This window comes from Desulfomicrobium apsheronum, from assembly GCF_900114115.1.
Taxonomy (GTDB): Bacteria; Desulfobacterota; Desulfovibrionia; order Desulfovibrionales; family Desulfomicrobiaceae; genus Desulfomicrobium; species Desulfomicrobium apsheronum.
The window spans coordinates 344503-401087 of sequence record NZ_FORX01000001.1; the positions used below are offsets into that span (position 1 = coordinate 344503).

The following is a 56585-nucleotide window of genomic DNA, read 5'->3' on the forward strand; positions in this document are numbered from 1 at the left end:
GGTTCCGAGAAGGGGTGGCTCCAAGAAGGGGGGCTGGGTAGGCTTGTGTTCGGCATCAGGCCAAGGTAAAGCCGCCGTTCATCCTCGTGGCATTCCCCGGATCTTAACGCTTAACTCCTTAAGGACATTGATGTGTCGTCCTTTGAAATAAAGGGAAAAGTCGCGCCTTGCACACTTTTCAGGCCGCTGACGGTCGATTTGGTCGATCTGGGCGCTGATGTTGAAGAACGTCTGGGGCGGACTCCCGAATTTTTCCGTAACATGGCAGTCATAGTGGACCTTTCCGCTTTGGGCGAGATGCGCAATGGGCTTGATCTGAACGGTCTGGTTCGCTTGCTGCGGGATCAGGGCATGATGCCCGTGGGCATCCAGGGCGGGAACGAGTATCATGAGCGGCTGGCACCCAATCTTCATCTGGGCGTTTTTCCGGAGAGCAGGCCCGCTCCGGGGCGAGCGTCCAATGGCGGGGCGAGTGCTCCTTTCGGAGATGCGGCAGCCATGGTCGTGGACAAGCCCGTGCGTTCCGGACAGCAGATCTATGCCAAGGGCCGCGATCTTGTGGTGCTGGCTCCCGTGGGACAGGGCTCCGAGGTCATCGCCGACGGCAATATCCATATCTACGCGCCGCTGCGCGGGCGGGCCCTGGCCGGGGTCATGGGTTTCGAAGGGGCGCGGATCTTTTGCAAGGAACTGCGGGCGGAACTGATCTCTGTCGCCGGGCTGTACCGGGTCAGCGAGGATTTGCCCGAAAACCTGCATGGCGCTTCGGCTCAGATCCGTCTGAGCGGGCGTCAGCTTTTGATTGAATCTCTTTGACAGGACCAGGAGGGACTGTGGGTAAAATTATTGTTGTTACTTCGGGCAAGGGCGGGGTCGGCAAGACCACTTCCAGCGCTTCCCTGGCCACGGGCCTGGCCCGTCGAGGCATGCAGGTCGCGGTGCTTGATTTCGACGTGGGTCTGCGCAACCTTGACTTGATCATGGGTTGCGAGCGCCGGGTGGTTTATGATTTCGTCAACGTCATCCAGGGTGATGCTACTTTGCATCAGGCCATGATCCGCGACAAGCGGGTCGAAAATCTTTTCATACTTCCCGCGTCCCAGACCAAGGACAAGGACGCCTTGCGCATGGACGGCGTGGAGAAAGTGCTGGACGAGCTTTCGGCCCGTTTCGACTTCGTCATCTGCGATTCGCCGGCGGGCATAGAACACGGGGCGCTCATGGCCATGCATTTCGCCGACGAGGCCGTGGTCGTGACCAATCCGGAGGTGTCCTCGGTGCGCGATTCCGATCGGGTGCTGGGCCTTTTGCAGAGCAAGACCAGAAAGGCCAAGAATGGCGGAAATATACGGGAGCATTTGCTTCTTACGCGCTATGATCCCGAGCGGGTCGAGCGGGGCGAGATGCTCGGCGTGGCCGACGTGGAGGAGATCCTTGCCATTCCGCTGCTGGGGGTGATCCCGGAGTCCAAGTCCGTGCTGGCCGCCTCCAACTCCGGCGAGCCGGTCATTCTAGACGACGGAAGCGACGCGGGCCAGGCCTACGAGGACGCGGTATCCCGCCTGATGGGCGAGGATCTGCCGCATCGTTTCCTGACTTCGCGCAAGAAGGGTTTTTTTGCCCGGATTTTTGGAGGCTGACATGGGTATCTTCAGTTATTTCCGCACCAAGAAAAACACGGCTGAGGTGGCCAAGAACCGGCTGCAGATCATCGTGGCCCATGAGCGGGCCCAAAACGGCGGGTACGAATTTTTGCCCCGCCTGCGTCAGGAACTCATGCAGGTGGTGCAGAAATATGTGCATGTGGAACTTGATGACATCCGGGTGGACGTGAACAGGGACGGAGATTGCGAAGTCCTGGAGTTTAACGTGACCCTCCCGGACAACAAACGCTGAGTAGTCAATTGTCCAGCGCCGGGGTCGCTTCGCGCCGCCCCGGCTTTTTTAGGGACCGTGAATCTCGGTCAGGCGTCTCGCATAGCCCCAAGAGCGGCATGAAGGGCGTTACAAGCACTTCTCGTCACCGCGCTTTTTCAGCCCCTGCCATTCCTTCCGGTCCAAAAGACCATCTCTAATACTTTTTTTGACACTTCATGCAGTGCGTCGAGGTCCGTCCGGCGACCTTCGTTGCCTGCAAGGGCATTCCGCAGGCCGGGCAGGGTTCGCCCTTCTTGCCGTAGACCTCGAAACTGTCCTGGAAGATGCCGCTTTTGCCGTAGGCGTTGCGGTAGTCGCTGATGGTGCTGCCTCCGGCCGCGATGGCCTCAAGCAGGATGCGGCGCAGTTCACTGCATAGGAGGACGCGCCGTTTCGGGGGGATGCTTGAGGCGAGGCTGGCCGGATGGATGCGGGCCGCAAAGAGGGACTCGTCGGCGTAGATGTTGCCGATTCCGGCCAGGACGGTCTGATTGAGAAGCAGGCTCTTGACGCAGGCTCGGCGTGCGCCGAGGCGTTCAGCCAGTTCCTCGGCGGAACTCTCCAGTGGTTCGGGGCCGAGGGAGCGGTAAAAGCTCCAGGCCTCAAGGTCTTGCGGCCAATATATTCCGAAAAATCCGAAACGCCGCGTATCCTCGAAGATCAGGCGGTCCCGGCCTTCAAGATCGCAGACCAGATGCGTGTGTTTGGGCAGCTCCTGACCCGGGCTCGCGATCCAGACCCGTCCGGTCATTTTGAGGTGGAAGGCCAGGCACTCGCCCTGGTCCAGATGGACGAGGAGAAGCTTGGCCCGGCGCGAGACATGGGTGATGGTCCTGCCCGGCAGGGAGCCCGGGTGTCCTGCCCGCAGTACGCTCGGCGTGAGCAGATGCGCTTCGAGGATGCGACGCCCCTTGGCCAGGGTGTGCAGGCCGCGGGCGATGGTTTCGACTTCTGGCAGTTCGGGCATCAGTCTTGAGGGGAGGCCAGGGGGATGGTCAGGCTTATGGTCTGCCCGCCACGCTTGACGGTAAGTTCCAGCGGTTTGTTCTGACGGGAGGCGGCCATGGCCGCGAAGTGAAGGTCCATTGCTTCGGTCAGGGGCCGACCGGCGGCCTCGACCAGCACATCTCCGGCCATCAGTCCGGCCGATTCGGCCTTTGAGTCGGGTTCCACGCTCTCCACGCGCATGGCCTTTTCCTCGAAAAGGATATTCATGCCGAGGCGGCTTTTGTGCTGGGCCGCGCAGTAGAAATAGACCTGCTCCGCAGGCATGGGCCGCTGCGACGTGTCGGTCTGGGACTTGAAATCCTCTGCATCGCGTACGGGCATGACGGAGAGGCAGACGGCTTTGGGATCCAGGGTGCGCAGCCGGTATTCAATGCCCCAGCCGTGCTCCACGTGTCCGCTCCCGGCCAGGATCAGCATGGGCCGGTTCAGTCTCCCCTCGTAGGCCAGGGCCTGTTCGGCCATCATGGAATCCCACAGGGCCTGCACGAGGTAGAATTTTTCAGCCATTGCGCTCATGGAGGGAGCCTTGCCGGACATGGCTTTGGACGCAGTGGCGCTCTTGGCCGGAGTGTCCTTGGTATCGGAACCGGGCGCGGTGGCCGTACGCATGCTCTGGTGCAGGCCGACCTGCATCTCAAGGGCCGTCTTCTGGGCAGGACTGGCCGGGATGATCCGGCGCGGCAGGGCGTTCCTGTCGGCCTTGCTCAGGGCCGTGTTGCCCTTGTCGCGGAAGGTGACCAGCGTTTGTCGCGGGATGTTCAGACCGATCACGGGAAGGCCGAATTCTTCCGCCAATTCAAAAATGGGTTTGTAGAGCGCGTAGGGGTAGCCCCAGATCTTTTCCCAGTTCACCTTTTCGCCCAGATCGGCGGCAGTGATGCGCCGCGCGTTGAATTCGTCCAGCACGGTTTGCGTCGTGACCGGCAGCATCTCAAGGCCGATGGAGAAGCGGTGTCCGCTTTGTGCCAGGGCTTCGATGAGGCGCGCCTGGACGGTGTGGTCGCAGGGATTGGTGTGGCTTTCGCCCATGAGGATGAAGTCGGCGTGTCTGGCCCGTTTCAGGACCTCGTCGTCGGTCAGGGGCTCGGCCTTGGCCGAGAGAAAGGATCCCGGCGGCGGGGAGACCCATGGGGGAGTCACCGCCGCCGGTTTTGCGCATCCGGCAAGCATTGCCAGAAGCACGGGCAGAATGAGGCTTCTCGCCAATCTAATTCTCGCCAATCCAATTCTCGTTAATCCCATTCTCATCAATCCCAATTGCGCTTGTCCTCGATGAACCGGATCTGTGGAGGCAGGGTGCCGGGGGTGAGGATCTTCAGCGCCGGCCGGATCTTGATCTTTTCGCGGAACATGTGCAGCAGCTCCTCTTCCCGCTTGAAGCCGGAGGTCTCGATCAAGAGCGTCATCTCGTCGATGCCGCCGGGGTTGGTGACTTCGATCTGCCAGCGTTTGATCTCTTCGAAGCTGGAGATGACCTGCTCGACCTGGTGCGGGTACACGAACATGCCCTTGATGCGGGCCGTGGTGTCCACGCGGCCGACAATGGTGCCCAGGCGAGGGGACGTGCGGCCGCAGGGGCAGGACGCGCGGTCGATGTAGGACAGGTCGCCGGTGGCCAGACGGATCAGCGGGTAGGTCTTGTTGAAGGCCGTGACCACGATCTCGCCCACTTCTCCGTCTTTGAGCGGAATGCCCGTGTCGGGGTGGCAGATCTCGACGTAGGCGCGGTTGGCGATGTGCAGGCCGTTCTTGTGGAAGCATTCGTAGCCGATGCAGCCCACGTCGGCGGTGCCGTAGCCCTGGCGCATGATCAGGTCGAACTTCTTTTCAAGGGTGGAACGCAGCTTCTCGGAGAATTTTTCGCCGGTGACGAAGGCCACTTCCAGGTACAGGTCCTTGCGCAGGTTGAGGCCCTTCTCCTCGCCCTTCTGGGCCAGGTGCATGAGGTAGCTCGGCGTGCCCACATAGCCGGTGACGCGTAGCTTCTTCATGATGTCGAGCTGGCTGCCGGTGTTGCCGGGGCCCGTGGGCACCACGGCGCAGCTCAGCTGGCGCAGGGGTTCCTCGAACATGAGACCGGCCGGGGTCATGTGGTAGTTGAAGGTGTTCTGGACCAGGTCGCCGGAACGGAAGCCCGCGGCGTAGAAGCTCTCGGTCCAGCCCCAATAGTCGTCCCCTCTGTCCTCGGGGTCGAAGATCGGGCCGGGGGACAGGAAGACGCGGCGCAGTTCGCCAAGATCCTTGGTCAGAAGGCCGCCCAGGCGCGGGCCCATGGACTGCAGGAAGATGAGTTCCTTTTTCTTCAGGATCGGGACGTGCTTGAGGTCGATGAGATCGCGGAATTTTTCCACGGAAAACTGTGCGCGGTCAAAGCGCTTTTTTACGTCTTCGGAATATCTATACGCATAAGAGAGCAGCTCTTTGAGCTGGATCTGGTAGTATTTCTGGCGTTCCGTGGCATCCAGAACTTCGCGTCGGCTGAAAATGCCTTCAGTGCGATCCTTGCGGGTCATCAGCACTCCTCCTTGCGGTGGCAGGGTCCGGCCGTGGGGTCGGGGTTAAAAGGTGAGAAAAAAGTCTTATACATGAACAAAAAAAGGATTTGCAAGTGGGTACCTGCAAATCCTTGAAATAGAAGATGAATTGATGAAGGATCAATCTTCGGTCAAAGGCTCCTGCGGCATGTCTTCCTGCGGGAGGCCTTGTGGCTCCTCGGTTTCAGGTGTGTCAAGCTGGGCAAAGGTGCGGGCGAAGACCAGAAAACCCGTATGGGCGACCATACGGTCTTCGGGGCGCAGGCGTTCTGGCACCGGCTTGTAGTGGCGCAGGAATATCTCCACCACCTCGATCTGCCGGAAGGGGCCTTCCTGCAGCGACTTCAGCAGATCCTGAACCTGATTGGTGGTCGGCAGCAGGAAACCGACAGGCGCGCCGGGCACGACTGCATTTGGAATATGATGGATATAGTCGCAAGGTTCGCGCACATCCAGAAAGAGGGCGTCGGCGGCGTGAGGCTGGAAACCTTCGGCGATGTCGTGATGGAACTGCTCCACGCGGTGGGAGAGGCCGATGCGCTCCAGATTCTGGCGGCAGAGCGTGTAGAATTCTTCACGGCGTTCGTAGGTGTAGACCTTGCCCGTGTCGCCGACCAGCCAGGCCAGAGCCGTGGTCAGACCGCCGGAGCCGCAGCCGGCCTCGACGATGCGGCAACCGGGACCGATGCCCAGCTTCATGACGATGTAGCCGATTTCCTTGGGATAAATGATCTGGGTGCGGCGTTTTACCGACTTGACCAGATCGTAGAGGGTGGGGCGCATGACGGTGAAGGGATAGCCCTTGTGCGTCATGACCTGTTGTCCCCAGCCTGCGGCGCGGACTTCGTCAAGGTGCAGAAGTCCTTCATTTGTATGCATTACCTGCCCTTCCTGGGCAGTAACAAAATATCGCTTGTCGTTTGCGTTGAGCAGCATTACCAGCTGTCCCGGTTCGAGCATGTGGCCTCCTGTAAAGTGCGTAGGCGGGAGTAGCCACGGCATAATGGTATGTCAAGCAATCCCCCTGGCTCCGAAGATGGTTTTTCTTGCTATAGCTCCATTGGCCGGTTAAAGAACATGCTTGATACTCGGCGTGCTGTGCGTCCGGCAGAGTCCGGTCAATGTCCTGTTTTCTGCGCCACACGCTTCGTTTTCACAAATTTTTTCCGGTTTCTTGATACGCAAATTTTTATTTTTCCCCGGCTTTGCCGGAAACTTTTTTCATTTGAGGATATGTATGGGCGAGAAGCAGAAACGCAAGATGTTCATCAGCGTGCTGCCTGGTGAACAGGTGGAAGTGGCCATCATGGAAGATGGCGTGGTGTGCGAATATTATGTTGAAATGCTCCATCAGAGCAAGACCAAGGGCAACATCTACAAGGGTAAGATTCACAACGTCGATCAGGCCCTGCAGGCCGCCTTCATCAACTACGGGGCGGACAAGAACGGATTTCTTCAGGTCGACGAGGTCCATCCCGAATACTACCAGGGCGACGTGCCCAGCCGGGGCAAGTATCCGCCCCTGCAGAAGGTCTTGAAGCCCGGCCAGGAAGTGCTGGTACAGGTGGTCAAGGAACCTACCGGCTCCAAGGGCGCCTTCCTGACGACCTACCTATCCATTCCCGGGCGCTATTTTGTGCTCACCCCCGGGCGCGAACAGCTCGGCATCTCCCGCAAGATCGAAGACGAGAAGGAACGCGATCGCCTCAAGGAAGTCGTCGAGGAGCTCAAGCTCGACGAAGGCCTGGGCGTCATCGTGCGCACGGTCAGCGAATCCCAGAGCAAGAGCAGCCTGTCCCGCGATCTGCAGTTTCTGAAGCGCCTGTGGAAGGACATCCGCAAGAAGGGCATCTCCTCCGAGTCTCCGGCCCTTATCTATGAGGAAAAGGATTTGGCCTTTCGGGCCATCCGCGACTACCTCACCCCCGATATCGCCGAATGCTGGGTCGACGACGACGAGACCGCGAAGCAGATCACGGATTTCGCCGCCCTCATTTTTCCCCGCCGCAAGACGTTCATAAAGGTTCACTCCGAGACCGAGCGGACCCTTTACGAGCGTTTTCGCATCGAGGCGCAGCTGCAGAAGATTTTCAGCCGCAGCGTAAATCTCCCCAGCGGCGGACAGCTGGTCATCGACCACACCGAGGCCCTGACCGCCATCGATATCAACTCCGGCAAGATCGGAGGAGAGAAGAATTTCAAGGAGATGGCCCTGCGGACCAATATCGAGGCCGCGCAGGAAATCCCCAACCAGCTCATGCTGCGCGACATCGGCGGCCAGATCGTGGTCGACTTTATCGAGATGAAGGACGGCAAGCACATCCGCGAGGTTGAGAAGGTGCTGCGTCAGGCCCTCAAGGTAGACCGTGCGCGCACGGACATTGGCCGCATCTCCAAATTCGGTCTGCTTGAGATCGTCCGCCAGCGTCTTGGCACCTCGGCCCTGTCCGGAAGCCTGGAGCCCTGCCCGCACTGCTCCGGGGCAGGCACCCGCCGCAATCTGGAATGGCGCTCCATGCAGGCTCTCAAGGACATCTACCGTGAACTGCGCAAGGACAAGAGCTCCGAGACGTTTACCTACAAGACCGACGCGGATCTCATGCAGTACCTTGTCAACCGCAAGCGGGAAAAGCTCATGGAATTCGAGCAGACATTCGGTCGCAAGATCTTCGTCATGCCCACGGAAACGCCCAACTGCGCATTTTGCTAGGTTCTTCCATGAAGATTTTGGTTCACATCTGCTGTGGGCCGTGCGCCATCACTCCCGTCCGGGCCTTGCTTGAGGCCGGGATGGGTGTGACGGGTTTATATTACAATCCCAACATTCATCCCCTGCAGGAATACCTGCGTCGCCGGGAAGGCGTGGTCCAGATGGCCGAGCGCCTGGATATCCCGGTCATCTTCAAGGATGACGAGTACGACCCCAAGGCCTATTTTCGGGCGGTGACTTACCGTGAGCCGAACCGATGTCTGCCGTGTTATTCCCTGCGGCTGGAGCGGACCCTGTCCATTGCCAGGCGCGGTGGCTTCGACGCCTTCACCTCCACGCTCCTTTACAGTAAATTCCAGAAGCACGAACAGATTCGAACTTTGGGCCATGATCTGGCCGAGGGTTCGGGGGTGGCGTTTCATTATCAGGATTTTCGTTCAGGCTGGTCGGAGGGCATTGCCCAGTCGAAGGATTGGGGGATGTACCGGCAGCAGTACTGCGGCTGCCTTTACAGCGAATTCGAGCGCTATTCCTCGGAGCTTGGCAGGCGCGTCTAGATCATGCTGCTTTACGTTCACGTGCCTTTTTGCGTGCGCAAATGCGGTTACTGCGCTTTCCATTCCGGCCCGTTCTCCCAGGAGGCTGCAAAGCTTTACGTACGGCAGATTTTGCTAGAGATGGCGGGCTGGGGGCGGGTTCTGGGCCGGGTTCGGCTTGAGTCCCTCTATTTCGGGGGTGGGACGCCATCGCTTCTGGAGCCCGGGCAGATCGAAGCCCTGCTGCGTGCGGCAGACATTTGGTTTGACCTGAGTCCAAGGGCCGAAATCACGCTGGAGGCCAATCCGGATTCAGTGCTTCTGCCCGGATTTCTGGACAGCGTGCGGAGCCTTGGAGTGAACAGGCTCAGTCTCGGGGTGCAGAGCCTGCAGGACGATCTGCTGGCGATGCTCGGGCGCCCACACGACAGCGCGCAGGCGCGTCGTGCCGTGCACGCCGCCAGGGCCGCCGGTTTTACGAACCTGAGCCTTGACCTGATCTGGGGCCTGCCCGGCCAGACTCTGGATCGCTGGATGAACGATCTGGCTGGGGTCGTGGAGTTGGCACCCGAGCATCTCTCCTGTTATGGGCTGAGTCTGGAGGAAGGCACGGCATTGACGCGCAAGGTCGAGGCTGGGGCGCTGGTCCTGCCGGACGAAGAGATTGGAGCCCGGATGTATCTTGAAGGTTCGGAATTTCTGGAATCGTGCGGATACGCTCATTACGAAATTTCAAGCCATGCCCGTCCGGGCCGCGAAAGCCGCCACAATCAGGGCTATTGGGCGGGGCTTGACTACCTGGGGCTTGGCCCGGCGGCGGTTTCCACCATCGAGGGCCGCAGATGGTCGAACCCTTCGGCGTTTGAAGAATATGCAGAGGTTGTGGCCAAGGGCGAGGCGCGAGACGAGGTGGAGGTTTTGTCGGCGCTGACCCGCCGACAGGAAATGGTCATGCTGACCCTGCGCACGGGCGCCGGGCTTGACCTGGAAAAATTTAAGGCAACGACCGGAACGGAATTTCCGTGGCGCCACCCGGCTGTCGAGCAATTGCGCTCCAGCGGGTTGGTTCGCCTCCGGGCCGGTCATCTTCAACTGACACGTAAGGGCATGCTGGTCAGTAATTCCGTCATCGAAATGGTGCTAGGAGTTTTGGATCGCATGCACGCAGACACTGTGTAGGACACGTATGACAGACAACAATGATTTTGGTGACGCCCAAAACGAGGGCTCCCAAACCGAGAATTTCGAAGGCAAGGCATTTTCCATGGCCGACCTGCCGCAGACGCTGCAGGCTGCCGCGACCCGCTTGAACTGGGCCGAGCTCATGCCGGTGCAGGTGCAAACCATTCCGCATATGCTTGGCGGACAGGACGTCATGGTCCAGTCCCAGACCGGCAGCGGGAAGACAGGGGCGTTCTTGCTGCCCATTTTGGATCGCATCGACACCGGCATTGGCGCGCCGCAGGCCCTGGTCCTGGTTCCTACCCGCGAATTGGCCGTGCAGGTCACTCGCGATGCCGAGGAACTGGGCCGGGAAGCGGGCATCAAGCCGCTCTCCATTTACGGAGGCGTGGGCTACAAGGGCCAGATCCAGGGACTTGAAGACGGGGCGCAGCTCATCATAGGCACGCCCGGCCGTATCCTCGACCACCTGCTCAAAGGGAACCTCAATCTGGACCGGCTGAAAATCCTGGTCTTCGACGAGGCCGACCGCATGCTGTCCATGGGTTTTTATCCGGACATGAAGCAGCTTCAGCGTTACCTGCCGCGCGGGCTGCAGTCGACCATGTTCTCGGCGACCTATCCCGGGCACGTGAAGCGCCTGGCCCAGCAGTTCCTGAAGGATCCGATTTTTGTGTCCCTGAGCCAGTCCCAGGTTCACGTCAGCGACGTCCTGCATGTGGTTTACAAGGTTCCGGCCATGCAGAAGAGCCGCATCCTGGTCAAGATCATCGAGCAGGAGAATCCGGCCTCGGCCATCATCTTCTGTAACACCAAGGCGGACGTGCATTTCGTCTCCACGGTGCTGCGGCGATTCGGGTACGACGTGGGCGAGATCAGCGCCGACCTGACCCAGGCCGCGCGGGAAGAGGTGCTTGAGAAGCTGCGCCTGAACAAGCTCAAGTTCTTGGTGGCCACGGATGTTGCCGCACGAGGCATCGACATCCACGAACTGTCCCATGTTTTTCAGTATCAGCCGCCCCAGGATCACGAGGCCTATGTGCACCGCACCGGGCGTACGGGTCGGGCCGGAGCCGCCGGGGTCGCGATATCCTTTGTGTCGGGCATGGAAGAGATCGAGCTTGAGCAGATCGCCAAGAAATTCTCCATCCCGATGATCGAGCAGCCCCTGCCCGCCGACGACGAGCTTGAAGCGCTCATCTCGCAGCGGGCCGTGTTCTTGCTTGAAGCCCGCCTGCGCAAGGCTGACAATATCCAAAAGGAGCGGATGCAGCGGTTCATGCGCACCGTGGGCGAGCTTGCCGCCAACGAGGAATCTCGTGCGCTTTTGGCCATGCTGGTGGACGAATTCTATCAGGATACATTTCATGCCCCGCTGGAGCAGCCTTCGGAAAAACTGGTCGACATGGTACGTCCCGCCAGGCCCCAAGCCCGTCCTGCACAGCCTGCCGCGCCCAGATCGCCAAGGCAGCCCGTTCCCCAGCCGCAGGTCCGGGACGAGGCAGTCCAGGCCGAGCAGCCCGGAGAGGAACCCATTTTGCCGGCCGAAGGCGTTCGGCCTGAAGGCGAGAAGCGCCGACGCAAGCGATCGCGCAAAAAACCGGCCGGTACCGCTGATGCCGCCCTGCGCGATCAGGGCCGTCCTGAGAAGTCATCGGAAGCCCCGGGAGTTCGGCAGACTTCATCCGAGCCGGTGGAGGCCTCTGAACAAGTGACGCCATCCGAGCCGGTGATACCTTCCGCGCCTGTCGCGGCTCCTGCGCTAGCCCCCGAGCTGATCGCCGAGCCTGCGCCCTCTGCGCCGGAAGTACGTCCGGAAAAGAGCCAGGCCCCTCGGACTCCCCGGCCGCCGAAGCCTGCGGCGCAGCCTGCGCCCGCTCGGGTGGAACCCACGGACGAGACTCCGGCGGCGGATTCCTTAACGCCTGTCGCGGCCACTGAAAATGTGGCTGGAGACGAGCAGCCTACGGCCGCGCCCAAGAAGCGTCGTCGTCGCCGTCCGCGCAAGCCTGCCGGTGCAAAGCCCGAGGGTGGCAACGATGTCGCGGCCGATGCGGGCTCGTCTTCCGGGACTCCCGCCGCTGCGCCAAGCGCTGCGCCGGCTCCGGTAGCTCCCGCGCAGACTCCTCGCCCGCCGCGGGCGGAACCAAGGCCACGGCCAGCGGATGCTCCGGCCGAAGAAGGCGCCTCGCGGACCAGGGAGGTCCCACGCCCAAGTCGCAAGAAACCGGCCGAGGCCAAGACCGAGCCGCCCAGGCCCAAGAAAAAGATATTCCTGGAATAAACGTCAGCCCCGGCCAAGCTCCGGGGCTTTCTTTTGGCGGCCTGCGCGGCTGGTGCGACCGGTCGCGCGGTCATCCCTGTTTGGCAGTTGCGCGAGGCTCGGGGTTGGGTGTCGACGAGGAGTTTAAATTCGCGTAATCGGCTTATGGTGTTGTCCGCGATGATTCAGCGGAAATTGCCGCATTCGCGGCCGACAAATCCGGATTTTTAGAGATGGTTCACGCATGGGCGGGAGGGAGCATGTCAGAAGAGCGACGCAAACGAAGCCGGGTCAGCCTTGAATTTCCGCTGACAATAGCATTTGAGGGGAAAAGAGTCCGGGGGAAGGTCAACGATTTGAGCCTGAAGGGCCTCTCGTGCTCTACGGAAGAATGGATTCTGCCGGGCAAGGAATGCGATATCACCTTGGAACTTGAGTCCGGATTGCGCATGCACATCCACGGGCGAATCATCCGTGCCGGACAGGACGGGGCCATCGATTTCATCAGCATGGACGAAACGAGCTTTGCGCATCTGCGCAATCTGGTCAAGCTCTACGCCGAAGATGCGGATCTGGTCGACGAGGAGCTGCGTCACCCTGCGTTCAAGTCGGAAGAGGGGCCTTTTCCAGAGTGAGCAGGGTCTTCTTCAGTTCGATGCCGGGGCCGAATCCGCCAAGCCCCAGATTGGCCGCGAGCACCCGATGGCAGGGATAAAGCAGGGGCCAAGGATTTCTGGCCATGACCCCGCCAACCGCTCGTGCCGCCCGGGGCGAGCCGCAGAGGGCGGCCAGTCGCCCATAGGTCGTGACAATCCCTCTGGGCGCGTGCAGGCGAAGGTTGTCCAGCACCGTCATGGTGAATTCGCTTAAGTTTCGCCTGTCCAGGGGCAGGTCCGGCCACTCGTCGGCATGAAGGTCCCCGTACTGGGTCACTATCCGCTCCAATACGGCTCCGTAGGGTGATTTTGGCGGGGTGGCGGCCTTGAGTTCGGCACTCAGGTCTGTCTGGACCAGAAGCCCGTCTCTCCAGACGAAGGTGACTGAGAACCAGCGGTTTGCAAAGGTTTCTGAAAAATCGTTCATGGTTGTTTCCGTTTTTTCGGGGGGTTCATCCATTCCGGGCGATCTTGCCCCAGAGCCTTGCCTTGCCATGTGTCCGTGTCATGCAGGAGCTGATTGACCGCGTTCAGATACGCGGTTTTTTTGTTGGCCCATGACGGTGCGAGCAGTTCGTCGTGCTCGGGGTCGCTGTTGATGCGATGGACGACCATATCCTGTCGCAGAAGGGCCAGACCGCGCACGAGCCAGGCCTGGGATTCTTCCTGTGAGAGGAGTTCGATCTTCCCGGCACGCCAGGCTGATTCCAGTGGCGTGTCCCGGCAGACGTACAGATTATGTATTTTTATTCCGGACACGGGCAGACTGTTGACAAAGAGAATGGTTTGTTCGAAGTCCGCCAAATTCTCGCCCGGCAAGCCCGTGATGACATGGGCGCAGACCTTGATTTCCCGCTCCGCGGCTTTTCGTGCCCAGGTTGCAAAGCTCGCTGCGTCATGCCCCCGATTGATGCGTTTTAGGGTGGCGTCATGGCCCGACTGAAGCCCCAGGTCCAGCCAGATTTCCTCGAAGGGCGCATTTTGCAGGATGTCGAGCTTTTCCTCATCGAGGCAGTCCGGCCGGGTGCCGATGGCCAGCCCGACGAGGTCCGGAACTTCCGTCAGTTCTTCCAGCAGCGTCCGCAGTCGCGCGGCGGGCCCGTGAGTATTGGAGAAGGACTGGAGATATCCCAGAAAACGCGTGTCTGTGTCGCGGTCCCTGGATAATTCCCGGTACGCTAAGTACTGCTCTCGCAAGGACATTCCGGTTTCGGCAAGGCCCGTCCCGGTTCCCTTCTGGTTGCAGAAAGCGCAGCCGCTCCGGGACAGGGTGCCGTCCCGGTTCGGGCACGAGCTGCCGGCGTCCAGCGGTATTTTGCGGATTCGCTGGCCGAAGCGTTGCTTGAAGTAGAGAGACAGTCGGTAGAATCTGTAAGGAGACATGCTTGGTATGATTGAGGTTTGTGCATGGCCGCGGTGCGGGTTGCCTGCGCGTTGAAATTCGGATAAACAGTGCGGCTCATTACACATCTTTTTCGGGATCGCTCCATCCGTGTCCCGTTGTGGTCCGTGCTTCGGAACGGGCGACGCTTTTTCCAGCCTACAGCGCTGAACATGATAAAAGAGGAACTATATGTCCAGGATTTTGGATAAGATTTTGGGGTTCTTTTCGAACGATCTGGCGATCGATCTCGGCACCGCCAACACCTGCGTATACGTCAAGGGCAAGGGGATCGTCCTGCGGGAACCGTCCGTGGTCGCCGTCAAACGCGACAATCGTGGCAACAACAAGGTTTTGGCCGTGGGCAGCGAGGCCAAGCGAATGCTCGGGCGTACCCCCGGCAACATCGTGGCCATTCGTCCCATGAAGGACGGTGTCATCGCCGATTTTGAAGTCACGGAAGCAATGCTTCGCCATTTCATCTCCAAGGTGCACAACAGCCGGCGGCTGGTTCGGCCCCGCATAGTCATCTGCGTGCCCACCGGAATCACTCAGGTCGAAAAGCGGGCCGTCCGCGAATCCGCCCAGAGCGCCGGCGCGCGGGAAGTTTTTCTGATCGAGGAGCCCATGGCCGCAGCCATCGGCGCGGATCTGCCCATCACCGAGCCGACCTCGAACATGGTCGTCGACATCGGCGGTGGAACCACTGAAGTGGCGGTCATCTCCCTGGCTGGTATCGTCTATTCCAAATCCGTGCGCATCGGCGGCGACAAGATGGACGAGGCGATTCTTCAGCACGTCAAACGCAAATACAACATGCTCATCGGCGAGAGTTCCGCCGAGGACATCAAAACCACCATTGGCTCCGCGTACCCCATGGATCCGGAATTGGTCATGGACGTCAAAGGTCGCGACCTGGTTTCGGGCATCCCTCAGAACATCACCATCACCTCGGAAGAGGTCCGCAAGGCCATTTCCGAACCCGTCGATTCCATAGTTCAGGCCGTGCGTATCGCCCTGGAGCAGACCCCGCCGGAATTGGCGGCGGACATCGTCGACCGGGGCATCGTGCTGACCGGCGGCGGCGCTCTCCTTAAAGGGCTCGACAGCCTGCTGCGCGAGGAGACCTCCCTGCCCATCACCGTGGTCGATGATCCCCTGTCCACCGTGGCGCTGGGTTCCGGCAAGGTCTTGGACAATCTGGATGTCCTGCGCGAGGTAACCATCGAGTAGAGTGATGTCCCCTCGCTTCAAACGTCTGGTCCTGTTTTTCTTCCTTCCCCTGTTTCTCTATTTTTCCATGTACACATGGAACTGGAAGACGGGCTACCTCGATCGCCTGGCGGCCTTGACCGGGCTGGAGTTGACCGGATGGGTCCTGGCCCCGGGGAGATGGCTGCAAAACAACGTCGATGAGTTCTGGTCGCGCTACGTCTATCTGGTCGGAGTGCGCCAGGAGAACGAGGACCTGGTCTTGCGGGTGCGGGAGCTCGAACAGGAGCTGACCCGTGTTTCCGAGAAGGCCAAGTCCGCCGATCGCCTGACCTCGCTTTTGCGCTTCAGCCCCGAGGCCTCCTGGGAGATGCGCGGAGGGCGGGTCATCGGCCAGAAACTCGGTCCCAACGCCATTCTTGAAACCATCCTTGTCGATGTGGGGCTGCGCCACGGCGTGGGCCTCAATGATCCGGTCATTTCGCCCAAAGGCGTTGTCGGAAGAATCGCCAAGCCGGGTCTTCATTTTTCCTCCGTGGTTCTCCTGTCCGATCCTTCCAGCCGGATTCCCGTCATCACCAGCGAGGGGCGTGTCCCGGCCATTGTGCAGGGGCAGGGTGCCGGAGCTTTCCTTGAAGTCAAGTTCATCCCCCGCAACGACCCGGTCAGTCCCGGGGAGATATTGCTCAGCTCCGGGCTGGGCGGTGTTTTTCCCAAGGGCATACCCGTGGCCAGGGTGGTGGAAGTGACTCCGGCGGACGTCTCCCTGTTCCAAAGGGTCTACGCCGAACCTCTTCTCGCCCTGCGCTATTACGAGGAACTGCTGGTCCTGAGCCGTACCGACGGGTTTGATGCAGGCCAGCCCGTCATGACTCCGGCTGTGACCAATGCATCCTCCCCGGGGGCTCCCCCGGCGGACGAAAAGAGCCCGGAAGCCAAGCCCGCTGCCCAAGCGCCTCCTGCGGCCGGTCCGTCTGTGACGCCTCCGCCCGTCCAGGAGCCTTCCACCATAACTCGGCACCCTGTGCGCAAGAAACCGTGAGACTCTCAGCCGCGCATCCCTCGACTTCTAAAAAGGGCCAAATTCCCGCGATCATCTGGTGGACAGACTTTCTGATCATCGCCCTTTGGGCGCAGGAACTGTCCGGCGGACTTGATTTCCTTTCTCCCGGCGTGCTTATTTGCCTGCAAACCGGACAGTGGTGGACCGCGCTCTGGATGGGGGCGCTGTGGGTTCTTGTTCAGGAGGGGGGGGGGAACCTGGTTTTTGGCGTGAGTATTCTATTTTATTCCGGGATGTTAGTCTTTTTTCTGCTTTCGAAATGGCTCCTTGAGCCAGAGAATCCTCTTTTCATAATTCTGTTTTCCTTGCTGCTGGCTTGCTGGTCCTGGGTGGTCTTGAGCGGGGCGATCAGCTTTCAGGAACTGCCGGCCCGGCCGTATTCACCCTGGTCCTGGATTGCCAGGCAGTGGGCCGCATATGTATTTTTCTGGGGTACGGCTCTCTTGATTTACAGGCGCGGAGGCAGAAATGGGCGCGTTTAACTCCCCGGAGCGGCCCCAGATATTTTCCGGTCCCCCGCTGTTGCTCGTTTTTCTGGTGATCCTTTTTTGTATCTTCGGTATCCGGCTGTGGTACCTACAGATTTACAAGAGTGATTTCTATCAGGGACGCGCCCAGGAGAACAGAACCAGGCAAAGCACCATGTTTTCCCCAAGAGGCATCATTCGGGATCGTACCGGAGTACTGCTGGCGGAAAACAATCCTGCCTACGCCCTGGCGCTGGTGCGTGAGGACTGCCCGGACATTCCCAAAACCCTGGACCAGATCAGTCGCTGGACCGGTCAGCCCCGGGACGAATTGCAAAAAGCCTTTGAGATTGGCCGCAAGCGGGTCAAGCATTTCGACGAACAGGTCATCGTGCCCAACATTCCGTTTGAGCTGGTGGCCTTGGTCGAGGCGCACCGGCAGGACTGGCCCGGGCTTGTCATTGCCGTACGGCCCAAGCGTTCCTACGCCCATGGCGAGACCTTGGCGCATGTCCTTGGATATGTGGCCCGGGCCAATGAAGAAGAGCTCAACAACGATCCGGATCTGCAACTGGGCGACAATGTCGGCAAACAGGGCGTGGAGCTGATGCTCGAACGCAGGTTGCGCGGGACCAAGGGGCTTCAGGAGTTTGAAGTCGATGCCTCCGGGCGTGTGCTGTCCTCGCGGATTGTTTCTTCGCCGGTGATGGGCGAGGACCTTAATCTGAGCATCTCTTTGCCCTTGCAGGAAGTCGCGACCAAGGCCCTGGGCGACCGGGCCGGATCGGTCGTGGCCATGGACGCCGACACGGGCGAGGTGCTGGCGTTGGTCAGCCTGCCCAGCTACGATCCCAACGAGTTTGTTGTCGGTATCAGCCATGCGAAATGGAAGGAGCTGCTGGAGGATCCTTTGCATCCCCTGCAGAATCGGCCGGTGCAAAGCACCTATCCGCCTGGCTCCATCTTCAAGCTCGCTGTGGGCGGGCTTGGGCTTGAGAGCGGCACGGTCAAGCCTTCCTCGACGGTGTTTTGTCCCGGTAGCTACAAGCTCGGCCAGCGCGTCTTCAGGTGCTGGAACAAGGGCGGGCATGGAACCACCGACTTCAAGAAATCCCTGCGCGAGTCCTGCGACGTCTATTATTATCAGCTGGGAGAACAGCTCGGCGTGGAGGCGATCAGCGATTTTGCGACCCGCTGTGGGTTCGGGGTCAAGACCGGCGTGGAGTTGCCCCACGAGCGGGCCGGCAACATGCCCACCCCGGAATGGAAGTTGAACCGCTTCGGAGAGAAGTGGCAGGGCGGCGAGACCTTGAACTACGCCATCGGCCAGGGCTACACCTTGACCACTCCCCTACAGGTGGCCAGATTTATGGCGGCGCTGGTCAACGAAGGGAAAATATTGCGGCCGACGCTCCTTTTGTCCGAAGAACCCGACGTGTTGGGTGAACTGCCCATGCGGCCCGCGACCAGGAAGCTGGTTCTTGACGCCATGGTGGCCACGGTGGAGGAAGAGCGGGGCACTGCCCGGGTTCTTCGCAGGCCCGGTCTGAGAATCGGGGGCAAGACCGGCACGGCCCAGGTCGTGAAGCTGCAGGAAAAATACGAGAAGAAAAAGACCCATGAGATTCCCTACAAATACAGGGATCACGCCTGGATGGCCAGCTTTGGTGAAAAGGATGGGAAGCGGTTTGTGGTCGTGGCCATGGTGGAACATGGCGGTCATGGAGGCTCGGATGCGGGGCCGGTGGCCGGGGCAGTGCTCGATGTACTTCTGGATGTGCGATCAGGGGACTGACCAGGAAAGAAAATGTTCGATAGACGACTCATATTTCATATCAATTGGGGCCTTTTGACCCTGACGGCGATCCTTTTTCTTGTCGGGGTCATGAACCTCTATTCGGCCAGCACCCTGCGCCTTGCTTCCGGCCTTGAAATCGACACGTATTTCAACAAACAACTGCTCTGGGGCGGGGTCGGACTATGCGTGATGACGGCGTTGGTGCTGATAGACTATCGTCATCTTAAATCCGTTTCGTGGGCGTATTTCATCCTTTGCCTGGTTCTGCTGCTCGGAGTCAGTGTCGCCGGGAAGACCATCTACGGAGCCAAGAGATGGCTTGATCTCGGTTTTTTCAATCTCCAGCCGACGGAGCTGACAAAGATCGCGGTCCTGATTCTTGGAGCCAGGCTGATGGCACGCATGGAAGGCAAGCTGGGCTGGATCAACCTGGGCAAGGCGCTCCTGGTCGGTCTGGTGCCCGCTGTCCTGGTGGTCAAGCAGCCTGATCTGGGGTCGGCCTTGAACATCCTGCTCATTTTGGGGGGAATGATCCTTTTCAAGGGGGTCACCGGCTCCGTGTTCAAGGTACTGGTTGTCGTGTTGCCGATCATGATCCCATTTGGCTGGTTTTTTCTGCACGACTACCAGAAGCAGCGCATAATGACATTTCTTGACCCGGGCAACGATCCGCTCGGGGCCGGGTACCATATCATCCAATCCCAGATTGCGATTGGATCCGGAGGGTTCTGGGGCAAGGGCTTTTTGGAGGGCACCCAGAGTCAGCTGCGCTTCCTACCGGAAAAACACACGGATTTCGCTTTTGCCGTGTTCGGCGAGGAGTGGGGCTTTTTCGGGTCCATCATCCTGCTCATTCTTTTCTGCTCCTTTCTCTATCAGATTTACATCGTCACCATGGAAGCCAAGGACGATTTCGGGAGCTACCTCGCGGCCGGGGTCTTCTTTTATTTCTTTTGGCAGATCCTCATCAATATAGGCATGGTGCTCGGGATCATGCCTGTCGTCGGAATTCCACTGCCCTTCATCAGCTATGGAGGCAGTGCGTCCGTGGTCAATTTTTGCATGGTCGGACTCGTCCTCAATGTGGCCATGCGTCGTTTCGTTTTCAAAAAAGGCTGATAGTTTTTTGGTGTTTTCACGCGGACTGATTTTTTTGGGCCGCTGATCCGAAAGAAGGCGAGGACGCGCTGTGAGCGACCTACTTTTTTTTCGAAAAGAAAAGCGCGAGCTAGACACGTGAAATTCCGAACAAACTACGAAAACCCATGCCATGCCAATCATTTTACTGATGCTTTGTCTAAAAAGATTTTGACACGAAAATGGGAATCAGATAGAGGCCCTGTGACTTTGAACAAAAATTCACATACTTTTTAGGGGGCGGCATGATTGATCTAGATTACACTTTTTTTGTTCAGCTCGTGAACTTTATGGTCATCCTGACGGTCTTGAATTTGATCTTGTATCGTCCCATCCGAGGGATCATCAAGAAAAGGGCCGAGGTCATGAGCCAGAAGCTGGGATCCATCGAGGATTTCGCCGCCAAGGCGGAGGCCAAGCTTGAGAGCTACAAGGTAGCATTGAGCGGAGCCCGGGTCGAAGCTCAGCAGCTGCGGGTAGCCTTGAAGGCTGAAGGCACCGCGGTTGAGTCTTCCGTTTTGGCCGAGGCCGGAGCCGAAGCCGCCGAAAAGGTTGCCGCCGCCCGAAAGGAGATCGACGGTCAGAAGCAGACAGCCCTCAAGGCTCTGCGCCAAGAAGTCGCCACCTATGCCAAGAACGTCGCCAACAAGGTGCTGAGCAAGGCTTGATAGGTTCGGGATTTTCTTATGTGTCATAGATTTACTTTTTCATATAAGGAGGGCGGAATTTTGAAAAAGTTCAAGACTGTCGGATTGGTGACGGCAGCACTGGTTCTCTGCGCGGCGATAGCTTTCGCCAGCGAGGGAGATGGCGGGGGGCACAACAAGCTGCTCGACCTTCTCTATCGCGTAATCAATTTCGGCATTGTCGCGTTCTTGATCTATAAGTTCGCGGGCAAGCGTATCGCGGACTTGCTGTCCGGGCGCACCAAGCAGATCGAGACGGACCTTGCCGATCTCGACGAGCGCAAGGAAGATGCCGAAAAGCGTTTGCTTGAAGTTGAGGCGAGTATCGCGAATCTCGAGGCGGAAAAAGCCAAGATTCTGGATGATGCAAAGGCTCAGGGTGAGGCCATGCGTCAGGCGATTATCGACAAAGCGGAGGCCCAGGCTACTCAGATCAGGGCTCAGGCTGAAGTATCGGCGGCCCAGGAAGCCAAGTTGGCTATCGACGCCATCCGTGAAGAACTGGCCGAAAAGATTACCACTGCCGCTGAAGATCTTGTCAAGAAGCAGCTCAAAAAGAAAGATCACGAAGATTTGGTCAACGAATATCTTAAAAAGGTGGTGCTCAATTGACTGGGAACATCGTAGCAAGACGGTATGCCAAGGCTTTGTTCGCCGTTGCGCAAACGCAGTCCGACAAGGGCGCGATGGCGAAATACGGTGACGACTTGGCCAGGCTGGCTGGACTCCTGGAGAATGCGCCTGAGCTCACGAAGATCTTCCGCAACCCAATTTTTGGTGTGGAAGAAAAGAGAGGGGTAATCATCAAGATTCTGGACAAAGTGGAGCCTTGCGCCATGGTTCGGAATTTTTGTCTGCTGCTTGCGGACAAGAACAGATTGTCTTTTCTCCCCGAGATCAACGCATCCTATGGAACGCTTTTGGATTCAGCCCAGGGTGTTCTTCGCGGCAAGCTGGTGACGGCTGTAAAGCTTTCCGATGTTGTGCAGAAGAACGTTGTCGATAAATTGCAACGCGAGTCGGGCCAGAAAGTGGTCCTTGATTACGAAGTGGATCAGGAGATTATTGGCGGGCTTATGCTCAAGATCGGTGACAAGATCCTTGACGCCAGTATTCGCGCTCAGCTGCAAATTTTGAAAGAAAATATCAAAAGGGGTGAGTAGAGGCTATGCAGATTAAAGCAGAAGAAATTAGCCAGATCATCGAAGGCCAGATCAAGAATTACGAGAAAAAGGTTGAGATGAGCGAAACTGGCGTGGTCTTGTCAGTGGGTGACGGTATCGCCCGCGTTTACGGCTGCGAAAACGCGATGGCAATGGAACTCCTCGAGTTCCCCGGTAACGTCATGGGAATGGTCCTTAACCTTGAAGAAGATTCCGTAGGTGTCGCCCTGCTCGGCGAGACGGAACACATCAAGGAAGGCGACATCGTCAAACGTACGGGCCGGATTTTCCAGGTTCCCGTCGGCGACGCTGTTCAGGGCCGGGTCATCGACCCTCTGGGCAACCCCATCGACGGTCTCGGACCGATCCAGACGGATCAGTTCCGTAACGTTGAAATCAAGGCTCCCGGCATCATCGCCCGTAAATCCGTACATGAGCCCATGTACACGGGTCTGAAGGCCATCGACGCCATGACACCCATCGGCCGCGGCCAGCGCGAACTCATCATCGGTGACCGTCAGGTCGGCAAGACCGCGGTTGGCGTTGACGCCATCATCGCGCAGAAGAACAGCGACATTCACTGTTTCTACGTTGCCATCGGCCAGAAGCGTTCCACTGTCGCCCAGGTGGTTGAAGCCCTTCGTCAGAACGGCGCCCTGGAATACACTACCGTCATTTCCTCCACCGCCTCCGAGCCGGCTCCGCTGCAGTTCATTGCTGCCTACTGCGGTTGCACCATGGCGGAATTCTACCGTGACAACGGCAAGCATGCCCTGATCGTTTATGACGATCTTTCCAAGCAGGCTGTCGCCTACCGGCAGATGTCCCTGCTTCTGCGCCGCCCTCCGGGACGCGAAGCTTTCCCTGGCGACGTTTTCTATCTCCACTCCAGACTTCTGGAGCGCTCCTGCAAGGTCAACGACAGCCTGGGCGCCGGTTCCCTGACCGCCCTGCCTGTCATTGAAACCCAGGCCGGTGACGTTTCGGCATACATTCCGACCAACGTTATCTCCATCACCGACGGTCAGGTCTATCTTGAGCCCAACCTGTTCATGGCCGGCATCCGCCCCGCCATCAACGTCGGTCTGTCCGTATCCCGAGTTGGCGGCGCCGCTCAGATCAAGGCCATGAAGAAGGTCGCCGGTACGCTGCGTCTCGATCTGGCCCAGTATCGCGAACTTGCCGCTTTCGCGCAGTTCGGTTCCGACCTGGACAAATCCACCAAGACCAAGCTGACCCGTGGTGAGCGTCTGGTTGAACTGCTCAAGCAGCCTCAGTACCAGCCCATGCCCGTCGAAGAGCAGGTTGCAGTTCTTTACGCCGGTACACGCGGTTTCCTTGATGACATCGCAGTGACCGACGCCATCCGCTTCGGTGCCGAACTGGTTGACTTCATGCGTAACCAGAAATCCGACGTCCTGGCTGAAATTGTTCAGACCAAGGACCTTGGCAGTGAAACCGAAAAGAAGCTGGCTGATGCGATCAATGAGTTCAAAGCCGGTTTCAAAGCCTAGGATCGTTTAAGGAGTCGTAAATGGCATCACTCAGGGACATTCAGAACAAAATCGTCGGTGTAAAGAAGACCAAGCAGATTACGAAAGCGATGAACATGGTCGCTTCCGCAAAGCTGCGCGGTGCTCAGAGCCGCATCGAGCGCTTTCGTCCCTATGCTGATAAGTTCAATGACATTCTTATCGATCTGGCTTCCCGCGCCGACGCCAGCGCGCATCCCTTGCTTGAAAAGCGCGAGGTCATTCAGAACATCGGAATTGTACTGGTGACTTCGGACAAAGGGCTGTGCGGCAGTTTCAACGCGAACTTGTGCAATGCCGCCAACAGGCTGGCCAAGCAGAAGGAAGCAGAAGGCAAGACGGTCAAGTTTATCTGCATTGGAAAGAAAGGCAGAGACTTCATCCGCAAGACAAAATTCGAGATTGCTACCGCTTACGCTGAAAACATGACCCATTTTGATTTTCAGTTGGCAAGCGAAACAGGAAATCTCGTTATTGACGGATACCTCTCTGGACAGTTTGACGAAGTGCACATTGTTTACGGAAAGTTCGTAAGCATCGCGAAGCAGGAAGCGACATGGTCGCAGATTCTCCCCGCCGAAACGCCAGAAGTGGAGGCTACGGCCGGTGCTTCGAGCGAATACATCTTTGAACCGTCAGTGGAAGGTCTTTTGGCCGAACTGCTGCCCAGGTATGTCAAAGTTCAGATGTATCGCGGCCTGCTCGACACGTCGGCCAGTGAGCACGCAGCTCGCATGTCGGCCATGGATAACGCGACAAAGAACTGCGACGAAATGGTCGGCAGCCTGACCAAAGTCTACAACAAGGCGCGCCAGGCAAGTATCACCACCCAATTAATGGACATCGTAGGCGGTGCCGAGGCACTGAAAGGATAAGGGGGCATAACGCATGAGTGCTGTTAATACCGGTAAAATAGTGCAGGTCATCGGACCTGTTGTTGACTTGGAGTTTGCCGAAGGCAATCTTCCGAGCATTTTGAACGCTGTTCTCATTACGAACCCGACCATTGACGCCGAGGAAGACAACCTGGTTGTCGAAGTCGCGCAGCATCTTGGCAACAGCGTTGTTCGCTGCATCGCCATGGACAACACCGATGGTCTTGTTCGCGGTCAGATCGGCAAGGATACGGGCAAACCCATTCAGGTACCCGTCGGCAAGGCTTCCCTGGGACGTATTCTGAACGTCGTTGGCCGCCCGGTGGATGAAAAGGGTCCCATCTCCTCCGAGAAGATGTACCCCATCCATCGCCCTGCTCCCGGTTTTACGGAGCAGTCCACCAAGATTGAAGTGCTGGAGACCGGCGTCAAGGTTATTGACCTGCTCGTTCCCTTTCCCAAGGGCGGAAAGATGGGCATGTTCGGTGGTGCCGGCGTCGGCAAGACCGTTATCCTCATGGAAATGATCAACAACATCGCCAAGAACCACGGTGGCATCTCCGTGTTCGCCGGTGTTGGTGAGCGCACACGTGAAGGTAACGACCTTTACCATGAAATGATAGAAGCTGGCGTTCTGGATAAAGCCTGCCTCGTCTACGGTCAGATGAACGAACCTCCGGGAGCCCGTTCGCGCGTTGCGCTGACCGCTCTGGCCGCTGCGGAATATTTCCGTGACGAAGAAAACCAGGACGTGCTGCTTTTCGTTGACAACATCTTCCGTTTCACCCAGGCAGGCTCCGAAGTCTCCGCGCTTCTTGGCCGCATGCCTTCTGCGGTTGGTTACCAGCCGACGCTGGGTACCGACCTCGGTGAGCTGCAGGAACGCATCACCTCTACCAAAACGGGTTCCATCACCTCGGTTCAGGCCGTTTACGTGCCTGCCGACGACTTGACCGACCCCGCTCCTGCAACGACCTTCTCGCATCTTGACGGAACCATCGTTCTGTCCCGTCAGATCGCCGAACTTGGCATTTATCCTGCGGTGGATCCTCTTGACTCCACCTCGCGCATTCTGGATCCCAACGTCATCGGCATGGATCACTACATGACCGCTCGTGCCGTGCAGCGTCTGCTCCAGAAATACAAGGATCTGCAGGACATCATCGCGATCCTGGGCATGGACGAGCTGTCTGACGAAGACAAGCTGTCTGTTTCCAGAGCTCGTAAGATTCAGCGTTTCCTGTCCCAGCCGTTCTTCGTTGCAGCCCAGTTTACCGGCAAGGAAGGCCGCTATGTGAAGCTTGAAGAGACCATCAAGAGCTTCAAGGAAATCATTGAAGGCAAGCACGATTCTGTTCCGGAGTCCTGCTTCTACATGGTAGGCGGACTTGAAGAGGCATTGGAAAACGCCAAGAAACAGTAATTCTTGCTCTGGGGTATTGATATGGCTAAAACAATTACGCTTGAAATAGTGACACCAGACAAGATGGTGCTCAAGGAAGAGGTCGATTATGTCGGCGCTCCCGGCATCAACGGCGAATTCGGTGTCCTGCCCAATCATATCCCGTTTCTCTCTGCACTTGGTATCGGGAGCCTTTACTACAAACTCAACGGCAAGAAGTACTTCGTTTTTGTTGCCGGCGGTTTTGCCGAAGTCTCCCCTGCAAAGGTGACGGTTCTTGCCGAAGTAGCGGAAAGAGCTGAAGACATCGATCTGGAAAGAGCTCGCAGAGCTCAGGACAGGGCCGAGCAGCGCGCCAAGCAGCAACAGGAGAAATTGGATCACGCAGCCGTGCAGGCTGCATTGGCCAGAGCACTTCATCGCATGAAATGCCGGCAGACAGCTGTAAGTGAAGGCACTTGCCGCATGTAATGACCGACAATCACGGTATCTTGAAAGCAGGCTCCTCGGAGCCTGCTTTTTTTTATGACTATTCAATCTTGAGAATAATATAATATCCCGATATCAATGGTAAGATTTTTTGGGATGATATCGTGAAATTGGCTCTCGAGCTACTGTGGCATTGATCGGTTTTTGTTGGTCCGTGGCTGCAAAGCCGGTGAGAGCATTATTTGAAGTGATCGAGCCGAATACTTTTTTTCGAGGAAAATCATGAAGCCAGAACTGGGATACGTCATCTTGGCCGCAGGCAAGGGCACGCGCATGCATTCTGATTCCCCCAAGGTTTTGCAGCAGGTGTTGGGAAAGCCGCTTCTTGGCTATGTATATGACGCTTTGACGCACGTGCCCGCAGCTCAGATCTGGACCGTGGTCGGTTTTCAGGCCGCAAAGGTTGAAGACTGCTTTCCGGGGCAAAAGGGGCAGTTTGTCCTGCAGGAGCAGCAGTTGGGCACGGGACATGCGGTCATGCTCGCGTGGGAGCGCGTTGCCGCCAGCGGCATTTCACATCTTTGCGTGCTTAACGGAGACACCCCGCACGTTCCGGTTGATGCCATTGCCGATTTGGTTGAATTATGCGTGGTTCAAAACGCGGGCATGGGTATGTTGACCTTGCGTCTGGAAAATCCCTTTGGGTACGGACGGGTCATCCGCAATGCCGAAGGCTACGTGGAGCGGGTGGTTGAAGAAAAGGATTTCTGTGCAGCGGACCACGGCGGAGAGGTTTTTGAGGTCAATTCAGGGGTCTATGTGTTCGACGTCCAGCGCTGTGGGCCTTTGCTGGCAAAGATGGACCGCAGTAACGCCCAGCAGGAATATTATCTGACCCAGATGATCGCCATCTGCGCTGCGGCAGGGTTGCCGGTCGCGGGATTGCCGTTTGGAAGCTCGGACCTTTTGCGGGGGATCAATTCGCCAAGAGAGCTGGTTCGCTTTGAAGAGTCCTTGCGTCGAAAGATCGTGGAGGGTCTGCTCGATGCAGGAGTCATCCTTCGTAACAGCGAGACAATTTTCATCGGGCCCGACGTTGCCGTCGCTCCCGGCGCCGAAATAATGGGGCCATGCGAGATTTACGGTTGTTCGCGAATCGAGCGCGGGGCGTTCATCTCTTCTCATTGCTGGATCAAGGATTCGATTCTTGGTCCTTGCCAAGTGAAATCCTTTTCTCATATTGAAGGATCTCACATCCGTGCCGGGGCGAGTGTTGGCCCGTACGGTAGGATCAGACCCGGTTCCGATATCGGAGAGGATGCACGCGTGGGCAACTTCGTCGAAGTCAAGAAATCCGTGCTCCATGCCGGCGCCAAGGCGGGGCATCTTTCCTATCTGGGCGACAGCGATATCGGTCCTGGAGTGAATATCGGCGCGGGGACCATCACCTGCAATTATGACGGCGCGAAGAAGCATCGCACCGAAATTCATGAAAACGCCTTTATCGGCAGCAACACTGCGCTGGTCGCTCCCGTGGTCGTGGGAGCCGGTGCTCTTGTCGCCGCCGGTTCAGTGGTTACTAAAAATGTTCCCGATGGTGCCCTGTGCGTGGCCAGGGCCAGACAGTCGAATTTGGACCGCAAGAAAAAATCACTTCAATCCTAGGATAACTTATGGATATTCTTAATCAGTTGACAGAGAAGATAACCCTCCTTCTGGATCGCCAGGAAGCCTTGAAACTTGAGAATATGCAATTAAAGGAGTCCCTTGAGCAGGAGCGGCAGACCAAGGAGGCCGTTCTGTCCAGGGTGGAAAATATCTTGAACAGCCTGCAAGAGGTTGATAGAAACTAAGTAATGCCAGGATACAATTTGACAGTGCTCGGCCTCGATCTTTCCTTCGCGGCCGACGTCTCGCCCGAGCGGATTCATAAAGCTGTTGACCTGGTTCATCAGCGCTACAAGGATCTCGAAGGGCGGGTCAGTCACATGAGCAAGGAGCGGCTTCTGACATACCTGGCGTTGAGTCTGGCCGACGATTATTTACATGATCAAGGGAAGATGTCGCAACTTGAAGGCACGTTGCAGCAGCTTCTTTCGAAGATAGATAGTCCTGAAGAATAGTGAACAAGTACCCTGGAGGGTCAGTGATTGGTGATGCGTTTTTGAGCCAATAAAGCGCAATACGGGTAGCTTACAACGGTCTTGTGTGCACGCTTCGGGCAGCCGAAGAAGCCTGATGGGCTGTAGCCAACCCCCTCTTAACTTAAGAGGTTCAAAATGATTCCCAACACTGCCTTCCGGGGCTTTTATCTGGTTCGCCCCTTCCAACAGCCAGTCTCTCATACACTCCTTGCCGATCGTAATTAAGCGCTCGCGCTGTTGTCCCGTCAGTCCGATTTAAGGACAGGGATGACGTATCATGGTCGTTGCGCAGCCATCTTAAATATATTGTGCCAAGGAGTTTCCATGACCAGCCAGATCATAATCACCGCTTTCATTTGCACCGGAATTGGTGCGGTTGCGGGTTTTTTGTTCAAAAAATACATCACCGATCAAGAGAACGACGACGCGCGCAAATTGTCCGAACGGATTCTGGATGAAGCCAAGAAAGATGCGCAGGCGCACAAGAAAGAGGTTTTGCTCCAGGCCCAGGACGAGGTTTTTGCCCTGAAGAAGGAAGTCGAACAGGATGCCAAGGACCGCGAGCGTGAACTGAAAAAAAATGAGGCCAGGCTACAGGCCAAGGAAGAGCGTCTGGAAAAGAAGGTGGAGTCCCTGGCCTTGAAGGAAAGCGAGCTGGTCAGCCTTGAAAAGAAGGTTGCCAAGCAGGAGCGCGCCGTCGAGGAGAAGGAGGAGGGGCTGCAGGAATTGATCGTTGCCCAACAGACCCGTCTGGAGGAAATTTCCGGATTGACCGCCGAAGAGGCCCGCGCCCGTCTCATGCAGGAAATTGAGAGCAAGGCCCGCCATGAGGCGGCCAAGATGGTGCGGGTGATCGAGGTCGAGGCGCAGGAGACCGCGCATCGCAAGGCGCAGATGATCATTGCCAGCGCGGTTCAGCGCTACGCAGGTGATTATGTCTCCGAGCATACGGTCAGCTCGGTGGAGTTGCCCAGTGAAGACATGAAGGGCCGCATCATCGGCCGTGAAGGCCGCAACATCCGCGCCATCGAAGCGGCCACGGGTGTGGACCTGATTATCGACGACACGCCGGAAACGGTCATTTTGTCCGCTTACAACCCGTTGCGCCGTGAAGTGGCCAAACGTTCGCTGGAAAGATTGATCAGCGATGGCCGTATTCATCCCGCGCGTATCGAGGATATCGTCAAGAAGGTCGAAAAGGAGATGGATGTCCAGATCCGTGAAATCGGCGAGCAGGCCACTTTTGATCTCGGCGTGCACGGAATTCATCCCGAGATTGTCCGCCTGCTGGGTCAGCTGCGCTTCCGTACCAGTTTCACCCAGAATGTTCTGCAGCATTCCCTTGAAGTGGCGTTTTTGTGCGGAATCATGGCCGCCGAGCTTGGGCTGGACATCAAGAAGGCCAAACGGGCCGGCCTGCTGCATGATCTGGGCAAGGCCGTGGACCACGAAGTCGAGGGCCCGCATGCGCTCATCGGCGCTGATCTGGCCAAGAAGTATAACGAGTCCGCCGAAATCGTGCACGCCATCGCCGCGCACCATGAGGATGTCCCGCCAAAGTCCGTCTATGCCGTGCTGGTCCAGGCTGCTGATAGCCTCTCCGGAGCACGTCCCGGAGCGCGCAAGGAGCTTTTGGAGAGCTACGTGAAGCGCCTTGAGGAGCTCGAAGGGATTGCCACCGGATTTACCGGAGTGAGCAGGGCCTTCGCCATTCAGGCTGGCCGGGAAGTTCGCGTCATGGTGGATTGCGAGGCGGTCAACGACGATCAGATCTACATGCTGAGCAAGGATATCGCCAAGCAGATAGAGGAAAAGATGACCTACCCCGGTCAGATCCGGGTTACGGTCATCCGCGAGAAGAGGGCCGTGGGCATTGCCAAATAGTTCCCGAATGCGGATTCTCTTTCTTGGTGACATCGTAGGAAACAGCGGGCGGCAGATGGTTAAGGATCATCTGCCGCGTTTGCGTCGGGAATTGGAGCTGGACGTGGTGCTGGCCAACGGCGAGAACGCTTCCGGCGGGCTTGGGCTCTCGGCCAAAAGCGCCCAGGAGTTGCACAGATGCGGCGTCGATGTCCTGACCACCGGCAACCATGTCTGGAAATTTCCCGACATCCGGCCTGCGCTTGAGAATGAACCGTGGCTGCTGCGTCCGGGCAATTATCCCGCATCGGCGCCGGGCCGTGGCGCGGGCGTGTACGAACTGGGCGAAAACCTGCCGCCGCTCATGGTCATCAATCTGCAAGGCCGGACCTTCATGGAAGCCATCGACTGCCCGTTCGCGGTTGCCGAGACTCTGGTCGCAAAGGCTCCGCCCGAGGCCGTGATCGTGGTTGACATGCACGCCGAGGCCACCTCCGAGAAGCGCGCCCTGGTCCATCTGCTGCGCGGGCGGGTTCAGGCGGTGGTCGGCACGCACACCCATGTTCAGACCAATGACGCACGAATTTTAGACGAAATGACCGGTTATATCTCCGATCTTGGGATGTGCGGTCCGGAAGATTCCTGCCTGGGCATGGACAACGACATAATTTTACGCAGATTTCGAACGGGGTTGCCCCAGCGTTTTGAACTGGCCAAAGGGCCGTGCATGTTGAACGGGGCGCTTATGGAAGTGGATAACGGCCAATGCCGGTGCATTTCGGCATGGCAATACAGGGCATCTTAAAGAACAGGAACCGTCATGACAGATATGGAGCTTGCTCGGCAGCTTGAGCAGATCCGGCGCGGAAGCGTCGAGATCATCAACGAAGAGGAACTGATCGCAAAACTGCGCAGCGGCGCCCCGTTGCGGATCAAGGCCGGATTTGACCCCACCGCCCCGGACCTTCACCTTGGGCACACGGTACTGATCCAGAAGCTCAAGCATTTTCAGGAACTCGGACATCAGGTCATTTTTCTGATCGGTGATTTCACCGGCATGATTGGTGATCCCTCCGGGAAATCCGAAACGCGCAAGAAATTGACCCGCGAAGAGGTTCTCCGCAACGCCGAAACCTACAAGAAGCAGATTTTCAAGATCCTGGACCAGGAACGAACCGAAATCGCTTTTAACTCCACCTGGATGGACACGTTTTCCGCTGCGGATTTCATCGAGCTCTGCTCGCGGTACACCGTAGCCCGCATGCTTGAGCGCGATGATTTCGAGAAGCGGTTCAAGGGCAACCAGCCCATCTCCATCCACGAATTCCTGTATCCTCTTGTCCAGGGATACGACTCCGTGGCCCTCAGGGCCGATGTGGAGCTTGGCGGAACGGACCAGAAGTTCAATCTGCTCATGGGCCGCCACCTGCAGCGTGAGCACGGTCAGGCATCGCAGATCGTCTTGACCATGCCCATTCTGGAAGGTCTCGACGGAGTCCAGAAAATGAGCAAGTCGCTGGGCAACTACATTGGCATAGACGAGGCTCCGGGCGACATGTTCGGCAAGCTGATGTCCATCTCCGATGAGCTTATGTGGCGTTATTACGAATTGCTTTCCGACAGCTCTCTGGACCGGATCGCTACCCTGCGGGAGCAGGTTGGCTCCGGGGCCCTGCATCCCAAGACCGCCAAGGAGGATCTGGCCCAGGAGATCACGACACGGTTTCATGGGGCGGAGGCTGGCGCGGCAGCGCGTGAGGCTTTCAACGCCGTTTTCGCCAAGCAGGGCATTCCGGAGGACATCGAGGTTTTCACGGTTCAGGCCGGTGCGCTGCTGGTGGATATTCTGAGCGAGAGCGGCGTGTGCTCCTCCAAGGGCGATGCCCGCCGGATGTGCAAGCAAAACGCCGTGACCATCGACGGACGCAAGGAAGACGACGCTTCCTTCGCATTCGCGCCGGGGGAATACGTGCTGAAGATCGGCAAGAAAAGATTCTTGAAGCTTGTGACGGCTTAAGGGGGCGGGCTGATGTTTTCGATCTGGCGTAAAACCGTTCTGCTGGCGCGCATGGTCAAGATAGAACATTCGATCTTTGCCCTGCCGTTCGCCTATCTCGGGATGCTCTGGGCCGCAGACGGCTGGCCGGGCTGGAGGATATTTCTGGCCCTGACCGTGGCCATGGTGGCCGTGCGGTCCTTCGCCATGGCCGTCAATCGCCTTGCGGATCTTCCCATTGATTCCAAAAACCCGCGCACCCTGACCCGGCCTTTGGTGACGGGCGAACTCAAGGTTTCCGAAACGCTGGTTTTCATAGCCGTCAGCGCCCTTGTCTTCGTCGGGGGGTGCTGGCAGCTCAACTCCCTCTGTCTGGCGCTTTCTCCTCTGGCACTGGTCTGGTCCGCACTCTACAGCTACACCAAACGATTCACCTTTCTGTGCCATTTTTTTCTGGGCACTGTCCTTGGGCTTGCCCCCCTGGCCGGATGGCTCGCCGTGTCTCCGGAGATTGTGCTCGCTCCAGTCCTTTTGGGTCTGGGAGTGACGTTCTGGGTGGCCGGATTTGATATCCTCTACGCCTGCCAGGACGCCGAATTCGATCAGGCCGAGGGCCTGCATTCTTTGCCGGCAGGCAAAGGGGTGCCGATCGCGCTGGCTCTTTCGACCTTCAGCCATGTGATAACAGCCCTCTTTTTCCTTCTGGCCGGCTGGTCTGCCGGAGCCGGGCTTGTCTATGCGGGTTTTTGTCTGTTCGTGGCAGTGATCCTGCTTTTCGAGCACCGACTGATCAGTGCCGATGACCTGAGCAAGGTCAACCTGGCTTTTTTCACCTTGAACGGGTTTGTAGCGGTTTTCTTGTTTGCGGGCGCGGTCATCGACACGACGCTTGGGTAATTAATCTTCAGGGAGCATCTCATGCGCGAAGCCAACGTTTTTCCCACCTACAGAGGGGAAATGGAATATGTCTGCCTCGGTTGTAAGGCCAGATACCCCATCGACGAATTGCATTACACGTGTCCAAGCTGCAAGGGTGTTTTTCTGCTGGAGGACACACGTTTTTCCGAGTTGGAAAAGACACCCGGCACTGCCTGGCGCGATATTTTCGACCTGCGCGCGGCGACCAAGAATCCGGCCCTGCGCGGTATCTTCCGTTTTTACGAGCTGATGGCTCCTGTCGTGGCCGAAGAGGACATTGTCTATCTGGGGGAGGGCAACACCCCCGTGACCCGCTCCTCGTCCGCCCTGGAGCGTCTGGTGGGCCAACCCATGGCCTTCAAGAATGACGGCCAGAATCCGTCCGCGTCATTCAAGGATCGCGGCATGGCCTGCGCCTATTCGTATCTGCGCCATCTTGTCGCCAAACACGACTGGGACAATGTCCTGACCATCTGCGCCTCCACCGGTGATACCTCGGCCGCAGCGGCGCTCTACGCGGCGTATGTGGGCGCCCCCTTGACTTCGGTCGTGCTTTTGCCGCAGGGCAAGGTCACTGCGCAGCAACTGTCCCAGCCTCTCGGAAGTGGGGCAAAAGTACTCGAGATCCCTGGTGTTTTTGACGACTGCATGAAGGTGGTCGAGTATCTGGCCGATCATTATCGTGTGGCGCTCCTCAACTCCAAGAACGCCTGGCGCATCCTTGGGCAGGAGAGCTATGCCTTTGAAGTGGCGCAGTGGTATGATTGGGATCTGCGCGGCAAGGTTATTTTCGTGCCCATCGGCAATGCAGGAAACATCACGGCCATCATGAGCGGATTCCTGAAACTCCTGCGGCTTGGGATCATAGAGGCCCTGCCCCGCATCGTCGGAGTACAGTCCGAGCATGCAAATCCGGTGTTCAGGTACTATGCCCAGGACGCGGAGCAGCGCAGGTTCGAGGCCGTGAAGGTGCGCCCGTCAGTTGCCCAGGCGGCAATGATCGGCAATCCCGTGTCGTTTCCCCGGGTGGCGTACCTGGCCGAGCAGTACCAGAAGCTGGGTGGCGCGGGATCGTTTCAGGTCGTGCAGGTCAGCGAACAGCGCATCATCGAGTCCATGCTGCTTGCCAACCGGCATGGCCATATCGCCTGCACCCAGGGCGGAGAATGCCTGGCCGGGCTCCTTAAAGCCAAGGAGCTTGGACTCATGGAAGAAGGCGAGCTTGCCGTGCTTGACGCCACGGCGCATGCTTTGAAGTTCGCCGGATTTCAGGACATGTATTTTCATGATGGCTTCGGTCCCGAATTCGAGATCACGCCGGACAAAAAGCTGGCCAATGTGCCGCGCCTGGTCATTGATCAGGATGAAAAGTCGCGTCTGTCCGAGGATGCGTTTACGGTTCAGGCTGCCCAGAATGTGGTCGGCATCCTGGGGCTCGACAAAAAATGACGGCGTGTGTCTGAAACGCTCGAAAATAGAAATGGCCGGTGTGCGTAACCGGCCATTTCTGTTTTCTGAGGTAAGCGTACCTGCGCTAGGTGCCCGGCGGAAGGCCGAGTAGGGCGATGTCGTGGGCGTTGGCAAAAGCAAGGGCCTGGTCCTGCTCGAAAAAGATGCATCCGCCAGCCTCAAAGGCCAGGCACGTCGCCCCTACATCGGCCATGGCTTGCAGTGTCTTCAGGCCAAAAGCCGGAAGGTCGAGCCTTTTGTCCTGGGTCGGCTTTGGCCGCTTTACGACCACCGCGCCGGGGCCCCCAAGCTGTCCGCCGCGTCGTATGGCTGCGTCGGTGCCTTCAATGGCCTCGACGGCAAGAACGATTTTCTCCCGCACTACCAGGCACTGGCCGATGTCGAACTGTCCCAGGGATTGGGCCAGTTTCCATGCGAATTCTACATCTTCGCGCTCGGCTTGCGTGGGTCTTCTCTTGGTCAGGATCCCTTCGGGCGCGAGCAGGTTCGGCGAGTAGTGATGAGGCGCGACGACAGCCAGCCCTTCGCGTTCAAGTTCGGCAGTGAGCGCGCGCAGCAGTACGTCATCCCCGCGCGTCTTGATGGAAAAAAGAAGCCGTGCCGCTCGCCAGTCGGGTCGAAGATCAAGTGCCCTTGGCTTGTTGATGGGACCAGCCATGACCACGTGCGTGACGTGGTTGGCGGTGAAGAAATCGATGAGTTTGCCAAGCTGCCCAAGTTTGAGCCAGGAGAAATTGTCGCAGTGGGCCCTAAAGGCAGGATCGGTGTCGGAAGCGAATCCGACACCGATGACGCGTTCGCCGCGTTCTTTTGCCGTATTGGCCACGGTGATGGGAAATGAGCCGCCGCCCGCGATGATGCCAAGCGTTCTGGTCATGGCCAGTCTAGATGCGTTCAGGCGTTATCGTGCCTCGTTTGCTGCTGCGGATGAAGTCGAGGAGCTTCATGACCTGGGAGAAGTTGCCAAGCTCTGTCTCGACCTGCTGCATGACTTCGTTGCGTTCCTGGTTGGAGCGCCAGATCAGCTTGTAGGCGGATTTCAGGGCGTGAATCTCCTCGGAGGAAAACCCGTGCCTGCGCAAACCGATGAGGTTGAGCCCGCGCAATGTGGCGCGTTCGCCGACGGCCAGCATGAAGGGCGGCACGTCCTGGGCAACACCGGTTTTTCCGCCGATGAATGCGAAGTCACCGATGTTCACGAATTGGTGCACGGCCGAAAGACCGCCCACAACAACTTCATTGCCTACGACGACATGCCCGGCAAGGGTCGCGGCATTGGCCAGGACGTTGTTGTCTCCGACCACGCAGTCGTGCGCGATGTGGGAGTAGGCCATCATCAGGTTGTCCGACCCGACCTGGGTTATTCCGCCGCCGCCTTCGGTGCCGCGGTGGATGGTCGAAAATTCGCGGATTCTGTTGCGGTCCCCGATGACGAGCCTGCTCTCTTCCCCGCCGAATTTGAGATCCTGTGGTTCACCGCCGACGCAGGCCATGGAATGGATATGGTTTTTCGTGCCAAGGGTAGTAAAGCGCTTGATCTGGGCTCCGGCGTCGATGACGGTCTCGTCACCGATGTGAACCCCGTCTTCGATAACGGCAAACGGGCCGACCGTGACACCGGTGCCAAGATACGCATCCGGATGAACTACCGCTGAAGGGTGTATGTTTGTTTGCATCAGTCTTCCCTCGGAACCACGGAAGCGGTCAGGATGCCCTCAGCCACGACCTTTCCGTCGACCATGGCCTTGCCGTTGGTTTTCCACATGCTCATCTTGTGGCGTTCGTAGGTGACGTGCAGATGTAGCTGGTCACCGGGAAAAACGGGGCGACGAAAGCGAACTTTTTCCATTCCGGTGAACAGAAAAATCTTGCCCACGGTGTCCGCCGGAGGAAGACTCTTGATGACCATGATCCCACCAGCCTGGGCCAGTGCTTCAAGAATGAGCACGCCGGGCATGACTGGATAGGACGGGAAGTGACCCTGAAAGAAAGGTTCGTTGATGGATACGCACTTGATGGCGTGCACCGATTTCATGGGCTCGAAAGAGAGCACTCGATCGACCAGGAGGAAAGGATAGCGATGTGGAAGCAGATCCAGAATGTCACGGCTTACGATTTCGCCATTTTCAGGTTTGTTGATCATATCATTTCCCTTTGTTCGCAAGTTCTTCCCGGAGTGCGGCCAGTTCCTTTTCAAGTTTGCCGAGCCGCCGCTTCATGTCCGGTAGTTTGGGCATGATGGCCGAGGTCCGCAGGAATGATCCGTGGGACATGACCGGAATGCCGCTAAGGTCCTGGCCCGGCGGTACATCCTTGCCCACACCGGATTTGGCGCCGATTCGGCATCCGTCGCCAAGATTGATGTGCCCGGCGACCCCGACCTGTCCGGCCAGAACCACCCCGTTGCCCAGGGTGGTCGACCCTGCGATGCCGACCTGCGACACGATGATGCAGTTGCGTCCGACCCGAACATTGTGGCCAAGCTGAACCAGATTGTCGATCTTGGTCCCTTGCCCCACACGGGTTTCACCCAAGGCTGCACGATCTATGGTCGTGTTAGCCCCGATTTCCACATCGTCCTCGATCACGGTTCGGCCAATCTGGGGAAATTTGGTCATCCCCGAAGCCGCCTGGGCAAATCCGAATCCGTCGCTGCCCAGAACCGTTCCGGCATGCAGAATGACCCGCTTTCCGACCATCGTGCCAGCCATGAGCGAGCAGTTGGGATAGATTATGACGTCTTCGTCGACCACGCAGTCTTCGCCGATGTACGAGCCGCTGAATACGCGAACCCTCGCGCCGACCTTTGCCCCTCTGCCGATGAAGACAAAAGGAGCGATGGAGGCACTCGGGTCGATGCTTGCATCTTCGTGCACGAAGGCCAGGGGGCTCATGCCTTCGAAAGAGCCTTGCGGCTTGGCAAAAAGCTGAACGGCGCGTGCAAAATCAAGATACGGATTGGCGCTGATCAGGCATGACTTGGAATCAAGGGCCTGATCAGCGCTGACGAGGACAGCACCAGCGCCGGTCGTTTCAAGTTGCGGCGCATATTTGGGGTTGGCCAGAAAGGACAGTTCGGATTCTGAAGCATCGGCCAAGGTGTTGACCCCGGAGATCTCCATGTCACTGCCCTTCAAGGCTATGCCCAGACGGGATGCAATTTCAGAAAGAAGCATTACGAGCTCTGTTATTTGCCGCGCATGGCTTTGTTGAGTTCCGCCAGGATGGCGTTCGTGAGGTCGACGCTTTCCTGACCGTAGATCACTCCGCTGGCCTGCTTGTCGAAGATGGCGGTGTATCCGTTTTTCTTTCCGTAGCTCTCGATGACTTCAAGGAGCTTATCGATGATGGGCTTTGAAAGGTTCTGCTCGGCCTGCTGCAGTTTGCGCTGGTAGCTCTGGCCCATGTCCTGGAAGTCACGGACTTTGCGCTTGTACTGCGTTTCCTTGTCCATTTTAGCTTCCTGGCTGAGCATCATGGACTGCTTCTGAAGTTCGTCCTTCAAAGTGTCCAGCGCCTTCTTCTGGGTATCGAGGTTGTCCTTCATGTCCTTGAACTGGGACTTGAGCTGCTCCATGGCCTTGGAGCCGGGCTCGGACTTGGCGATGACCGTCTTCATATCAATAAAACCGATTTTGGTTTCGGCGCCTGCCGTCAGGGCCATGCAAAACACGAGAAAGATTGTCAGGATAAATGCACGCATGAAAAACTCCTCACCAATAATGTGTAATTTGACTTGTTGTTAAAAGAACTGTCCAACGGAAAATTCAAAACGGCCTTTTCTTTCATCGTCAACTTTGACGGTGTCCAGAGGGTAACCGTACTCCAGGCGCAACGGGCCCAGAGGCGAGTACCAGCGCACACCGGCACCGACACTCTTGTAGAGATCCATGTCAATGGATTCGTCATCGTCCCATGTCTTGCCGGCATCAAAGAAGACCAGCCCCACGATGCCCATCTCCTTGTGCAGTGGCACCAGATATTCCGCGTTGAAGAAGAAACTCTTGTTTCCGCCTTTTTCATCCCCTTCATCATAGCCGCTCTGCCCTTCTTTTTGGTCATAGACAGGAGAGATGGTGCGCTCCTTGTAGCCGCGTACCGAATTCATGCCCCCAAGGTAGAAGCGCTCGAAGGGAGGGATGCGTTCGCTGCCGTTCTCCATCACATATCCGGCCTGTGCATGCAGGTGGATGATGGTTTCCAGGAAGATCGGGAAATAGTGATTGGCGTCGGCAATGTATTTGACGAAATCGTCATCGCCTCCAATCAGGCCGCCGGCGTATTCCACAGAGAACTGGTGGGTAACGCCCTTGGAGGGATTGATGCGCCGGTCAGTCGTGTCGCGCTTGATGGAAGCGTACAGCGCGCTGGCCCAGTTCTGTCCTTCGATGTCTTTAATGACCTTGTCGGCGTCATCGTCGACGTTTTCGATGGTGTAGCGCTCAAGTCGGTAATTCCAGGACAGGTTGGTGTATTCTCCGAGCGGGTATCCGAAGAGCAGCCTGGCTCCCATGGCCTGCTTGTCGTAGTCGGAGTACTCGTTCATCGTGTTGTAGAGGCTCATGCCGACGCCCAGATCCGTGTCGTCGTAATGGGGATTCCAGAACGTGGCGGTGTAATCGGCGGACTTTGCGCTGATGGTCCCCTTGAAGCCAAGCTGGTAGCCCATGCCGAAGAGATTGCGCTCCAGCACCTGACCCGAGAAGAACACCTGCGAATAGCTTGAATAGCCTACGCCTGCGGAAAACTGCCCCGTGGGTTTCTCCTTGACCTTGACGCGCAGGTTGAGAGCGCTGGGATTGGCCGTGGGTTCCGGGGTGATCTCGACGGTCTCGAAGAAATCGAGCCTGTTGAGACGGGCATTGGACCTGCGCAGCAGTGATCCGTCGAAGAGGTCACCGTCGACGAGACGCATCTCGCGTCGGATGACGTTGTCCCTGGTCTTGGTGTTGCCCTCGATCAGAACACGGTTGATGGAGATCTTGTTGCCCTTGGACAATATGTAGGTGACGTCTAGCTTCTTTTCTTCTTCGTTGCGGGCCATGTTCACATCGGCTTCGGCGAAGGCGTATCCAAAGTTGGAGTAGTGTTCCACGAGTTTCTGCATGTCGGAGCGCAGAACAGAGCGGTCGAAAAATTCATTTTTGGCGGCCAGATCGTCCAGGGCGATGACGCTGTTCAGGTCTTCGGGGGTGGCGATCATCTCCCCTTCATACTTGACGGAAGCCACCGTGTAGCGCTCGCCTTCCTCGACCTGGAAGGTGACGGTGATGCCGTCATCCAGGTACGTGACTTCGGGCTGGCCCACCTTGGCGTTCAAGAAGCCTCGATTGCCGTAATAGGCTTCCAGGGCCGCCGCGTCGCGGTCCAGGATTTCTTCGCGTAGTACGCCCGTTCCCGTCATCCAGGACAGCATGCCGCGTTCGGTCAAGGCCAGTTCGTCCTTGAGGTCGGAAGGGTCGAGTTGCTTGGCGCCCTGGATGACGATGTCCGTCACGTAGAGCTTCTTGCCTTCCTTGACGATGATGTTGAGCCGCGCGCGCTTGGCGTCGGCCTGGGCCAAGGTGTAGTCGATCTCGGCGTTGTAGAAGCCGTCCTTGCGGTACAGTTCGCGTATCTTGCCCATGTCGTCCGCCAGGACCCGGGGATTGAGCACCGCTCCGGTCTTGGTGGCGATGGTGGCCAGCAGGTCGTCGGCGTCAAGTTCTTCCGCACCCTCGACGCTGATGGCCGAGATGAGCGGCTTTTCCTTGACGGTTATGATCAGGCGCTTGCCTTCGGCCGTGTCTTCCAGGGCGATGGCGATGTCGTCGAAGTACCCAAGTTCGTAGAGACTCTTGAGCTCGGTGTTGACGGTTTTTGGGTCGTAGACGTCACCGGGCTGGATCCTGAGCCGCATCAGGACCACGTCGTCGTCGAGGATTTCATTTCCGCGTACATCGATGGAAGCGATCCTATCTTTTTGCTGCACGCCGGTCTGGATTTTGGCCGCTGTGTCTTCAATGGCCGGCAGGATGTTGATCACACCCTCCTTGACCACGAAAAACGGTTTCGGCTCACGGACGCCGTAAGCTTCCACAAGCCTGGTGTCGATGCTGATGGTTTCTCCGATCTGGCTGAAACTGCCGTAGACGGCGTAAGCGGCTCCGGAGAGCAGCGCCATGTCCCTGGCGACTCCAAGATCCAGATATTCGACTTGCTGTTCCTGCAGGAGACGCACGGTTTCCTCTTGCGGGATCACTTCCAGGCCCAGGGCCGTCAGGCGATCCTGAAGCAGCTTGGGCAGGCTCTCCTCCAGATAGGCCAGCTCCGGTGCCGCGTTCACGGCAAATGGAAGCACGATGACCTTTTTCGTCGGTTCGGCGAACCCGGGAAGGGTACAGAAGAGACTCAGGATGACGATCAGACACAGGAAGGCATTACGCTTCATACAATTCTCCGGAACGCAGCTCCAATGTGCGGTGCATGCATTGGGCAAGTTCAGCATTGTGGGTAACGATGACCAGGGTGACTCCCTGATCCTTGTTCAGATGCAATAAAAGATCATTGACTTCCCGGCCTGTCCGTTCATCAAGGTTCCCGGTAGGTTCGTCGGCAAGTACCACGGCGGGTTCAAGCAGAATGGCCCGGGCAATGGCCGCCCGTTGTCTCTCTCCCCCGGACAGGGTGGTTACCCTGTGATGGCGTCGATGCGCAAGCCCCACCCGGGACAAAGCCGCGTCGGCCTTTTCCAGGGCCAGGCTCCTGGCCATTCCGCCGATGATGCCCGGCATGGCTACGTTTTCGCGGGTCGAGAATTCGGGCAGCAGATGGTGGAACTGGAAAACAAAGCCCATGTTCCTGTTGCGGATACGGGCCCGTTCTTTCCAGCCAAGGGTTGATATGTCCGCCCCGTTGAACAGGATGGAGCCGCTCGAAGGCACGTCCAGCGTGCCCATGAGCTGCAGCAGCGTGCTTTTGCCCGATCCCGAAGCGCCGACGATGGCCAGGGAATCTCCGCCGAGCACTGTCAGGTCGACGCCGGAAAGGACGGTGATGGTTTCCTCGCCCTGTTCATAGGCCTTGCCGACGCCTTGCAGACGGTAGACTTCACTCATAGCGCAGCGCCTCTGTGGGGTGCATTTTCGAGGCCTGCCTGGCCGGGTACAACGTAGCCAGGAAGCATAGCGCCATGGCCGCTACGGCGATGAGGGACATGTCGAGAAGTTCTATTTTTACGGGCAAGTGGTCCAGATAATAGACATCCGCCGGGAGTTTGATGAACTGGTATTTCTGGAGCAGGGAGCAGATGGCAAGTCCCAGCCCGAATCCGATGCTGGTCCCGACGGCCCCTATGAGCGAGCCCTGCAGGATGAAGATGTTGCGGATCTGGGGAGGCGTGGCGCCAAGAGCCATGAGTACGGCGATGTCCTTGGTTTTTTCCATGACCATCATGACCAGGGTGGTAATAATGGAAAAGGAGCCTACCAGCACGATCATGATCAAGATGACCGCCATGGCCGTCTTTTCAAGCTTCAGCGCCGCAAAGAGATTCTGGTTCATCTCTATCCAGTTGCGCGAATAAAGGGGGAATCCGCCCAGCGCGCGAACCAGCGCTTCGCCGATCTTCTGCACGCCGTCTATGTCCGAGACCTTGTATTCGATTCCGGTCACGAAATCCCCGTCAAAGCCCAGAATTCTCTGTGCCTCGGGGATGGACACAAAAGCCAGGGACGAGTCGTACTCGAACATGCCGGAACTAAAGATGCCGACTACGTTGAAGAAAACGATCTTCGGAGAAAATCCGGCGGCTGATTTCTTTCCGCTTGGCGCGAGCAGGCTTACCCTGCTGCCGATGGCCAGGCCCAGCCGCGAAGCCAGTTCCTTGCCGATGACGATGCCCGGAATGTCGCCCGCATTGCCCAAATCCGCGAGGCTGCCGCTGACCAGATCCTTTTCGACGGTCAGGACCGTCCCGGCGCTTTGCGGGTCCACGCCGCGCAGCACGACGCCTTTGACCCCCGAGGGGGTGGAGAGCATGACTTCGTAGTAGATGAATGGCGTGGCGGCGACGACGCCCTCGACCTTCAGGCTTTTTTGTACCAGGCGATCGTAATCGCCGATGGTCTGTTTGACCGAGCCGAGGATGAGGTGGGAGTTGATGCCCAGAATCTTGTCGCGCAGGTTTTCGCTGAAGCCGTTCATGACCCCGAGGACCACGATCAGCGAGGCCACGCCAATGGCCACGCCCAGCACGGAGATGAGCGAGATGACGGAAATGAAGGCCTGCTTGCGCCGGGCCAGGAGATACCGCAGGGAAACGAACAATTCAAAGTGCATGGGTTCTCGCTCTGAAAGACCGGTGCCACACCCCGCCAAGGCCAGGTCGGACCTATCCGACGATTTCAGGCCGTAGCAGCGGGAAGAGAATGACTTCCCGGATGGACGGAGAGTCCGTCAGCAGCATGACCAGACGGTCAATGCCGATGCCCTGTCCGGCTGCTGGAGGCATGCCGTATTCCAGGGCGCGGATATAGTCTTCGTCCATGGCGTGGGCCTCGTCGTCGCCGGCGGCTTTTTCCCGCACCTGTTCCTCGAAGCGATCCTTCTGGTCATACGGATCGTTCAGCTCGGAAAAGGCATTGGCCATTTCTTGCCCGCAGATGAACAGTTCGAATCGATCCGTGATTTCGGGATTCTGGTCGTTCTTGCGGGACAGGGGGGAGATGTCTGTCGGGTAATGATAAATGAAATGGGGCTGGATCAGCTTGGGCTCGACCAGATTGTCAAAGAGCTTGGCCTGGAGCTTGCCGAGCTTCTCCTTGGGGTGCACGGTTTCGCCCAGCTTCTGGGCCAGATCCTTGCATTTGCCGTAATCGAGGTAGATTTCCGGGGATACGCCGCCGATGGTTTCCAGGGATTCATGAAAGGGCATGCGCACCCAGCCATCCTGAAGATCGATGACATTGCCCTGATACTCAACCAGATGCGTCCCACAGACTGACTTGGCCAGGCCGCAAAGGAGTTCCTGGGTCAGGTCCATGAGGTCGACGAAGGTTGCATACGCCCAGTAGAATTCGATCATGGTGAATTCGGGATTGTGGCGGGTGTCGATGCCTTCGTTGCGGAAGTTGCGGTTGATCTCGTAGACTCGGTCAAATCCGCCCACGAGCAGACGCTTGAGGTAAAGCTCGGGAGCGATGCGCAGAAAAAGGTCCATGTCGAGCGCGTTGTGGTGCGTGCGGAAGGGCTTGGCCGTGGCGCCGCCGGCGATGGGCTGCATCATGGGCGTTTCCACTTCCAGGAACCTGCGTTCGTTCAGGAAGTTGCGGATGAACTGCACTATGGCCGTGCGTTTTCGGAAGATGTCGCGAGCTCGGTCATTCACCAGCAGGTCCACGTAGCGCTGGCGATACCGCGTCTCGACATCCTTCAGGCCGTGGTATTTTTCTGGCAGGGGACGCATGGACTTGGAAAGCAGGCGTACCTCGGAAGACTTGATGGTAAGTTCCCCGGTCTTGGTGCGGAAAAGGGCGCCGGTGACACCGACGATGTCGCCGATCTCGAATTTCTTGAACACGCCGTACTGTTCAACTCCCAGGTCATCGCGCTGGGCGTAGACCTGAATCTTGCCGCTGGTGTCCTGGACATGGAAGAATGTCGCCTTGCCAAAGGAGCGATGGGCCATGATCCGGCCGCTCAGGGCAAAGGTCAGTCCTTCCTGTTCAAGGACGCTCTCGTCCTTTTCGCCGTGCGCTTCGAGAACGTCGCCAATTTCCGCGGAACGGCGAAAATCATTGGGATATAAGGGAATGCCCGCATCAAGCAGAAACTGCGCCTTTTCCTTGCGGTGGCGCAGCAGTTGCTTCTCGCTCGGGGCATTGGTCTGGTCTTTTGTCAAGGAAAGTCTCCGTTTCGGGAATGATAGCGTCAAACAAACAAATTCGGGTATTGGAAATTGGACCTATCGTCAAGAAAAGTCAATGTCCGGGAGGTGGCGCTAGATCTGGAAATCCGTCGGTTTGGAGTCTCCTTGCCAGGCTTGCGCCGTTTCTGAAGACCTTTTCGCAGGGCATGCCGATCCTCGCTAAAAGACGGCCCAGGGCTGCCTGCTGCTCATCGGGGGCGAAGAGCGGGTAATCGCTACCGAAAAGAATCCGCTCGGGATCATGCCGCTTCAGGATTGCCGCGAATGCCGGCTCGGGAACCACTCCCGGACAGCAGGACGTATCCATGTAAAGATCGAGCCCGGCGAGGTGGGCGAGAGTCTCTTCCCAAAGGTAAAGTCCGCCTAGATGCGCGGCGATGACCGCAAGGCCGGGGAAGCGTTTCAGGATCAAGGCCAGGTCGCGTGGGCGGGACAGGGTCGCGCCTGCCTTCTTGATCGGGCCCATGTGGATCATCATGAGGAACCGCCCTTGCGCGGCTTCCCAGACAGGATTCCAGCGTGGAGAATCCAGCGCGATGCCGCAGAGGTCGGGGTGGATCTTGAGGCCCCGGATGCCGTTTCGTTCCAGTCGATCCAGTTCGGCCTCCCAGGACGGATGGCCCGGGTGCACGGTGCCGAGGGGGATAAGCCGGGAGTGCGCGCGGCGCAGGGAAAGCATCCATGAATTGGCCGGGATCAGCTGGTCCGGGCGCAGGGCGGCGGTGAAGCACAGCGCATGGGACAATCCGGCGCGGTCCAGGTGCTTGAGGAGATCTTCTGCCGAGCCGTCTCCGGCCGGACGTGTTCCAAACTCGCGGCCGATGGCTGCGGCAAGCTTGGGCGCAATTTTCGGCGGGAACACATGGGCGTGGCAATCGACCATGCGCCTCTAGCCGAACAGGGCCGAGAGCCAGTCCGGAATGCGGACAGGCCTGCCCTGGACGTTGACCACCGCATGTTGGGTCGAGCCACGGGTCAGGACCGCGCTCTGGTCCTCATTGGTGATTTCATAGATGAAGTTCAGGCTGGCCCGGGACCGACTGGCCAGACCGGTGCGGATGTGGATGATCTCGTCGTAGCGGGCGGGAGCGAGATAGCGACACGTGGCGTCGCGTACCGGCAGGAAGATGCCGCGTTCCTCCACGGTTGCGTAGCTGAAACCAAGGCCCCGGATCAGTTCGCCTCGGCCGCGCTCGAAGAGGTGCAGGTAATTGGCGTAATAGACTACGCCCATGGCGTCGGTTTCACCGTAAGAGACGCGGTGGGCGAGCCAGCACGAAGGCTGTGGGAAATCAGCCTTCATGCGCCGGGTTCCAGGCAGAAGTTCAGCAGATCGCGGCCTTCCTTCAGAAAAAGGCCCGCGCCTTGCGCCGTTTCCTCATTGAAGACGCCGGGTCCGTCGGTCCTTGGCGCTTGCGTTCTGTAGACCAGGAAGGGCACCGCATCCTCGGTGTGGGTCCGGCGGACGACGGGGGTGAAGTGATCGCAGGTCACCACTATGGTCGCGTCCTCATGCGCAAGGGCCGCCAGAATCGGGGCCACGATGCGCTGGTCGAAAAGCTCGATGGCGTGTTTTTTCAGTTCCGCGTCACCCATGTGCCCGCATTCGTCCGGGGCCTCGACGTGCAGATAGACAAAGTCGCCGTGTTCGAGAAAATTCAGCGCCGCCTCGACCTTGCCTTCGTAATTGGTATCGATGAGGCCGTTTGCGCCCTCGACCTCAAGGACATCCATGCCTGCGGCCCGTCCCAGTCCCTTGACCAGATCTACGGCCGAGACCACCGCCCCGCGCAGGCCGAAGCGTTCGGCAAAATCGGGCAGGGTCAGCGGCCGTCCCTGTCCCCATGGCCAGATCGATGTGGCCTTGGAGGTCGTGTCGGCGCGCAGATATTCGTGAGCCGAGCGCATGAATTCGAGCATTTCCGGGAAGGATGCGTACGCTTCAAGGTCCTGGGCGATATTCTGGTCCAGGATGTCGTGGGGAGGGCGGATGGCCAGATCCACCGCACTTGTCAGCGCTCCGCTCCGTTGCACCAGAAGGTGACGGTACTGGATGCCCTGGACCGGCTGGAAAGGGCCGCCTTCGGCCATTGTCGCAAGTCGGGCGACCAGAGGGGCGGCAGTGTCGGTGCTTATATGGCCGGAGGAATAGTCCTGCATCACGCCTTCATCCGCGAGTTCCGTCAGGCGAACAAGGTTCATGCGCCAGACCAGGTCGCTTGGGTCGAGGGTCAGTCCCTGGGCGGCGGCTTCGATGGGCCCGCGTCCGGTGTGATGCGTTCGCGGGTCGTAGCCCAGCAGGCTCATGTTGGCCACGTCGGAGCCAGGGGGCATGCCCTGGGGAACGGTCTGGCACAGGCCGCAGCGGGATTTGGGCGCCAGAAAGTCAAGCGTCGGAGTGCTCGCGGCCTGCAGGGAGGTGCGCCCTCCCAGAATGTCGAGGGGCCAGCCGGCCATGCCGTCGGCCACCAGAAAAACGGTTTTTGACATCAGATGATCCTGTAGTGCACCGGCGGGTCGAGCACGAAGCTGAATTTCTTGATGGTGTCCAGGGCTGCGGTCACATTCTGCATCTGCGCCGAATGGCTGATGAACACTATCGGAACGCCGTCGTTGGGCGCGTACTGGCGCTGCACGACCTGGGCGATGCTGATGTTGTACTCGCCCATGACCCCGGCGATGGAGGCCATGACGCCGGGGCGGTCAACCACCGTGAAGCGGAAATAGTGACGGAACACGGTCAGTTCGGGGGCCAGGATCTGCGCCTGAGGCAGCCTGGTCTCCAGGAAGCCCGTGTTGTTGGGTACGCAGTTGGTGCGGGCCAGGGCCAGAATGTCGGCCAGGACGGCGCTGCCCGTGGGCAGATCACCCGCGCCCTGTCCGTAGAGCATGACCGGTCCCACGGCGTTGCCTTCGAGCAGAATGGAATTGAACGGACCGTCGACCTTGGCCAGGATGTGATCCTGGCGCAGCAGGGCCGGGTAGACCCCGGCGTGCAGCATGCCGGACTTGTCGCGGACCTGGGCCAGGAGCTTTAAGCGGTAGCCGAATTCCTTGGCAAGGATGATGTCGAACTGCTCGACTTTGGAGATGCCTTCCACCGTGAGCTTGCTCATGGGGTAGTCCTGGCCATAGGCCAGTCGGATGAGGATGACCAACTTGTGGGCCGCGTCGATGCCCTCTACGTCCAGGGTCGGATCGGCTTCGGCGTAGCCCTTGGCCTGCGCCTTGCCCAGGACCGTGGCGAAGTCCTCTCCCTTTTCGGACATTTCGGACATGATGAAATTGGCAGTGCCGTTCAGGATGCCGGTCAGTGCCTTGATGCGGTTCCCGGCCAGGCTCTCCTTGAGGGTCTGGATGATGGGGATGCCACCGGCGACACTGGCCTCGTAATAGAGGCCGAGGTTTTTGCTGGCCGCCAGTTCGAAAAGTTCCGGACCGTGCTCGGCCAGAAGCGCCTTGTTGGCCGTAACCACGGATTTGCCGCTGCCGAGGGCCCGGGTGATCAGGGTGCGCGGAAATTCGATGCCACCGGCCAGCTCGACGATGATATCGATTTTGGGATCGTTTATCAGATCGTCCATGCTGGTGGTGAAGGTCGTGTCCGGGGATGGGATGACGTTTCTGGATTTGTCCAGATCGCGGACCATGATGGTTTTGACCTTCAGGGTTTTGCCCAGTCTGCGTTCGATCCAGTCGTTGTTTTCCTGGATGATTTTTATGAGCCCGGAACCTACGGTGCCAAGGCCGGCCAAGCCGAGATGGATGACAGAGTCTTTCAAGGAATTCCTCCACGCCGCAGCATTGAGAAAAAGATTGTGGAGCCAAAAAAAGCTATTTGCCGCATCCTGCACGCGCTGTCAAAATGACAAAGGTTCGAAGTTGGGTCATTTTTTGTTGACGCCCCATGTGCTTTTATATAACTAGCCACTTCTTCAATGAACGGAGAGGTGGCCGAGCTAGGCTGAAGGCGCTCGCCTGCTAAGCGAGTATAGGGGCTTAAACCTCTATCGAGGGTTCAAATCCCTCCCTCTCCGCCATCCCCTGGAGGGTTGGCAGAGCTGGTTGATTGCACCGGTCTTGAAAACCGGCATGCCTTTGCGGGCATCTGGGGTTCGAATCCCTAACCCTCCGCCACTTGCACTTGTTCCGCTGGAATCCTTAAGATTTCGGCGGTTTTTTATTTGGTTTCCCGTCCCGTCCAATTGATAAGAGGCCCGGCTTTGCAGTCGGGCCTCTTTCTGTTTCTGAGGTGAAAATTCGGTGAGATCGAATTGGCCGATGCCGGACAAGCTGCTCGATGCGCGCCTCTTTGGGCCCGTCTTGTCTTGTCGGCCTGGTCTGTGAGTCTCGGGTGTTGGCGCGTCGGATTGCGATCCTGGACGGCATTGTTTTCCGGTTGCGCTTGCTATACTCCAAAAAGCTCTCAATCTCCGACTACAAGGAAGGCCATATTATGGATGTGACCCGGACGAATATTCCAGGAGTGCTGCTTTTTGAGCCCAAGGTTTTTGGCGATCACCGAGGTTATTTTTGCGAAACCTACAGCCGCCGAGAGCTTGCCGCTCTCGGACTGGATGTCGACTTTGTGCAGGCCAACGAGGCTTTTTCCGCTCAGGCCGGGGTGTTGCGCGGACTGCACTTCCAGGCCCCGCCCATGGCTCAGGCAAAGCTGGTTCGGGTGGGGCGGGGCGCCGTCTATGACGTGGTGGTCGATATGCGCAAGGGATCGCCGACCTTTGGCCGATGGCAGGGGTTCACTCTCAGCGCCGTCAATTTTCTGCAGTTGTTCATTCCGGCGGGATTCGCCCACGGGTACATGACCCTGGAGGCAGACACTCAATTTCTCTACAAGGTCGACCAGTTTTACTCGCCCGAGCATGATGGCGGGATCTCGTGCCTGGACCCGGATCTGGGCATTGACTGGCCCGGTCTTGCGCCGATCATGTCGGACAAAGATCTGCGATTGCCGTGTTTTGCGGATTTTGATTCTCCGTTCTCCATGTAGGGCATTGGGTGATTGCCGAGCGAATTGGTATGGTAATACCCGCGCCGGCCGTGAATTTTCATGTATTGCGAGGGGGTTAGCCTGCGATGGAAGATCGTGATTTTTTTCATTATCTCTTGACACAGGACGACCCTCTTGAATACAGGTTGGCAATTATTCCGTGTCCGTTTTTTTCAAATTTCATCTCAACGCGGTAGGAGGAGAGGACTGTGGCAAAATGCAAAAGCTGCGTGGTGTTGCCATTCCTGGTTGGTTTGGTGGCATCGATCGTGCTTGGTTGGTGGGGCTTTCCCAAAGTCCTGTACAGTCAGAAGACCCAACCCATCCGGTTCGATCACGTCGTGCATGTGGAAGATCAGGCCATGGCATGTGAAGATTGTCATGCGTTTCGGGATGATGGCTCCTACGCCGGCATGCCCACCAACGCGAACTGTGTCGGGTGCCATGAGGATGTTCAGGGGGAAGATCCTGATGAGGCTCGCTACGTGACCGAGTACGTGCAGCAGGAAAAGGAAGTTGAATGGCTGGCTTATCAGACGCAGCCGGACAACGTGTACTTCTCTCACATCGCGCACAAGGAACTTGACTGCACATCATGTCATCCTGACGTGGCCAACATGAGCACCCCGCCTGTCTATTATGAAAACAGGCTTTCGGGCTACAGCAAGGACACCATGAAGATGTGGCAATGCGAAGAGTGCCATGCCCAAAGTGGCGCCAGCAACGCCTGTTTTGTCTGCCACAAATAAGAGAGGAGTGGATTTACGATGGGACTCGACAGAAGAAGCTTTATTTCTTTGGTGGCTGGCGGTGTAGCGGGCAGCCTCTTCACTCCCGTAATATGGAAAACCCTGGATGACGTGTCCATCTGGACACAGAACTGGCCCTGGATTCCGCGGCTGCAGTACGGCGAGGAACTGACGTTTCCGGCGCTGTGCAAGCTGGGCTCGGACGCCTACGGCGTCAAGGTCAAGACCGTGGGCGGGAGGCCCGTCACGGCCGAGGGCAATCCGGATCATCCCTTGAGCCTCGGCGGCATCTGTCCTCTGGGCGCGGCCAGCGTGCATCTTCTTTACAGCCCTTCCCGGGTCAAGAACCCCAAGCTCAAGGATGGTTCCTCTTTCAAGGACATCACTTGGGACGAAGCGGAAGAGCTGCTTGCCGGGAAGATCAGGGACGCTGGATCGAACATGGCCATGATCAGCGGTGACGAGACCGGTTCCGTGACGGATGTGCTGTCCGGTCTGGTCGGCAAGGCCGGTTCGGATAACTCTTTTTTCATGCCCGGCGAGAGCGCCCCGGCGGCGGCTGCCCTGGCCATGCTCGGCGGTGACGGCCAGGTCGGCTACGACATCGAAAATGCGAATTACGTGCTTCTGCTCGGCGCCGACGCACTGGGTTCCTGGGGCAACGTGGCCCGTAACGGCAAGGCATTTTCCGCCAGCCGCGAGAAGGGCGTCAAGTTCGTGTACGTCGGGCCTGCCCAGAACGGCACCTCTGCCGTGGCCGACAGCTGGGTTCCCTGCAATGCAGGCACCGAGCCGGTCCTGGCTCTGGGACTTGCGGCGGTCATAGCCGCCACGAGCCGTGACCGTTCGTCTTGGGCCGGTTTTGCCTCTTTCGCAAAATTTGTGCAGGCGTCCTATCCGCTGGACAAGGTGGCCGAAATCACCGGTGTCAAGGCGTCGGTCATCACGGGCTTGGCTCAGGAACTGGTCCGGGCCGGACGGCCGCTGGTTCTGACGGCCGCCGAAGCCGGACAGGGCCTGGGCGCGTTCGAGCTTGCCGCAGGGATGAGCCTGAACATGCTCCTGCAGCGCGTCAATACGGTCGGCGGTGTGCGGATTTTGCCCTGGGCCCCCAAAGTGGTCGAGGCTGCCGCCGACAAGAAGACAATGCTCGCCAATGACCTTGTTGCATACTTGAGCACCGTGGCCGACGGCGGCGCCGAGGCTCCCGCGCTGCTCATGGTTTACGGCGCGAATCCCGCCTACGCCCTGCCGAATCTGACCAAGGCGCAGGCCGCCCTGGACAAGGCCGGTTTCGTGGTTTCCTTCAGCTCGTTCATGGATGAAACGGCGGCCATGGCCGACCTGATCATGCCTGACAGCTACGCCTTTGAACGCCTTGATGACGCCTACTCCCCGTATGGTTCGGGCCAGCCCAACTATACCGTGGCCGCGCCTGTCATAAAGCCGGTTTTTGACACCAAACCCGCCGGTGATGTTCTCCTGGCCGTGGCCGCCAAGGCCGAGTTGGACCTGGGCTTCGAGTCTTTTGAAGACGTGGTCAAGGCCAAGGCCGAAGCGCTGGGCGCGGATTTCGACGAAATGGTCGAGGGCGCGGCCTGGGTTTCGGAAGAGTTTCCGGCTCAGGACCTGGCGTTGTGGACGACTCCTCTGCAGGAACTGGCCGTTGCGGCCAAGGACGGCACGAGCCTGACCCTCGCTCCTGTGCTGCGGCTCAAGATCGGCAGCGCCAAGATAGCCATTCCTCCGTTCAACACCAATGCCATCCGCTTTGACGAAATGCTCGGCAACGACATGTACGTGCTGCTCAACGCGGCCACGGCGAAAAACCTTGGGTTGAAAAAGGACGATGCCGTCAAACTCGCCAGCTCCGGCGGGGAATGCAAGGCCCGTGTGCGCATTTTTGAAGGCGTGATGAATGATACCGTCGTGGCCCCCCTGGGTCTTGGCCATACCGCCTGGGACGCTTTTTCCAGAGACAAGGGAGATAACGTTTACAAACTGCTGGCTGCCGATACCGAAGCAGAGTCCGGGCTGTCCCGGTTCGCAACGGTGCGTGTCACTGTCAGCAAGGCGTAGCACTTCCTTTGGGCACCTGGAGAAAATAAGAGGATATTCACAATGCAAGCAATAGAATTCAAAGTAAAATGGGGCATGCTTGTCGACCTTGACAAGTGTACCGGGTGCGGTGCCTGCACCGTGGCCTGCCGGGCGGAAAACAACCTTCCCCCCGAGGCCGACGCAGCCAACAAACTGCGCACCAACGACTGGATGAACATATACGAACTGTCCAACGAGAAGCCTTTCCCCGACCATGAGGTCGCCTATCTGCCCCGGCCATGCATGCAGTGCGGTCATCCGTCCTGTTCCACGGTCTGCCCGGTAGTGGCCACCCTGAAGGACGAGGAAGGCGGCATCGTCAGCCAGGTCTATCCCCGCTGTATCGGTTGCCGGTACTGCATGGCGGCCTGTCCTTACCATGCACGTTATTTCAACTGGTTCGATCCAATCTGGCCCGAAGGCATGGAAAAGGTCCTGACTCCTTATGCTTCGGCCCGTCCGCGTGGCGTTGTCGAGAAGTGCACGTTCTGTCACCATCGCTTCATGGCTGCCAAGGAACAGGCTCGCATGAACGGCGAAGACCCGACGGAATTGGCCGAGGACGCATACATCCCCGCCTGCGCCGAGATTTGCCCGACGGGTGCGATCAAATTCGGGGACCTGAACAATTCCGAGCATGAAGTCAGCAAGCTGGCTGCAAGCAAGTACGCTTTCCGCCTGCTGGAGAAACTCGGCACCGATCCTCAGGTCTATTATTATTCCAAGCGTGAGTGGGTGAGGAAGCTCGGGGACAATTACCTGAAGAATGCCAAGGGGGGCGAACATGTCTGATAGAGCGTACTGGCCCGAAGGGGTGGAGCGTTGTTCTGTTGGGAAGTTCCTGGCCTGGTTGGGCGTGATCAGCATCTTCCTCGCGTGGGGAGGGTACGGCGCGTTCAAGGTCCTGGGAACCGGTATCGGCGTGACAGGCCTGGACAACTATTTCGGGTTCGGCCTGTGGATCACCTTTGACTTGGCGGTCATCGCCCTGGGCGCCGGAGCCTTTTTCTCCGGATTTTTGCGGTACATCGTCCGCATCGACGAACTCAAGAACGTCATCAACCTGGCGGTCATCGTCGGATTCCTTTGCTACTCCGGCGCCATGCTGATTCTGGTGCTCGACATCGGTCAGCCGCTCAGGGCCTGGTTTGGCTACTGGCATCCGAACGTTCACTCCATGCTGACGGAAGTCATCTTCTGCATCACCTGCTACTGCACGGTGCTGATCATCGAATATGTGCCGATCATCCTGGAAAACCGCAAGATCAACCAGAACAGGTTCTGTCATCATCTTGCTCACAACTTCCATGTCTACATGCCGCTTTTCGCCGGCATCGGCACTTTCCTGTCCTTCTTCCACCAGGGTTCCCTGGGCGGCATGTACGGCGTGCTCTTCGGCCGTCCGTTCGTGTTCCGTGAAGGCTTTTTCATCTGGCCCTGGACCTTCTTCCTGTTCATCTCTTCGGCCATCGCCGCCGGACCCGGCTTCACCATGCTGTGTGCCGCGATGATGGAAGGCATCACCGGGCGCAAGCTGGTCAGCTATGACACCAAGAAGCTCCTCGGCAAGATCTCCGGTCTGCTTCTGTGCGTCTACATCTTCTTCAAGATCATCGACACCTACGCTTGGGCCAAGGGCATCCTGCCCGGCATGGGCCTGACCTTCGACGAGATGTTCAGCAGTGAGCATGGATACGGCAAGATCCTGCTGTGGCTCGAACTCTTCTGGTTCGGCGTAATCCCGGCCGCGTTGCTGGTCACTCCCGCCGTGCGCAATCGTCCGTGGCTCATGTACAGCGCCGTCGTCATGGCCGCCATTGGCGTCACCATCAACCGTTTCGTATTCACGGTTCAGGCCTTGGCCATTCCGGTCATGCCTTTCGACCGTTGGACCACGTACGTACCCAACTGGGCGGAATGGTCCACCTCGCTCATGATCGTCGCCTACGGATTCCTGGTCATGAGCATCTCCTACCGCTATTTGCCGATCTTCCCTCAGGAAGTGAAGCTCAATAAGTAGAGATGGTTGTCACAAGAAAAAGGCCCTTCGGGGCCTTTTTTTTTGGGGGGGATGACAAATGCTTGGCATCTGTGTTCATTACCTGTGTGCTGTCGAGGTTTGATGGACCGGACATGAGGCGGCAGCCTCAAGGAGTTGGCATGAAGGATGCGGAAAACGGGCGCCAGGTCGCCATTGATGTTGCCAGGGCGCTGGGGCTCTTGCTTGTCTATTACGGACACTTCGTCGAACAGATCATGTATCTGAAAAATCCTGCCGCCGCCGTGCATTACAAGTGGATCTACTCATTCCACATGATTCTCTTTTTTGTTCTTTCAGGGTGGGTGAAGGGCGCGCGGCCAAGCGTTCCGCCCATTCGGAAATTCGTGCAAACGACCTTGGCCGGGCGGATCGCGCCGTACCTTTTTTTCAGCGTCACGCTGGCGGCCTTGTCGCTGGTGTTCTCGGGCTGGTTCCCCATGCTCGATCTCTCGGGCGTGCACGGTTACTTCAAGGCCGTCGTGTCCACGGCCCTGGGCTTCCCCCTCTTCAACGTCCCACTGTGGTTCGTGGCTTGTCTGGTCAGCGTGGAGTGCCTGCATCGCCTTTTACAGCCGTATTTGAATTCTCCTTTGCGAATCATGGCGGTTGCCCTTGTCTGTTATGTCGGCGGTTTTGCCCTCAATGAGCAGTATTTCTTTTTCGGCCAGAACGTGAGTTTCTGGCTCATGCACGAAGTTCCCGTTGTCTATGCGTTTTATCTCGTGGGCGTGCTGCTTGGCAGGAGTGGATTGCCGGGGCGCGTTTCGGTTGGCGCGGCAGCGGCAATTTTCGTGGTGGCCCTGGCTGCGGTTCATTTCACGTATGACCTCAACCAAGGCCCGTTCAGGTACCTGCAGGCCGTGATCATCCTGCTTTCAGGGCATGGGCATTTTCTGTGGTTTCCTTTCACCGCCTTGGCGGGGACCGCCATGATCATGGCTTTGGGACGTGTGCTGCACAACGTCTCCCTGCTCGCTTTTTTTGGGCGTAATGCCATCATACTGCTCGGTTTGAACGGGGTGTTCTATCATTTTGTCAATCCTCCCGTGGCCGCGTGGAGCGTCACCTATCTTCCTCCGGATGGCTTAAGCGTGTTTCTCGTGAGCGCCTTGGTGACTCTCGTGAGCTTTGGACTCAGCCTTCCGGTCATTCACGCGCTTAACCATGCCTTGCCTCAGCTGGTGGGCAAGCCTCGTGCGGCGGGTCGGTTCTTTGGCCCGCTGATCAGGGAGTAGCGGCCCGTGCTCTTGCGTGCCAGGACGGGGAACGGTCGCGGGCAGGCCAGCGAGGACGGACTACGGCGAACGCTGCTGACCCTCAACGTCTTCGCGGCACTGAAGATGACCCTTTTCCCCATGGCCATCATCACCCTGTTCTGGAAGGACGAGATCGGCCTGACCCTGACCGAAATTCTGACCCTTCAGGTGTTTTTCTCCCTGGCCAGCGTGATCATGGAGTATCCGTCCGGGTACGTCAGCGACCGCCTGGGTTATCGTTGGGCGCTGATCACGGCCTGCGTCTTCGGCATTATCGGCTGGGGCTGGTATCTGGCCGCGGGGACCTTCTGGGGAGTGCTTGTCGCCGAGTTGCTGCTGGGCGTCTCTTACGCCTTCATCAGCGGATCGGACACGGCGCTGCTTTTCGAGACCTTGCGCGCCAAGGACCGGGTGGACCTCTACACCCGCTGCGACGGGCGCATGGTCGGATGGGCTCAAGGAGGAGAGGCTGCGGGCGCGCTCTTTGCCGGACTCATGTACGCGCACTGGCCGCTGTTGCCCTTCGTGGCTCAGATCGGGATCTGGACCCTGGCTCTGGGATTGTGCCTGACCTTGAAAGAACCCAAGGCGGAAAGCGGCGGGCCGGTGGTATCGCATCTGGCCGAAGCGTTGCGGGTTTGCAGATTCGCCTTCCGGGAAAGCTCGGCCATCCGGGCGACCATCATGAACGGCATGCTTCTGGGGCTGGCTTCCTTCTATATGGTTTGGCTCATTCAGCCCTATATGCAGGAATGCCTGGTTCCCGTGACCTGGTTCGGACCGGCCTGGGCCGGGGCCAATCTGGTTGTGGCCCTGGCTGCCGCAAACAGCCATCGGGTCGAGGGCAAGCTGGGCGCGGCCGGCATGCAGGCGCTTTTCTTCGTGCTGATCGTCGTGGCGTATCTTGGACTTGGAACCGTCACGGCCGTGGGAGGTTTTTTGTTCTATTATCTGCTTACGGCCATGCGCGGGCTGCAAGGCCCGCTCATGCGCTCGCGCTTGCAGGCCTTGAGCAGCCGGGCGAACAGGGCCAGCATCCTGTCGCTGCACAGCCTGGCCTTCCGCACCGGGTTCGTGATCACCGGTCCGCTGGTGGGTTTGCTTGCCGACAGCCACGGTCTGTCCACGACCTTCCTTGTGCTGGCCATATTTTTCGCGCTGACTCTTCCCATGGCAGGGCTG

54 protein-coding genes, 2 tRNA genes and 1 other RNA gene (1 of these 57 running past the window's edge) are annotated in these 56585 nt (G+C 58.2%); 38 read left to right on the forward strand and 19 right to left on the reverse strand.

The window, feature by feature from the left end:
• Positions 1–132: 132 nt before the first annotated feature.
• Genes minC through minE form a run of 3 tightly spaced genes read left to right on the forward strand, consistent with a single transcriptional unit; the run spans position 133 to position 1896 of the window.
• A complete protein-coding gene (gene minC / locus BMZ40_RS01535) occupies positions 133–816 on the forward strand; it encodes a septum site-determining protein MinC (protein ID WP_177192960.1) in 684 nt (227 codons plus the stop codon).
• Positions 817–833: 17 nt separating this feature from the next.
• On the forward strand, positions 834–1640 hold the full coding sequence (minD, locus tag BMZ40_RS01540) for a septum site-determining protein MinD (RefSeq protein WP_092372373.1): 807 nt from the start codon (positions 834–836) through the stop codon (positions 1638–1640).
• Between the two features lies 1 nt (position 1641).
• A complete protein-coding gene (gene minE, locus BMZ40_RS01545; RefSeq protein WP_092193247.1) occupies positions 1642–1896 on the forward strand; it encodes a cell division topological specificity factor MinE in 255 nt (84 codons plus the stop codon).
• Positions 1897–2071: 175 nt separating this feature from the next.
• Here minE and mutM read toward each other — a convergent pair whose 3' ends face one another.
• The 4 genes from mutM to BMZ40_RS01565 form a co-directional block, all read right to left on the reverse strand.
• The gene (gene mutM, locus BMZ40_RS01550; protein WP_092372374.1) at positions 2072–2884 is read right to left on the reverse strand and encodes a bifunctional DNA-formamidopyrimidine glycosylase/DNA-(apurinic or apyrimidinic site) lyase; all 813 of its coding nucleotides are present in this window, start codon (positions 2882–2884) and stop codon (positions 2072–2074) included.
• Positions 2884–4131, reverse strand: a complete 1248-nt coding sequence (locus tag BMZ40_RS01555) for a ChaN family lipoprotein (protein ID WP_177192961.1) — start codon at positions 4129–4131, stop codon at positions 2884–2886. The genes mutM and BMZ40_RS01555 overlap by 1 nt, the downstream gene beginning before the upstream one ends.
• A gap of 41 nt (positions 4132–4172) precedes the next feature.
• Complete coding sequence (locus tag BMZ40_RS01560) at positions 4173–5438, reverse strand: phenylacetate--CoA ligase family protein (RefSeq protein WP_092193253.1); 1266 nt, start codon at positions 5436–5438, stop codon at positions 4173–4175.
• Between the two features lie 141 nt (positions 5439–5579).
• Positions 5580–6419, reverse strand: a complete 840-nt coding sequence (locus BMZ40_RS01565; RefSeq protein ID WP_092372376.1) for a tRNA (adenine-N1)-methyltransferase — start codon at positions 6417–6419, stop codon at positions 5580–5582.
• A gap of 277 nt (positions 6420–6696) precedes the next feature.
• On the opposite strand from BMZ40_RS01565, the gene BMZ40_RS01570 reads away from it, so the two are divergent.
• The 5 genes from BMZ40_RS01570 to BMZ40_RS01590 all read left to right on the forward strand — a co-directional run bounded on the left by BMZ40_RS01570 (position 6697) and on the right by BMZ40_RS01590 (position 12785).
• Positions 6697–8169 (forward strand): Rne/Rng family ribonuclease, encoded by a 1473-nt coding sequence (locus tag BMZ40_RS01570; RefSeq protein ID WP_177192962.1) that lies wholly within the window; start codon positions 6697–6699, stop codon positions 8167–8169.
• 8 nt (positions 8170–8177) lie between these two features.
• Positions 8178–8726 carry an epoxyqueuosine reductase QueH gene (locus tag BMZ40_RS01575; protein WP_092372377.1) on the forward strand — a complete coding sequence of 183 codons (549 nt, stop codon included), beginning with the start codon at positions 8178–8180 and terminating at the stop codon, positions 8724–8726.
• Positions 8727–8729: 3 nt separating this feature from the next.
• On the forward strand, positions 8730–9884 hold the full coding sequence (hemW, locus tag BMZ40_RS01580; protein WP_092372378.1) for a radical SAM family heme chaperone HemW: 1155 nt from the start codon (positions 8730–8732) through the stop codon (positions 9882–9884).
• A gap of 7 nt (positions 9885–9891) precedes the next feature.
• Positions 9892–12171 carry a DEAD/DEAH box helicase gene (locus tag BMZ40_RS01585; protein ID WP_092372379.1) on the forward strand — a complete coding sequence of 760 codons (2280 nt, stop codon included), beginning with the start codon at positions 9892–9894 and terminating at the stop codon, positions 12169–12171.
• A 239-nt stretch (positions 12172–12410) separates the two neighbouring features.
• Positions 12411–12785, forward strand: a complete 375-nt coding sequence (locus BMZ40_RS01590) for a PilZ domain-containing protein (protein ID WP_177192963.1) — start codon at positions 12411–12413, stop codon at positions 12783–12785.
• Here BMZ40_RS01590 and BMZ40_RS20015 read toward each other — a convergent pair.
• Both BMZ40_RS20015 and mnmL read right to left on the reverse strand, forming a co-directional pair.
• Positions 12754–13233, reverse strand: a complete 480-nt coding sequence (locus BMZ40_RS20015) for a methylated-DNA--[protein]-cysteine S-methyltransferase (protein WP_092372381.1) — start codon at positions 13231–13233, stop codon at positions 12754–12756. The genes BMZ40_RS01590 and BMZ40_RS20015 overlap by 32 nt on opposite strands.
• On the reverse strand, positions 13230–14189 hold the full coding sequence (gene mnmL / locus BMZ40_RS01600) for a tRNA modification radical SAM protein MnmL/YtqA (RefSeq protein ID WP_092372382.1): 960 nt from the start codon (positions 14187–14189) through the stop codon (positions 13230–13232). Before mnmL ends, BMZ40_RS20015 begins: the two co-directional genes overlap by 4 nt.
• 190 nt (positions 14190–14379) lie before the next feature.
• On the opposite strand from mnmL, the gene BMZ40_RS01605 reads away from it, so the two are divergent.
• The 21 genes from BMZ40_RS01605 to thrC all read left to right on the forward strand — a co-directional run bounded on the left by BMZ40_RS01605 (position 14380) and on the right by thrC (position 34321).
• Positions 14380–15420 (forward strand): rod shape-determining protein, encoded by a 1041-nt coding sequence (locus BMZ40_RS01605; protein WP_015775515.1) that lies wholly within the window; start codon positions 14380–14382, stop codon positions 15418–15420.
• A gap of 4 nt (positions 15421–15424) precedes the next feature.
• The gene (gene mreC / locus BMZ40_RS01610) at positions 15425–16441 is read left to right on the forward strand and encodes a rod shape-determining protein MreC (RefSeq protein WP_092372383.1); all 1017 of its coding nucleotides are present in this window, start codon (positions 15425–15427) and stop codon (positions 16439–16441) included.
• The gene (locus tag BMZ40_RS01615; RefSeq protein ID WP_092372384.1) at positions 16438–16944 is read left to right on the forward strand and encodes a hypothetical protein; all 507 of its coding nucleotides are present in this window, start codon (positions 16438–16440) and stop codon (positions 16942–16944) included. The genes mreC and BMZ40_RS01615 overlap by 4 nt, the downstream gene beginning before the upstream one ends.
• Positions 16931–18724 (forward strand): penicillin-binding protein 2, encoded by a 1794-nt coding sequence (mrdA, locus tag BMZ40_RS01620; RefSeq protein ID WP_092372385.1) that lies wholly within the window; start codon positions 16931–16933, stop codon positions 18722–18724. Before BMZ40_RS01615 ends, mrdA begins: the two co-directional genes overlap by 14 nt.
• A gap of 12 nt (positions 18725–18736) precedes the next feature.
• Positions 18737–19846, forward strand: coding sequence for a rod shape-determining protein RodA (gene rodA / locus BMZ40_RS01625; protein WP_092372386.1), 1110 nt, complete (start codon positions 18737–18739; stop codon positions 19844–19846).
• A 263-nt stretch (positions 19847–20109) separates the two neighbouring features.
• On the forward strand, positions 20110–20532 hold the full coding sequence (locus tag BMZ40_RS01630; RefSeq protein ID WP_092372387.1) for a F0F1 ATP synthase subunit B: 423 nt from the start codon (positions 20110–20112) through the stop codon (positions 20530–20532).
• A gap of 60 nt (positions 20533–20592) precedes the next feature.
• Positions 20593–21162 (forward strand): F0F1 ATP synthase subunit B, encoded by a 570-nt coding sequence (locus BMZ40_RS01635; RefSeq protein ID WP_092193277.1) that lies wholly within the window; start codon positions 20593–20595, stop codon positions 21160–21162.
• Positions 21159–21713, forward strand: a complete 555-nt coding sequence (atpH, locus tag BMZ40_RS01640; RefSeq protein WP_092372388.1) for an ATP synthase F1 subunit delta — start codon at positions 21159–21161, stop codon at positions 21711–21713. Before BMZ40_RS01635 ends, atpH begins: the two co-directional genes overlap by 4 nt.
• A 5-nt stretch (positions 21714–21718) precedes the next feature.
• Entirely contained in the window at positions 21719–23227 is a 1509-nt protein-coding gene (atpA, locus tag BMZ40_RS01645) for a F0F1 ATP synthase subunit alpha (RefSeq protein WP_092193281.1), read from the forward strand.
• Between the two features lie 20 nt (positions 23228–23247).
• Positions 23248–24120: a F0F1 ATP synthase subunit gamma gene (locus BMZ40_RS01650; protein WP_092372389.1), complete on the forward strand. Its 873-nt coding sequence runs from the start codon at positions 23248–23250 to the stop codon at positions 24118–24120.
• A 13-nt stretch (positions 24121–24133) separates the two neighbouring features.
• Positions 24134–25543, forward strand: coding sequence for a F0F1 ATP synthase subunit beta (gene atpD, locus BMZ40_RS01655; RefSeq protein WP_015775525.1), 1410 nt, complete (start codon positions 24134–24136; stop codon positions 25541–25543).
• 21 nt (positions 25544–25564) lie between these two features.
• Positions 25565–25993 carry a F0F1 ATP synthase subunit epsilon gene (locus BMZ40_RS01660; RefSeq protein ID WP_092193285.1) on the forward strand — a complete coding sequence of 143 codons (429 nt, stop codon included), beginning with the start codon at positions 25565–25567 and terminating at the stop codon, positions 25991–25993.
• Positions 25994–26233: 240 nt separating this feature from the next.
• Positions 26234–27616, forward strand: coding sequence for a bifunctional UDP-N-acetylglucosamine diphosphorylase/glucosamine-1-phosphate N-acetyltransferase GlmU (gene glmU, locus BMZ40_RS01665; RefSeq protein ID WP_092372390.1), 1383 nt, complete (start codon positions 26234–26236; stop codon positions 27614–27616).
• Positions 27617–27624: 8 nt separating this feature from the next.
• Complete coding sequence (locus BMZ40_RS01670) at positions 27625–27804, forward strand: hypothetical protein (RefSeq protein ID WP_092372391.1); 180 nt, start codon at positions 27625–27627, stop codon at positions 27802–27804.
• Between the two features lie 24 nt (positions 27805–27828).
• Positions 27829–28074: a cell division protein ZapA gene (locus BMZ40_RS01675; protein WP_244150375.1), complete on the forward strand. Its 246-nt coding sequence runs from the start codon at positions 27829–27831 to the stop codon at positions 28072–28074.
• A 6-nt stretch (positions 28075–28080) separates the two neighbouring features.
• Positions 28081–28261, forward strand: a non-coding RNA gene (gene ssrS / locus BMZ40_RS01680) — 6S RNA.
• A 158-nt stretch (positions 28262–28419) separates the two neighbouring features.
• A complete protein-coding gene (rny, locus tag BMZ40_RS01685) occupies positions 28420–29979 on the forward strand; it encodes a ribonuclease Y (protein WP_092193290.1) in 1560 nt (519 codons plus the stop codon).
• 7 nt (positions 29980–29986) lie between these two features.
• Entirely contained in the window at positions 29987–30763 is a 777-nt protein-coding gene (locus BMZ40_RS01690; RefSeq protein ID WP_092372392.1) for a TIGR00282 family metallophosphoesterase, read from the forward strand.
• A 15-nt stretch (positions 30764–30778) separates the two neighbouring features.
• Positions 30779–31975: a tyrosine--tRNA ligase gene (gene tyrS, locus BMZ40_RS01695; RefSeq protein WP_092372393.1), complete on the forward strand. Its 1197-nt coding sequence runs from the start codon at positions 30779–30781 to the stop codon at positions 31973–31975.
• 12 nt (positions 31976–31987) lie between these two features.
• Positions 31988–32851: a UbiA-like polyprenyltransferase gene (locus BMZ40_RS01700; RefSeq protein ID WP_092372394.1), complete on the forward strand. Its 864-nt coding sequence runs from the start codon at positions 31988–31990 to the stop codon at positions 32849–32851.
• Positions 32852–32872: 21 nt separating this feature from the next.
• Positions 32873–34321 carry a threonine synthase gene (gene thrC, locus BMZ40_RS01705; protein WP_092372395.1) on the forward strand — a complete coding sequence of 483 codons (1449 nt, stop codon included), beginning with the start codon at positions 32873–32875 and terminating at the stop codon, positions 34319–34321.
• Between the two features lie 85 nt (positions 34322–34406).
• Here the strand turns inward: thrC and BMZ40_RS01710 are convergent, their stop codons facing one another.
• From BMZ40_RS01710 to BMZ40_RS01770, 13 genes are all read right to left on the reverse strand, one after another.
• Entirely contained in the window at positions 34407–35219 is an 813-nt protein-coding gene (locus BMZ40_RS01710; protein WP_092372396.1) for an LpxI family protein, read from the reverse strand.
• Positions 35220–35226: 7 nt separating this feature from the next.
• Positions 35227–36018: an acyl-ACP--UDP-N-acetylglucosamine O-acyltransferase gene (gene lpxA / locus BMZ40_RS01715; protein ID WP_092372397.1), complete on the reverse strand. Its 792-nt coding sequence runs from the start codon at positions 36016–36018 to the stop codon at positions 35227–35229.
• A complete protein-coding gene (gene fabZ / locus BMZ40_RS01720) occupies positions 36018–36482 on the reverse strand; it encodes a 3-hydroxyacyl-ACP dehydratase FabZ (protein WP_425429348.1) in 465 nt (154 codons plus the stop codon). The genes lpxA and fabZ overlap by 1 nt, the downstream gene beginning before the upstream one ends.
• Before the next feature lie 4 nt (positions 36483–36486).
• Positions 36487–37518, reverse strand: a complete 1032-nt coding sequence (gene lpxD / locus BMZ40_RS01725; RefSeq protein ID WP_092372399.1) for a UDP-3-O-(3-hydroxymyristoyl)glucosamine N-acyltransferase — start codon at positions 37516–37518, stop codon at positions 36487–36489.
• Positions 37519–37529: 11 nt separating this feature from the next.
• Positions 37530–38045: an OmpH/Skp family outer membrane protein gene (locus BMZ40_RS01730; protein ID WP_092372400.1), complete on the reverse strand. Its 516-nt coding sequence runs from the start codon at positions 38043–38045 to the stop codon at positions 37530–37532.
• A gap of 39 nt (positions 38046–38084) precedes the next feature.
• Positions 38085–40772 (reverse strand): outer membrane protein assembly factor BamA, encoded by a 2688-nt coding sequence (bamA, locus tag BMZ40_RS01735; RefSeq protein WP_092372401.1) that lies wholly within the window; start codon positions 40770–40772, stop codon positions 38085–38087.
• Complete coding sequence (locus BMZ40_RS01740) at positions 40762–41439, reverse strand: ABC transporter ATP-binding protein (protein WP_092193312.1); 678 nt, start codon at positions 41437–41439, stop codon at positions 40762–40764. Before BMZ40_RS01740 ends, bamA begins: the two co-directional genes overlap by 11 nt.
• A complete protein-coding gene (locus tag BMZ40_RS01745) occupies positions 41432–42661 on the reverse strand; it encodes a lipoprotein-releasing ABC transporter permease subunit (RefSeq protein ID WP_092372402.1) in 1230 nt (409 codons plus the stop codon). The genes BMZ40_RS01740 and BMZ40_RS01745 overlap by 8 nt, the downstream gene beginning before the upstream one ends.
• Before the next feature lie 52 nt (positions 42662–42713).
• Positions 42714–44222 (reverse strand): lysine--tRNA ligase, encoded by a 1509-nt coding sequence (gene lysS, locus BMZ40_RS01750; protein ID WP_092372403.1) that lies wholly within the window; start codon positions 44220–44222, stop codon positions 42714–42716.
• 79 nt (positions 44223–44301) lie between these two features.
• Positions 44302–45132 (reverse strand): amidohydrolase family protein, encoded by an 831-nt coding sequence (locus BMZ40_RS01755; RefSeq protein WP_092372404.1) that lies wholly within the window; start codon positions 45130–45132, stop codon positions 44302–44304.
• A 6-nt stretch (positions 45133–45138) separates the two neighbouring features.
• Entirely contained in the window at positions 45139–45552 is a 414-nt protein-coding gene (locus BMZ40_RS01760) for an acyl-CoA thioesterase (protein ID WP_092372405.1), read from the reverse strand.
• Positions 45549–46739 carry a cofactor-independent phosphoglycerate mutase gene (locus BMZ40_RS01765; RefSeq protein WP_092372406.1) on the reverse strand — a complete coding sequence of 397 codons (1191 nt, stop codon included), beginning with the start codon at positions 46737–46739 and terminating at the stop codon, positions 45549–45551. Before BMZ40_RS01765 ends, BMZ40_RS01760 begins: the two co-directional genes overlap by 4 nt.
• On the reverse strand, positions 46739–48031 hold the full coding sequence (locus BMZ40_RS01770; protein ID WP_092372407.1) for a homoserine dehydrogenase: 1293 nt from the start codon (positions 48029–48031) through the stop codon (positions 46739–46741). Before BMZ40_RS01770 ends, BMZ40_RS01765 begins: the two co-directional genes overlap by 1 nt.
• A 162-nt stretch (positions 48032–48193) precedes the next feature.
• Here BMZ40_RS01770 and BMZ40_RS01775 point away from each other — a divergent pair.
• The 9 genes from BMZ40_RS01775 to BMZ40_RS01815 form a co-directional block, all read left to right on the forward strand.
• Positions 48194–48289 (forward strand) — tRNA-Ser (locus BMZ40_RS01775).
• A 6-nt stretch (positions 48290–48295) separates the two neighbouring features.
• Positions 48296–48386 (forward strand) — tRNA-Ser (locus BMZ40_RS01780).
• Between the two features lie 319 nt (positions 48387–48705).
• Positions 48706–49257 (forward strand): dTDP-4-dehydrorhamnose 3,5-epimerase, encoded by a 552-nt coding sequence (rfbC, locus tag BMZ40_RS01785; RefSeq protein WP_092372408.1) that lies wholly within the window; start codon positions 48706–48708, stop codon positions 49255–49257.
• 209 nt (positions 49258–49466) lie between these two features.
• On the forward strand, positions 49467–50006 hold the full coding sequence (gene qrcA / locus BMZ40_RS01790) for a menaquinone reductase multiheme cytochrome c subunit QrcA (RefSeq protein ID WP_092372409.1): 540 nt from the start codon (positions 49467–49469) through the stop codon (positions 50004–50006).
• Positions 50007–50024: 18 nt separating this feature from the next.
• The gene (qrcB, locus tag BMZ40_RS01795) at positions 50025–52085 is read left to right on the forward strand and encodes a menaquinone reductase molybdopterin-binding-like subunit QrcB (RefSeq protein WP_092372410.1); all 2061 of its coding nucleotides are present in this window, start codon (positions 50025–50027) and stop codon (positions 52083–52085) included.
• Between the two features lie 42 nt (positions 52086–52127).
• On the forward strand, positions 52128–52898 hold the full coding sequence (gene qrcC, locus BMZ40_RS01800; protein ID WP_092372411.1) for a menaquinone reductase iron-sulfur cluster-binding subunit QrcC: 771 nt from the start codon (positions 52128–52130) through the stop codon (positions 52896–52898).
• Positions 52891–54126 (forward strand): menaquinone reductase integral membrane subunit QrcD, encoded by a 1236-nt coding sequence (qrcD, locus tag BMZ40_RS01805; protein WP_092372412.1) that lies wholly within the window; start codon positions 52891–52893, stop codon positions 54124–54126. The genes qrcC and qrcD overlap by 8 nt, the downstream gene beginning before the upstream one ends.
• A 140-nt stretch (positions 54127–54266) precedes the next feature.
• The gene (locus BMZ40_RS01810) at positions 54267–55382 is read left to right on the forward strand and encodes an acyltransferase family protein (protein ID WP_177192964.1); all 1116 of its coding nucleotides are present in this window, start codon (positions 54267–54269) and stop codon (positions 55380–55382) included.
• Positions 55383–55388: 6 nt separating this feature from the next.
• Positions 55389–56585 carry the 5' portion of an MFS transporter gene (locus BMZ40_RS01815; protein ID WP_245750998.1) on the forward strand. It continues 39 nt past the right edge of the window, so only the first 1197 of its 1236 coding nucleotides appear in the window; it begins with the start codon at positions 55389–55391; the stop codon falls past the right edge of the window.

Excerpts from the sequence above, each read along its gene's own strand:
- BMZ40_RS01585 (WP_092372379.1), top strand. The coding sequence starts at position 9,892 with ATGACAGACAACAATGATTTTGGTGACGCCCAAAACGAGGGCTCCCAA.
- hemW (WP_092372378.1), top strand. The coding sequence starts at position 8,730 with ATGCTGCTTTACGTTCACGTGCCTTTTTGCGTGCGCAAATGCGGTTAC.
- thrC (WP_092372395.1), top strand. The coding sequence starts at position 32,873 with ATGCGCGAAGCCAACGTTTTTCCCACCTACAGAGGGGAAATGGAATAT.
- mrdA (WP_092372385.1), top strand. The coding sequence starts at position 16,931 with ATGGGCGCGTTTAACTCCCCGGAGCGGCCCCAGATATTTTCCGGTCCC.
- BMZ40_RS01710 (WP_092372396.1), bottom strand. The coding sequence starts at position 35,219 with ATGACCAGAACGCTTGGCATCATCGCGGGCGGCGGCTCATTTCCCATC.
- tyrS (WP_092372393.1), top strand. The coding sequence starts at position 30,779 with ATGACAGATATGGAGCTTGCTCGGCAGCTTGAGCAGATCCGGCGCGGA.
- BMZ40_RS01810 (WP_177192964.1), top strand. The coding sequence starts at position 54,267 with ATGAAGGATGCGGAAAACGGGCGCCAGGTCGCCATTGATGTTGCCAGG.
- BMZ40_RS01755 (WP_092372404.1), bottom strand. The coding sequence starts at position 45,132 with ATGGTCGATTGCCACGCCCATGTGTTCCCGCCGAAAATTGCGCCCAAG.
- BMZ40_RS01590 (WP_177192963.1), top strand. The coding sequence starts at position 12,411 with ATGTCAGAAGAGCGACGCAAACGAAGCCGGGTCAGCCTTGAATTTCCG.
- BMZ40_RS01690 (WP_092372392.1), top strand. The coding sequence starts at position 29,987 with ATGCGGATTCTCTTTCTTGGTGACATCGTAGGAAACAGCGGGCGGCAG.
- BMZ40_RS01745 (WP_092372402.1), bottom strand. The coding sequence starts at position 42,661 with ATGCACTTTGAATTGTTCGTTTCCCTGCGGTATCTCCTGGCCCGGCGC.
- BMZ40_RS20015 (WP_092372381.1), bottom strand. The coding sequence starts at position 13,233 with ATGAACGATTTTTCAGAAACCTTTGCAAACCGCTGGTTCTCAGTCACC.
- rny (WP_092193290.1), top strand. The coding sequence starts at position 28,420 with ATGACCAGCCAGATCATAATCACCGCTTTCATTTGCACCGGAATTGGT.
- BMZ40_RS01560 (WP_092193253.1), bottom strand. The coding sequence starts at position 5,438 with ATGACCCGCAAGGATCGCACTGAAGGCATTTTCAGCCGACGCGAAGTT.
- mutM (WP_092372374.1), bottom strand. The coding sequence starts at position 2,884 with ATGCCCGAACTGCCAGAAGTCGAAACCATCGCCCGCGGCCTGCACACC.
- qrcB (WP_092372410.1), top strand. The coding sequence starts at position 50,025 with ATGGGACTCGACAGAAGAAGCTTTATTTCTTTGGTGGCTGGCGGTGTA.
- BMZ40_RS01605 (WP_015775515.1), top strand. The coding sequence starts at position 14,380 with ATGTCCAGGATTTTGGATAAGATTTTGGGGTTCTTTTCGAACGATCTG.
- atpA (WP_092193281.1), top strand. The coding sequence starts at position 21,719 with ATGCAGATTAAAGCAGAAGAAATTAGCCAGATCATCGAAGGCCAGATC.
- BMZ40_RS01700 (WP_092372394.1), top strand. The coding sequence starts at position 31,988 with ATGTTTTCGATCTGGCGTAAAACCGTTCTGCTGGCGCGCATGGTCAAG.
- BMZ40_RS01565 (WP_092372376.1), bottom strand. The coding sequence starts at position 6,419 with ATGCTCGAACCGGGACAGCTGGTAATGCTGCTCAACGCAAACGACAAG.
- glmU (WP_092372390.1), top strand. The coding sequence starts at position 26,234 with ATGAAGCCAGAACTGGGATACGTCATCTTGGCCGCAGGCAAGGGCACG.
- mreC (WP_092372383.1), top strand. The coding sequence starts at position 15,425 with ATGTCCCCTCGCTTCAAACGTCTGGTCCTGTTTTTCTTCCTTCCCCTG.
- BMZ40_RS01760 (WP_092372405.1), bottom strand. The coding sequence starts at position 45,552 with ATGAAGGCTGATTTCCCACAGCCTTCGTGCTGGCTCGCCCACCGCGTC.
- minE (WP_092193247.1), top strand. The coding sequence starts at position 1,642 with ATGGGTATCTTCAGTTATTTCCGCACCAAGAAAAACACGGCTGAGGTG.
- BMZ40_RS01730 (WP_092372400.1), bottom strand. The coding sequence starts at position 38,045 with ATGCGTGCATTTATCCTGACAATCTTTCTCGTGTTTTGCATGGCCCTG.
- qrcC (WP_092372411.1), top strand. The coding sequence starts at position 52,128 with ATGCAAGCAATAGAATTCAAAGTAAAATGGGGCATGCTTGTCGACCTT.
- lpxD (WP_092372399.1), bottom strand. The coding sequence starts at position 37,518 with ATGCTTCTTTCTGAAATTGCATCCCGTCTGGGCATAGCCTTGAAGGGC.
- lpxA (WP_092372397.1), bottom strand. The coding sequence starts at position 36,018 with ATGCAAACAAACATACACCCTTCAGCGGTAGTTCATCCGGATGCGTAT.
- rodA (WP_092372386.1), top strand. The coding sequence starts at position 18,737 with ATGTTCGATAGACGACTCATATTTCATATCAATTGGGGCCTTTTGACC.
- BMZ40_RS01670 (WP_092372391.1), top strand. The coding sequence starts at position 27,625 with ATGGATATTCTTAATCAGTTGACAGAGAAGATAACCCTCCTTCTGGAT.
- BMZ40_RS01660 (WP_092193285.1), top strand. The coding sequence starts at position 25,565 with ATGGCTAAAACAATTACGCTTGAAATAGTGACACCAGACAAGATGGTG.
- qrcD (WP_092372412.1), top strand. The coding sequence starts at position 52,891 with ATGTCTGATAGAGCGTACTGGCCCGAAGGGGTGGAGCGTTGTTCTGTT.
- bamA (WP_092372401.1), bottom strand. The coding sequence starts at position 40,772 with ATGAAGCGTAATGCCTTCCTGTGTCTGATCGTCATCCTGAGTCTCTTC.
- BMZ40_RS01575 (WP_092372377.1), top strand. The coding sequence starts at position 8,178 with ATGAAGATTTTGGTTCACATCTGCTGTGGGCCGTGCGCCATCACTCCC.
- BMZ40_RS01570 (WP_177192962.1), top strand. The coding sequence starts at position 6,697 with ATGGGCGAGAAGCAGAAACGCAAGATGTTCATCAGCGTGCTGCCTGGT.
- rfbC (WP_092372408.1), top strand. The coding sequence starts at position 48,706 with ATGGATGTGACCCGGACGAATATTCCAGGAGTGCTGCTTTTTGAGCCC.
- BMZ40_RS01630 (WP_092372387.1), top strand. The coding sequence starts at position 20,110 with ATGATTGATCTAGATTACACTTTTTTTGTTCAGCTCGTGAACTTTATG.
- BMZ40_RS01740 (WP_092193312.1), bottom strand. The coding sequence starts at position 41,439 with ATGAGTGAAGTCTACCGTCTGCAAGGCGTCGGCAAGGCCTATGAACAG.
- BMZ40_RS01650 (WP_092372389.1), top strand. The coding sequence starts at position 23,248 with ATGGCATCACTCAGGGACATTCAGAACAAAATCGTCGGTGTAAAGAAG.
- BMZ40_RS01765 (WP_092372406.1), bottom strand. The coding sequence starts at position 46,739 with ATGTCAAAAACCGTTTTTCTGGTGGCCGACGGCATGGCCGGCTGGCCC.
- atpD (WP_015775525.1), top strand. The coding sequence starts at position 24,134 with ATGAGTGCTGTTAATACCGGTAAAATAGTGCAGGTCATCGGACCTGTT.
- mnmL (WP_092372382.1), bottom strand. The coding sequence starts at position 14,189 with ATGTCTCCTTACAGATTCTACCGACTGTCTCTCTACTTCAAGCAACGC.